This is a genomic window from Micromonospora sp. ZG13 (genome assembly GCF_059359355.1).
This window is the reverse complement of the sequence record NZ_JCADBQ010000013.1, coordinates 113,613-170,429: the sequence shown is the minus strand read 5'-3', so window position 1 is coordinate 170,429 and position 56,817 is coordinate 113,613. Positions and strand designations below refer to the sequence as shown.

Annotated in this window: 53 protein-coding genes, 2 pseudogenes and 1 riboswitch (2 of these 56 running past the window's edge); of the genes and pseudogenes, 11 read left to right on the top strand and 44 right to left on the bottom strand. The window is 74.6% G+C overall.

What is annotated here, in order from left to right; genetic code table 11:
- The 4 genes from AC5L34_RS23590 to pflA all read left to right on the top strand — a co-directional run.
- Positions 1-420, top strand: the 3' portion of a protein-coding gene (locus AC5L34_RS23590; RefSeq protein ID WP_494827015.1) for a hypothetical protein. The gene continues 90 nt to the left of window position 1, outside the view; only the last 420 of its 510 coding nucleotides appear in the window; its start codon lies off the left edge, out of view; it ends in the stop codon at positions 418-420.
- Between the two features lie 127 nt (positions 421-547).
- Positions 548-1,558 carry an alcohol dehydrogenase catalytic domain-containing protein gene (locus AC5L34_RS23585; RefSeq protein WP_089000918.1) on the top strand — a complete coding sequence of 337 codons (1,011 nt, stop codon included), beginning with the start codon at positions 548-550 and terminating at the stop codon, positions 1,556-1,558.
- Between the two features lie 68 nt (positions 1,559-1,626).
- On the top strand, positions 1,627-3,870 hold the full coding sequence (pflB, locus tag AC5L34_RS23580; RefSeq protein WP_494826997.1) for a formate C-acetyltransferase: 2,244 nt from the start codon (positions 1,627-1,629) through the stop codon (positions 3,868-3,870).
- Positions 3,867-4,616, top strand: a complete 750-nt coding sequence (gene pflA, locus AC5L34_RS23575; RefSeq protein ID WP_250101252.1) for a pyruvate formate-lyase-activating protein — start codon at positions 3,867-3,869, stop codon at positions 4,614-4,616. Before pflB ends, pflA begins: the two co-directional genes overlap by 4 nt.
- Positions 4,617-4,696: 80 nt before the next feature.
- Here pflA and AC5L34_RS23570 read toward each other — a convergent pair whose 3' ends face one another.
- Positions 4,697-5,173: a cyclic nucleotide-binding domain-containing protein gene (locus tag AC5L34_RS23570; RefSeq protein ID WP_441177314.1), complete on the bottom strand. Its 477-nt coding sequence runs from the start codon at positions 5,171-5,173 to the stop codon at positions 4,697-4,699.
- Between the two features lie 209 nt (positions 5,174-5,382).
- Here AC5L34_RS23570 and AC5L34_RS23565 point away from each other — a divergent pair, with 209 nt between their 5' ends.
- The 3 genes from AC5L34_RS23565 (at position 5,383) to AC5L34_RS23555 (ending at position 10,083) form a co-directional block, all read left to right on the top strand.
- Positions 5,383-8,139 (top strand): cation-translocating P-type ATPase, encoded by a 2,757-nt coding sequence (locus tag AC5L34_RS23565; RefSeq protein WP_494826994.1) that lies wholly within the window; start codon positions 5,383-5,385, stop codon positions 8,137-8,139.
- Between the two features lie 50 nt (positions 8,140-8,189).
- Entirely contained in the window at positions 8,190-9,086 is an 897-nt protein-coding gene (locus AC5L34_RS23560) for a universal stress protein (RefSeq protein WP_441177312.1), read from the top strand.
- Between the two features lie 127 nt (positions 9,087-9,213).
- The gene (locus AC5L34_RS23555) at positions 9,214-10,083 is read left to right on the top strand and encodes a universal stress protein (RefSeq protein WP_441177311.1); all 870 of its coding nucleotides are present in this window, start codon (positions 9,214-9,216) and stop codon (positions 10,081-10,083) included.
- A gap of 48 nt (positions 10,084-10,131) precedes the next feature.
- On the opposite strand, the gene AC5L34_RS23550 is transcribed toward AC5L34_RS23555, so the two are convergent.
- The 3 genes from AC5L34_RS23550 to AC5L34_RS23540 all read right to left on the bottom strand — a co-directional run bounded on the left by AC5L34_RS23550 (position 10,132) and on the right by AC5L34_RS23540 (position 12,633).
- Complete coding sequence (locus AC5L34_RS23550) at positions 10,132-10,755, bottom strand: FMN reductase (protein WP_494826991.1); 624 nt, start codon at positions 10,753-10,755, stop codon at positions 10,132-10,134.
- The gene (locus tag AC5L34_RS23545; RefSeq protein WP_441177309.1) at positions 10,752-11,849 is read right to left on the bottom strand and encodes an LLM class flavin-dependent oxidoreductase; all 1,098 of its coding nucleotides are present in this window, start codon (positions 11,847-11,849) and stop codon (positions 10,752-10,754) included. The genes AC5L34_RS23550 and AC5L34_RS23545 overlap by 4 nt, the downstream gene beginning before the upstream one ends.
- Before the next feature lie 154 nt (positions 11,850-12,003).
- A complete protein-coding gene (locus AC5L34_RS23540) occupies positions 12,004-12,633 on the bottom strand; it encodes a DNA-3-methyladenine glycosylase (protein ID WP_494827011.1) in 630 nt (209 codons plus the stop codon).
- A gap of 93 nt (positions 12,634-12,726) precedes the next feature.
- Here AC5L34_RS23540 and AC5L34_RS23535 point away from each other — a divergent pair, with 93 nt between their 5' ends.
- Positions 12,727-13,143 carry a DNA-binding protein gene (locus tag AC5L34_RS23535; RefSeq protein ID WP_441177308.1) on the top strand — a complete coding sequence of 139 codons (417 nt, stop codon included), beginning with the start codon at positions 12,727-12,729 and terminating at the stop codon, positions 13,141-13,143.
- A gap of 50 nt (positions 13,144-13,193) precedes the next feature.
- Complete coding sequence (locus AC5L34_RS23530) at positions 13,194-13,550, top strand: MmcQ/YjbR family DNA-binding protein (protein WP_494826989.1); 357 nt, start codon at positions 13,194-13,196, stop codon at positions 13,548-13,550.
- A gap of 41 nt (positions 13,551-13,591) precedes the next feature.
- On the opposite strand, the gene argH is transcribed toward AC5L34_RS23530, so the two are convergent.
- The 28 genes and pseudogenes from argH to rpe form a co-directional block, all read right to left on the bottom strand.
- On the bottom strand, positions 13,592-15,055 hold the full coding sequence (gene argH / locus AC5L34_RS23525; protein WP_441177324.1) for an argininosuccinate lyase: 1,464 nt from the start codon (positions 15,053-15,055) through the stop codon (positions 13,592-13,594).
- Between the two features lie 14 nt (positions 15,056-15,069).
- Positions 15,070-16,275, bottom strand: a complete 1,206-nt coding sequence (locus AC5L34_RS23520; RefSeq protein ID WP_441177307.1) for an argininosuccinate synthase — start codon at positions 16,273-16,275, stop codon at positions 15,070-15,072.
- Complete coding sequence (locus AC5L34_RS23515; protein WP_089000931.1) at positions 16,272-16,787, bottom strand: arginine repressor; 516 nt, start codon at positions 16,785-16,787, stop codon at positions 16,272-16,274. The genes AC5L34_RS23520 and AC5L34_RS23515 overlap by 4 nt, the downstream gene beginning before the upstream one ends.
- Positions 16,784-17,761, bottom strand: a complete 978-nt coding sequence (argF, locus tag AC5L34_RS23510; protein ID WP_494826986.1) for an ornithine carbamoyltransferase — start codon at positions 17,759-17,761, stop codon at positions 16,784-16,786. Before argF ends, AC5L34_RS23515 begins: the two co-directional genes overlap by 4 nt.
- A 65-nt stretch (positions 17,762-17,826) precedes the next feature.
- A pseudogene (locus AC5L34_RS23505) lies at positions 17,827-19,185 on the bottom strand (acetylornithine transaminase); the annotation flags it as partial.
- Between the two features lie 269 nt (positions 19,186-19,454).
- A pseudogene (gene argB / locus AC5L34_RS23500) lies at positions 19,455-20,339 on the bottom strand (acetylglutamate kinase); the annotation flags it as partial.
- Positions 20,336-21,508 (bottom strand): bifunctional glutamate N-acetyltransferase/amino-acid acetyltransferase ArgJ, encoded by a 1,173-nt coding sequence (gene argJ / locus AC5L34_RS23495; protein ID WP_494826984.1) that lies wholly within the window; start codon positions 21,506-21,508, stop codon positions 20,336-20,338. The pseudogene argB and the gene argJ, both read right to left, overlap by 4 nt.
- A gap of 166 nt (positions 21,509-21,674) precedes the next feature.
- Complete coding sequence (argC, locus tag AC5L34_RS23490; protein WP_441177303.1) at positions 21,675-22,676, bottom strand: N-acetyl-gamma-glutamyl-phosphate reductase; 1,002 nt, start codon at positions 22,674-22,676, stop codon at positions 21,675-21,677.
- Between the two features lie 156 nt (positions 22,677-22,832).
- Positions 22,833-23,858 carry an NAD-dependent epimerase/dehydratase family protein gene (locus AC5L34_RS23485; RefSeq protein WP_441177302.1) on the bottom strand — a complete coding sequence of 342 codons (1,026 nt, stop codon included), beginning with the start codon at positions 23,856-23,858 and terminating at the stop codon, positions 22,833-22,835.
- An 8-nt stretch (positions 23,859-23,866) separates the two neighbouring features.
- Positions 23,867-24,661 carry a glycosyltransferase family 2 protein gene (locus AC5L34_RS23480; protein ID WP_441177301.1) on the bottom strand — a complete coding sequence of 265 codons (795 nt, stop codon included), beginning with the start codon at positions 24,659-24,661 and terminating at the stop codon, positions 23,867-23,869.
- A complete protein-coding gene (locus AC5L34_RS23475) occupies positions 24,658-25,863 on the bottom strand; it encodes a nucleotide sugar dehydrogenase (protein ID WP_441177300.1) in 1,206 nt (401 codons plus the stop codon). The genes AC5L34_RS23480 and AC5L34_RS23475 overlap by 4 nt, the downstream gene beginning before the upstream one ends.
- A 233-nt stretch (positions 25,864-26,096) precedes the next feature.
- Positions 26,097-28,643: a phenylalanine--tRNA ligase subunit beta gene (pheT, locus tag AC5L34_RS23470; RefSeq protein ID WP_494826981.1), complete on the bottom strand. Its 2,547-nt coding sequence runs from the start codon at positions 28,641-28,643 to the stop codon at positions 26,097-26,099.
- A 39-nt stretch (positions 28,644-28,682) separates the two neighbouring features.
- Positions 28,683-29,762 (bottom strand): phenylalanine--tRNA ligase subunit alpha, encoded by a 1,080-nt coding sequence (gene pheS / locus AC5L34_RS23465; protein WP_494826979.1) that lies wholly within the window; start codon positions 29,760-29,762, stop codon positions 28,683-28,685.
- Between the two features lie 219 nt (positions 29,763-29,981).
- On the bottom strand, positions 29,982-30,821 hold the full coding sequence (locus AC5L34_RS23460) for a TrmH family RNA methyltransferase (protein ID WP_441177297.1): 840 nt from the start codon (positions 30,819-30,821) through the stop codon (positions 29,982-29,984).
- Positions 30,822-30,853: 32 nt separating this feature from the next.
- Positions 30,854-31,246: a 50S ribosomal protein L20 gene (gene rplT, locus AC5L34_RS23455; RefSeq protein WP_030335718.1), complete on the bottom strand. Its 393-nt coding sequence runs from the start codon at positions 31,244-31,246 to the stop codon at positions 30,854-30,856.
- A gap of 32 nt (positions 31,247-31,278) precedes the next feature.
- Positions 31,279-31,473: a 50S ribosomal protein L35 gene (gene rpmI, locus AC5L34_RS23450; RefSeq protein WP_007458415.1), complete on the bottom strand. Its 195-nt coding sequence runs from the start codon at positions 31,471-31,473 to the stop codon at positions 31,279-31,281.
- Positions 31,474-31,492: 19 nt separating this feature from the next.
- Positions 31,493-32,116, bottom strand: a complete 624-nt coding sequence (gene infC, locus AC5L34_RS23445) for a translation initiation factor IF-3 (RefSeq protein WP_089000940.1) — start codon at positions 32,114-32,116, stop codon at positions 31,493-31,495.
- 334 nt (positions 32,117-32,450) lie between these two features.
- A complete protein-coding gene (locus AC5L34_RS23440) occupies positions 32,451-32,924 on the bottom strand; it encodes a PH domain-containing protein (RefSeq protein WP_363902440.1) in 474 nt (157 codons plus the stop codon).
- Entirely contained in the window at positions 32,921-33,961 is a 1,041-nt protein-coding gene (locus AC5L34_RS23435) for a DMT family transporter (RefSeq protein ID WP_441177296.1), read from the bottom strand. The genes AC5L34_RS23440 and AC5L34_RS23435 overlap by 4 nt, the downstream gene beginning before the upstream one ends.
- A complete protein-coding gene (hisG, locus tag AC5L34_RS23430) occupies positions 33,958-34,803 on the bottom strand; it encodes an ATP phosphoribosyltransferase (RefSeq protein ID WP_101409253.1) in 846 nt (281 codons plus the stop codon). The genes AC5L34_RS23435 and hisG overlap by 4 nt, the downstream gene beginning before the upstream one ends.
- A gap of 45 nt (positions 34,804-34,848) precedes the next feature.
- Positions 34,849-35,112, bottom strand: coding sequence for a phosphoribosyl-ATP diphosphatase (locus AC5L34_RS23425; RefSeq protein ID WP_088947482.1), 264 nt, complete (start codon positions 35,110-35,112; stop codon positions 34,849-34,851).
- Between the two features lie 105 nt (positions 35,113-35,217).
- A complete protein-coding gene (ribH, locus tag AC5L34_RS23420; RefSeq protein ID WP_101409252.1) occupies positions 35,218-35,715 on the bottom strand; it encodes a 6,7-dimethyl-8-ribityllumazine synthase in 498 nt (165 codons plus the stop codon).
- A 2-nt stretch (positions 35,716-35,717) separates the two neighbouring features.
- Entirely contained in the window at positions 35,718-36,983 is a 1,266-nt protein-coding gene (locus AC5L34_RS23415) for a bifunctional 3,4-dihydroxy-2-butanone-4-phosphate synthase/GTP cyclohydrolase II (protein ID WP_441177295.1), read from the bottom strand.
- The gene (pnuC, locus tag AC5L34_RS23410; protein WP_494826975.1) at positions 36,980-37,678 is read right to left on the bottom strand and encodes a nicotinamide riboside transporter PnuC; all 699 of its coding nucleotides are present in this window, start codon (positions 37,676-37,678) and stop codon (positions 36,980-36,982) included. The genes AC5L34_RS23415 and pnuC overlap by 4 nt, the downstream gene beginning before the upstream one ends.
- Positions 37,678-38,346, bottom strand: coding sequence for a riboflavin synthase (locus tag AC5L34_RS23405; protein WP_441177293.1), 669 nt, complete (start codon positions 38,344-38,346; stop codon positions 37,678-37,680). The genes pnuC and AC5L34_RS23405 overlap by 1 nt, the downstream gene beginning before the upstream one ends.
- Position 38,347: 1 nt before the next feature.
- Positions 38,348-39,409 carry a bifunctional diaminohydroxyphosphoribosylaminopyrimidine deaminase/5-amino-6-(5-phosphoribosylamino)uracil reductase RibD gene (gene ribD, locus AC5L34_RS23400; RefSeq protein ID WP_494826974.1) on the bottom strand — a complete coding sequence of 354 codons (1,062 nt, stop codon included), beginning with the start codon at positions 39,407-39,409 and terminating at the stop codon, positions 38,348-38,350.
- 159 nt (positions 39,410-39,568) lie between these two features.
- Positions 39,569-39,743, bottom strand: a riboswitch (FMN riboswitch).
- Positions 39,744-39,824: 81 nt separating this feature from the next.
- Entirely contained in the window at positions 39,825-40,781 is a 957-nt protein-coding gene (locus AC5L34_RS23395; protein ID WP_101409248.1) for a GGDEF domain-containing response regulator, read from the bottom strand.
- Between the two features lies 1 nt (position 40,782).
- The gene (gene rpe, locus AC5L34_RS23390; RefSeq protein WP_089000949.1) at positions 40,783-41,463 is read right to left on the bottom strand and encodes a ribulose-phosphate 3-epimerase; all 681 of its coding nucleotides are present in this window, start codon (positions 41,461-41,463) and stop codon (positions 40,783-40,785) included.
- Between the two features lie 248 nt (positions 41,464-41,711).
- Between rpe and AC5L34_RS23385 the strand changes: the two genes are divergently transcribed.
- Together AC5L34_RS23385 and AC5L34_RS23380 are read left to right on the top strand one after the other, a co-directional pair.
- Positions 41,712-42,599 (top strand): septum formation family protein, encoded by an 888-nt coding sequence (locus AC5L34_RS23385; RefSeq protein ID WP_441177292.1) that lies wholly within the window; start codon positions 41,712-41,714, stop codon positions 42,597-42,599.
- Between the two features lie 110 nt (positions 42,600-42,709).
- The gene (locus tag AC5L34_RS23380; RefSeq protein ID WP_494826971.1) at positions 42,710-43,600 is read left to right on the top strand and encodes a septum formation family protein; all 891 of its coding nucleotides are present in this window, start codon (positions 42,710-42,712) and stop codon (positions 43,598-43,600) included.
- 42 nt (positions 43,601-43,642) lie between these two features.
- Here AC5L34_RS23380 and AC5L34_RS23375 read toward each other — a convergent pair whose 3' ends face one another.
- From AC5L34_RS23375 to mihF, 12 genes are all read right to left on the bottom strand, one after another.
- The gene (locus AC5L34_RS23375; protein WP_494826969.1) at positions 43,643-45,382 is read right to left on the bottom strand and encodes a M28 family peptidase; all 1,740 of its coding nucleotides are present in this window, start codon (positions 45,380-45,382) and stop codon (positions 43,643-43,645) included.
- Positions 45,383-45,516: 134 nt separating this feature from the next.
- Positions 45,517-47,088, bottom strand: a complete 1,572-nt coding sequence (locus AC5L34_RS23370) for an RsmB/NOP family class I SAM-dependent RNA methyltransferase (protein ID WP_441177290.1) — start codon at positions 47,086-47,088, stop codon at positions 45,517-45,519.
- On the bottom strand, positions 47,085-48,011 hold the full coding sequence (fmt, locus tag AC5L34_RS23365) for a methionyl-tRNA formyltransferase (RefSeq protein ID WP_494826966.1): 927 nt from the start codon (positions 48,009-48,011) through the stop codon (positions 47,085-47,087). The genes AC5L34_RS23370 and fmt overlap by 4 nt, the downstream gene beginning before the upstream one ends.
- 4 nt (positions 48,012-48,015) lie before the next feature.
- Complete coding sequence (def, locus tag AC5L34_RS23360; RefSeq protein WP_101409243.1) at positions 48,016-48,576, bottom strand: peptide deformylase; 561 nt, start codon at positions 48,574-48,576, stop codon at positions 48,016-48,018.
- A gap of 42 nt (positions 48,577-48,618) precedes the next feature.
- Entirely contained in the window at positions 48,619-49,890 is a 1,272-nt protein-coding gene (locus tag AC5L34_RS23355) for a cytochrome P450 (RefSeq protein ID WP_494826964.1), read from the bottom strand.
- A 137-nt stretch (positions 49,891-50,027) separates the two neighbouring features.
- The gene (locus tag AC5L34_RS23350) at positions 50,028-51,011 is read right to left on the bottom strand and encodes an AAA family ATPase (protein ID WP_101409241.1); all 984 of its coding nucleotides are present in this window, start codon (positions 51,009-51,011) and stop codon (positions 50,028-50,030) included.
- A gap of 244 nt (positions 51,012-51,255) precedes the next feature.
- The gene (locus tag AC5L34_RS23345; RefSeq protein WP_494827009.1) at positions 51,256-53,289 is read right to left on the bottom strand and encodes a primosomal protein N'; all 2,034 of its coding nucleotides are present in this window, start codon (positions 53,287-53,289) and stop codon (positions 51,256-51,258) included.
- Positions 53,286-54,479, bottom strand: coding sequence for a methionine adenosyltransferase (gene metK, locus AC5L34_RS23340; RefSeq protein ID WP_089000957.1), 1,194 nt, complete (start codon positions 54,477-54,479; stop codon positions 53,286-53,288). The genes AC5L34_RS23345 and metK overlap by 4 nt, the downstream gene beginning before the upstream one ends.
- An 88-nt stretch (positions 54,480-54,567) precedes the next feature.
- Positions 54,568-55,776, bottom strand: coding sequence for a bifunctional phosphopantothenoylcysteine decarboxylase/phosphopantothenate--cysteine ligase CoaBC (coaBC, locus tag AC5L34_RS23335; protein ID WP_101409240.1), 1,209 nt, complete (start codon positions 55,774-55,776; stop codon positions 54,568-54,570).
- Between the two features lie 14 nt (positions 55,777-55,790).
- On the bottom strand, positions 55,791-56,054 hold the full coding sequence (gene rpoZ / locus AC5L34_RS23330; RefSeq protein ID WP_007075826.1) for a DNA-directed RNA polymerase subunit omega: 264 nt from the start codon (positions 56,052-56,054) through the stop codon (positions 55,791-55,793).
- Positions 56,055-56,070: 16 nt separating this feature from the next.
- A complete protein-coding gene (locus tag AC5L34_RS23325; RefSeq protein ID WP_441177286.1) occupies positions 56,071-56,634 on the bottom strand; it encodes a nucleoside/nucleotide kinase family protein in 564 nt (187 codons plus the stop codon).
- Positions 56,635-56,659: 25 nt separating this feature from the next.
- Positions 56,660-56,817 carry the 3' end of an integration host factor, actinobacterial type gene (gene mihF / locus AC5L34_RS23320; protein ID WP_007458370.1) on the bottom strand. 160 nt of this gene lie beyond the right edge of the window, so the window shows 158 of its 318 coding nt (coding positions 161-318); its start codon lies beyond the right edge, outside the window; the stop codon is at positions 56,660-56,662.

The window sequence follows — 56,817 nt, the reverse complement described above, 5'->3', positions numbered from 1 at the left end:
CGGGGCTGCCGGTGCCGCCCGGCCCGCGGCGCCACGCCCGCGCCCGGGCGGCCACCGGCGCCCCCCGTGCCGGTGGGACCGGTGTTGGAGCTGCCGGGCACGCCCACGGCCGCGCTGGTGCCGGTGACTCACCGGGGCCGTCCGGTCGGCGCGTTCGTCCTGCACGACGGTCGGGTCCGCTACCGTCCCGTGTTCGACCCGGACCGCCTGCTCGGCGCGACCGTCGGTGTGCTCGCCGTCGGTCTGGTCGCCGCCGCGGTGGCGGCGCGGGGCCGGCGCCGGCCGCCGGCGATCGGCGCGCTCACCATGGGACCGGGCGGATGGGTCAGCCTCAGGGGCCTGCCCGCCCCGACGCCACGCGCCCCCCGTCCGTGGTGGGCCCGCGTCCTGCGCGCCCGCCGGCTGGTGATCGAACGCTGAGCCCGGCGGAGGACCTGCCGACAGGGGTCGGAGGTCCCGGGCCGGGACGGTCCTGAGCCTCTGCCTGGCCCCGGCCCCGGCCCGCACGATGGTTGGTGGAAGCGAGACAAGAGCTGGGAGGCCCCCGATGCGAGCCACGGTCGTCACCGCGTTCGATCGTCCGCTGGAGATCTTCGACGTGCCGGTGCCGGAGCCCGGCCCCGGCCAGGTGCTGGTCCGGATCGAGGCCAGCGGGCTGTGCCACACCGACATCCACGCCGCCCGCGGGGACTGGCCGGTCAAGCCGAACCCGCCCTTCGTCCCCGGCCACGAGGGGGTCGGCATCGTCGAGCGGGTCGGCCCCGACGTCACCGAGCACGCCGTCGGCGACCGGGTCGCGCTGCCCTGGCTCGGCTGGGCCTGCGGCACCTGCGAGTACTGCGTCAGCGGTTGGGAGACGTTGTGCGAGTCGCAGCGCAACACCGGCTACGCGATCGACGGCGCGCACGCCGAGTACGCCCTCGCGTCGGCCCGCTACGCCGTCCGGGTGCCGGCCGGCGTCGACCCGGTGGAGGCGGCCCCGCTGACCTGCGCGGGCGTGACCACGTACAAGGCCGTCCGGGTGGCCGGGGTGCGGCCCGGCGAGCGGGTGGCGATCTTCGGCATCGGCGGGCTCGGGCACCTCGCGCAGCAGTACGCCCAGCTGCACGGCGCCGAGACCGTGGCCGTGGACGTCACCGGGGAGAAGCTGGACCTGGCCACCTCCCTCGGCGCGACGCACACGGTCGACGCGTCCCGGGTCGACCCGGTCGAGGCGATCACCGCCCTCGGCGGCGTCGACGTGGCGGTCGTGCTGGCCGCCAGCCCGACCGTGATCGCGCAGGCGCACGCCTGCCTGCGTCGCGGCGGCCGGCTGGTGCTGGTCTCGCTGCCGAAGGACAACACGATGAGCCTGCCGGTCTTCGAGACCGTCCTCAAGGGGATCACCGTGATCGGCTCGATCGTCGGCACCCGCGCCGACCTGGCGGAGGTGTTCCGCCTGCACTCGGCCGGCCGCACCCGGGTCGTGCACGAGGTGCGCAAGCTCGACGAGATCAACGAGGCGATGGAGGACGTGCTCGCCGGGCGGGTCGCCGCCCGGCTGGTGCTCCAGCCCTGACCCGCCCGCCCGGCCGCCGCGACCACGGCGGCCGGGCCTCACCCACCGGCGCTCGGAAGGGACCGATCATGGCCGCGAAACAGCACCTGGACCCGTGGCGGGGCTTCGCCGCCGGCACCTGGCGGGAGTCCGTCGACGTGGCGGACTTCATCCGGCGCCACCACGAGCCGTACACCGGGGACGGGTCGTTCCTCACCGGGCCGACCGACCGGACCCTGGCGGTCTGGGGGGCGTTGCAGGAGCTCTTCGTCGCCGAGCGCCGCCGGGGCGTGCTCGACGTGGACGCCGCCACCCCGTCGACGATCACGTCGCACGGTCCCGGGTACATCGACCGGGAGAGGGAACTGATCGTCGGCCTCCAGACCGACGCGCCGCTGCGGCGGGCGATCATGCCCGCCGGCGGGCTCCGGATGGTCGAGGCCGCCCTCGAGGCGTACGGCTTCACGCCGGACCCCGTCGTGCACCGGATCTTCACCACGTACCGCAAGACCCACAACGACGCGGTCTTCGACGCGTACCCGGCCGACGTGCTGGCGGCCCGCCGCTCGCACGTCATCACCGGGCTGCCGGACGCGTACGGTCGCGGGCGGATCATCGGCGACTACCGGCGGGTGGCCCTGTACGGGGTGGACCGGCTCGTCGCCGAGCGCCGGGCGCTGAAGGCGGCGCTGGACGCGCGGCCGTCGGCCGACGACGTGATCCGGGAGCGGGAGGAACTGGCCGAGCAGGCCCGGGCCTTCGGCGAACTGAAGGAGATGGCCGCCGGCTACGGCTTCGACGTCTCCGTGCCCGCCGCCACCGCCCGACAGGCCGTGCAGTGGTTGTACTTCGCGTACCTGGCGGCCACGAAGGAGCAGAACGGGGCCGCGATGTCGCTGGGGCGCACCGCGACCTTCCTCGACGTCTACCTGCGGCGGGACCTGGCCGAGGGCCGGCTGACGGAGACGACCGCCCAGGAACTGGTCGACGACTTCGTGATCAAGCTGCGGATCATCCGGTTCCTGCGCACCCCCGAGTACGACCAGCTCTTCTCCGGCGACCCGACGTGGGTGACCGAGTCGCTGGGCGGGATGGGCGCCGACGGCCGGCCGCTGGTGACCCGGACCAGCTTCCGCTACCTGCAGACCCTGTACAACCTGGGCCCGGCGCCGGAGCCGAACCTGACCGTGCTCTGGTCGCCGCGACTGCCGGAGGGGTTCAAGCGGTTCTGCGCGCAGGTGTCGCTGGACACCAGCGCCATCCAGTACGAGAACGACGACCTGATCCGCCCGGCGTACGACGACGACACCGCGATCGCCTGCTGCGTGTCGGCGATGCGGGTGGGCCGCGACATGCAGTTCTTCGGTGCCCGGGCCAACCTCGCCAAGGCGCTGCTCTACGCGATCAACGGCGGCCGCGACGAGCTGACCGGCGAGCAGGTGGCGCCGGCCGCGCCGCCGGTCGGCGGGGAGGTCCTCGACCACGCCGAGGTGCTGGCCGCGTACGACCGGACGCTGGACTGGCTGGCCGAGACGTACGTGGACGCGCTGAACGTCATCCACCACATGCACGACCGGTACGCGTACGAGCGGCTGGAGATGGCGCTGCACGACCACCCGGTGCGCCGGTTCATGGCCACCGGCATCGCCGGCCTGTCGGTCGCGGTGGACAGCCTCGCGGCGATCCGGTACGGCCGGGTGAAGGTGCTGCGCGACGCCACCGGCCTGGCCGTCGACTACGTCGTCGAGGGCGATCCCCCGACCTTCGGCAACAACGACGACCGGGCCGACGAGATCGCCGTGTGGCTCGTGGAGACGTTCGCGGAGAAGCTGCGCCGGCAGCGCACCTACCGCGACGCCGAGCTGACGCTGTCGGTGCTGACCATCACCTCCAACGTGGTGTACGGCCGGCACACCGGCGGCACCCCCGACGGGCGGCGAGCCGGCGAGCCGTTCGCCCCCGGCGCGAACCCGATGAACGGGCGGGACACGCACGGCCTCGTCGCGGCGGCGCTGTCGGTGGCGAAGCTGCCGTACGACGCCGCCCGCGACGGCATCTCACTGACCGGCACGGTCACCCCGGACGGGCTGGGCCACACCCGCGAGGAGCGGATCACCAACCTGGCCGGGGTGCTCGACGGGTACGCCGACGCGGGCGGGTTCCACCTCAACGTCAACGTGCTCGACCGGGCGACGCTGCTCGACGCGATGGCCCACCCCGAGCGGTACCCGCAGCTGACCGTGCGGGTGTCCGGGTACGCGGTCAACTTCGTCCGGCTCACCCCCGAGCAGCAGCGCGACGTGGTGTCCCGCACGTTCCACGGCGCGCTGTGAGCACCGCCGAGCGGGAGCTGACCGGGGCCGTGCACTCCTTCGACCTGTCGATCGGGGTGGACGGCCCCGGCACCCGGTTCGTGGCCTTTCTCGCCGGGTGCCCGCTGCGCTGCCGCTACTGCCACAGCCCGGACACCTGGTACCGGCGCAGCGGCCAGCGCCGGAGCGTCGACGAGCTGGTCGCCGAGATCGAGCGGTACCGGCGGTTCATCACGGTCGCCGGCGGCGGGGTGACGCTCAGCGGCGGGGAGCCGTTGCAGCAGCCCCGGTTCACCGGGGAGGTGCTGCGCCGCTGCCACGAGCTGGGCCTGCACACCGCCCTGGACACGTCCGGCTTCCTGGGCGAGCGCGCCGACGACGCCCTGCTCGACGCCACCGACCTGGTGCTGCTGGACGTCAAGTCGTGGGATCCGGCGACGTACCGGGCCGTGACCGGCACGGGCGAGGTCGCGCCGACGCTGCGGTTCGGCCGCCGGCTGGCGGACCGGGGCACCCCGGTCTGGATCCGCTTCGTGCTGGTGCCGGGGCTCACCGACGCCGTGCCCAACGTCGCCGGGGTGGCGGACTTCGCGGCCTCGCTCGCCACGGTCGAGCGGGTGGAGGTGCTGCCGTTCCACCGCCTCGGGGCGCACAAGTACGCGGAGCTGGGGCTGCGGTTCCCCCTCGCCGACACCGAGCCGCCCACGCCGGAGCTGCTGGAGCGGGTCCGTGGGCAGTTCGCGGCGCGCGGCCTGACGGTCTGCTGAGCGGGGCACGACCCGACGGTGCGCAGCGGCGGGGCGACGGGAGCGCGGGCGGCGGGCGGTGACGGCGCGGGCCCGGCGGATCAGCCGGCGGGCGAGGCATCCACCGGGTAGCCGTACAGGTCGAGCAGCCGGCCCCGGGCCGCGTGCAGCCGGTCGACCACCACGCTCATGAAGCGGGTGGTGAGCTGTCGGCCGAACGCGTCGTCGGACTCCATCAGGCGGCGCACCCCCTCGGCGGTGAACTCCACCGCCGTACTGCGTTGGGCGGCCACCGCCCCGAACTGCCAGCGGTACGGCGGGAACAGCCACGACCAGCCCAGCACCCCGCCCGGGCCGATGGTCTCGATCTCCACGTCGCCCCGGCCGGGCACCGCGAAGTCGAGCGCCACCCGACCGCCGCGCACCAGCCAGAAACGTTCGGCGGGCTGGTCGGCCCGGAACAGCCGGTATCCGGGGTGCCAGACCACCGGCCGGGCGTGGCCGGCGAGCCGGGGCAGCCACGGCTCGGGCAGCCCGGCGAGGAACGGGTGCGCGCGCAGCACGTCCAGGGTGGTCATGCGGTGCCCCTTTCGTGGGGCGGGCCGGCGGTCGCCGGTGCCCGCGACGGGTCGTTCCGGCTCCCCATTGGACCGCGCGGCGGGTGCGGGCGGCAGGGCCGTTGGTCCCGGGTCGCGCGGGCGCAACTCCCCTGGCGGGTGTCGCGCGAGGGGGCGAGGGTGGAATCGGCAGGGTGCGCCGCGACGGCGCCACGGCAGAGCGGAGGACGATGTGGGACAGTCCGGACGGCGGCGGATCGGGGGGCGTACCGGTGCCCGCTGACACCTCGACCAGGCCGGCGGCCGGGCTCAGCACGGCGGAGGCCGCCGCGCGGCTGCGCGCGGACGGGCCGAACGCGGCGGTCGCCCCGCCCCGCCGGCACCTGGGCGGCCGGGTCCTGCACCAGCTCACCGATCCCCTGGTGGCGTTGCTGCTGGCCGCCGCCGTGGTCACCGCCGTGCTGCGCGACTACCCGGACACGGCGGTGATCGTGCTGGTGGTGCTGGTGAACACCGCCATCGGGGTGGTGCAGGAGGTCCGCGCGGACCGGGCGATCGCCGCGTTGGACCAGCTCGCCGCGCCCACGGCCAGGGTCGTACGGGACGGCCGCGACGTCGTCCTGCCCGCCGCCGACCTCGTCCGTGGTGACCTGGTGCGCATCGAGGCTGGCGACGTGGTCCCCGCCGACCTGCTGCTCGACGAGGCGGCGCGGCTGAGCGTCGACGAGGCGGCGCTGACCGGCGAGTCGGTGCCGGTGGCGCGCAGCGCGGGCGAGGAGGCCAGCGCGGGGACGGTGGTCACCACCGGGCGGGCCACCGGCACGGTGGTACGCACGGGCGCCGCCAGCGCGCTCGGCCGGATCACCGCCCTGGTGGCGTCCACCCGGCCCGCCGCCACCCCGTTGCAGCGCCGCCTCGCGGGGCTCGGCCGGATGCTCGGCTTCGCCGCGGTGGTGCTCTCGGGACTGGTCTTCGTCATCGGCGTCGTCGGCGGGCGGCCGGTGGTCGACATGGCGGTCACCGCGGTGAGCCTGGTGGTGGCGGCCGTGCCGGAGTCGCTGCCGGCGGTCGTCACCCTCGCCCTGGCCCTCGGCGCCCGCCGGATGGCCGGGGCGCGGGCGATCCCCCGCCGGCTGCACGCGGTCGAGACGCTCGGTTCCGTCACCGTCATCGCCTCGGACAAGACCGGCACGCTGACCGAGGGCCGGATGGCGGTGCAGCACGCCGTCACCGGCGACGGTTCCCGCTACGGCGTCACCGGCAGCGGCTACGCGCCGCACGGCGCGGTGCACCAGCGGGGCGCGCCGGTGGCCGTACCGGACGACCTGCGCCGACTGGCACGGGCCGGGCTGCTCTGCAACGACGCGACCCTGGCGCCACCCACCGACGAGCGGGCGGAGTGGACGGCCGTCGGGGACCCGCTGGAGGCGGCGTTGGTCGCCTTCGCCGCCCGGTGCGGGCTCGACCCGGAGCGCACCCGGTCGGCGTGGCCGCGCGTCGCGGAGCACCCCTTCGACCAGGAGCTGCGCCGGATGACCACCGTGCACCGCTCCTGCGACCAGCGGTACCTGGTGGTGTGCAAGGGCGCCCCGGAGAACGTGCTGGCCGCGCCGCTGGTCGACGCCTCCGCCGAGGAGATCGCCGAACTGACCGCCGCCGCGCACCGGCTGGCCGCCGAGGGGCTGCGGGTGCTGGCGGTCGCGTCCGCCATGGTGGACGCGCCGCCGGCCGACCCCGCCCGGCCGGTCGGGCTGCGGCCCGTGGGGCTGGTCGCCGTCGGCGACCCGCTGCGCACGGGCGCGGCCGAGATCGCGGGCAGCTTCGACGACGCCGGGGTCCGGCTGGTGCTGATCACCGGCGACCACCCCGCCACCGCCGCGGCGATCGGCGGCCAGCTCGGGCTCTGGCGCGAGGGCGACCCGGTCGTACGCGGGGACGACGGCGACCCGGCGCGGGCGCACCCGCAGGCACGGGTGTTCGCGCGGACCCAGCCGGAACAGAAGCTCGACATCATCGCCGGCCTCCAGTCGCGGGGGCACGTGGTGGCGATGACCGGCGACGGGGTGAACGACGCTCCGGCGCTGCGCCGGGCCGACATCGGGGTGGCGATGGGCGGCGGCACGGAGGTCGCCCGGCAGGCCGCCGACCTGGTGCTCGTCGACGACGACCTGTCCACCGTCGCCGCCGCGATCGGCGAGGGCCGCCGCATCTACGACAACATCCGCCGGTTCCTGCGCTACGCGCTCTCCGGCGGGGTCGCCGAGATCGCGGTGATGCTGCTCGGTCCGCTGTTCGGGCTGGCCGTACCGCTGCTGCCGGCGCAGATCCTGTGGGTGAACCTGCTCACCCACGGCGTGCCGGGGGTGGCGCTGGGCGCGGAGCCGGCGGAGCCGGGCACGCTGCGTCGGGCGCCGCGCTCCCCGTCCGAGTCGGTGCTCGGTGCCGGCCTGGGCCGTGACGTGCTGGTCACCGGCGCGCTGATCGCCGCCGTGGTGCTCGGCGCCGGGGTGCTCGCCGCGCACTGGGACCGGCCCTGGCAGTCGGTGGTCTTCGTGGTGCTCGGCCTGGCCCAGCTCGGGGTGGCGCTCGCGGTACGCGCGCCGCGACCGCGCGGCGCCCGGCACGGCAACTGGGCGCTGCCGGTCGCGGTGGCGGTCTCCGCGCTGCTCCAGGTCGCCGGGGTGCTGCTGCCTCCGCTGCGGGAGCTGCTCGGCACCGAGCCGCTCGGCGCGGCGGAGCTGCTGGCCTGCGCCGCCGTCAGCGTGCTGCCCGGGCTGGTGCTGCGGCTGGCCCGCCGGCCGGCCGGCGGCACCCCGACGGGCGCCGTCGGGACGGATCCGGCCGGGACGGACGTCGCCGCGACGGGCACGGGGACGGACCCCGCCGGGACGGACGTTGCCGCGACGGGCGCGGGGACGGACGCCGTCGACGCCCGTTGGCCTGCGATTCGGGACCAAGGTCCCACCGGTCGGGACGCCCGCCCCTGACCGGTAGCGTTCGGATGGAGCAGGCTGGAGCTGGACAGAAGGAGGAGTCGATGACCATCAAGACCGGTGCCCCCGTCGTGGTGGGTGTGGACGGTTCGGCCGCCGCACTGGACGCGGTCCGGGTGGCGGCGCGGGAGGCTGCCGACCGGCAGCGTCCGCTGCGGGTCGTACACGCCTTCATCTGGCCTCTGACGCGCGCCCCGCTCGGCGCCGCGGAGGGCGCGCCGGCCGGCGCCGGCCTGCGCAACCAGGCCGAACGGTTCGTCGCCGAGGCCATCGCCGAGGCCAACAAGATCGCCCCGGACGTGCCGGTGACCGGCGTGGTGGTCGAGGGCGCGGCGACTCCCGTCCTGCTCGGCGAGTCCCGGGACGCCGCCCTGCTGGTGCTGGGCCACCGGGGCCTGGGCGGTTTCGCCGGGCTGCTGCTCGGCTCCGTCACCGTGCAGGTCGCCGCCCACGCGAAGGTCCCCGTCCTGGTGGTACGCGGCGAGCAGCGCGCCGACGGCCCGGTCGTGGTGGGCGTCGACGGCTCCGAGTGCTCCCTGGAGGCCGTCGCGTTCGCGTTCGAGGAGGCGAGCCGCCGGGGCGCCCCGCTGGTCGCGGTGCAGGCCTGGCTCTACCCGACGCCGGTCGGCCCGGGCGACATCCTGCCCCTGGTCTACGACCTGGACGCCCTCGCCGCGGACGAGGAGCGCGCCCTCGCGGAGTCCCTCGCCGGCTTCGCCGAGCGCTACCCCGACGTGCCGGCGCAGCACCGGCTGGTCCGCGGCTCCCCCGGCGGCGTACTGGTCGAGGAGTCGAAGAAGGCCCAGCTGGTGGTCGTGGGCGCGCGCGGGCGGGGCGCGCTGGGCGGGCTGCTGCTCGGCTCGGTCAGCCACGCGGTCCTGCACCACGCGCACTGCCCGCTGGTGATCGTGCGGCACCCCAAGCAGGCCGACGCGTCCTGACCCGGTCACCGCACCACGACGCCGTCGCGTCGGCCGCTCCCCCGGCCGGCGCGACGGCGTCGGCGCAAATGCCGGCGACCCGGCGGTGCCGCGTCGACAATGACCTGATCGACCTCTGGGAGGGCTGATGAACCGACCCGTGGTGGCGGGTGTGGACGGATCCCCGGCGAGCCTGCTGGCGGCGGAGCACGCCGCGCGGGCCGCCGTGCTGCGGTCGCGCCCCCTGCACCTGGTGCACGGCTACCTGCACCCGCTCGGCTACGGCGTGCCGCTCAACCCGTACGACGTGGGGTTGCCGGCGCCGACCGAGGAGGCGCAGAAGATGTTGGAACGCACGGCCGTCGACCTCGAGGGGCGTTGTCCGGGGCTGACCGTCGAGGTACGCCAGGTGGCGGGCGGGCCGGGGGCGACGCTGGTCGAGGAGTCCCGACGGGCCGAGCTGGTGGTGGTGGGCAGCCGGGGGCTGGGCGGCTTCGCCGGGCTGCTGCTCGGCTCGGTCGGCACGCAGGTGGCCGCCCACGCGCACTGCCCGGTGCTGGTGGTGCGCCCCGCCGAGGAGCCGATCCCCGTCGCCGGGCCGGTGCTGGTCGGGGTGGACGGGTCGGAGTCCGCCGAGCTGGCGGTGGGGTACGCGGCCGACGAGGCGACCCGCCGTGGTGACGGGCTGGTGCTGGTGCACGTCCAGCCGCCCGACGGGGACGGCCCGGCGGACGGGGCGACCCGGACGCCGGACGCGGAGTCCGCCGAGCTGCTGGCCACCGCCGAGGCGGCCGTGCGGGGCAGCCACCCGGGGCTGGCCGTCGAGGCACGGGTGCTCCGGGCGCCGAAGGCCGAGCAGGCACTCGTCGAGGCCAGCGCGGACGCGGCGCTGGTGGTGGTCGGCTCACGGGGCCGGGGCGGCTTCGCCGGTCTGCTGCTCGGGTCGGTCAGCCAGGCCCTCGTGCAGCACGCGCGCTGCCCGGTGCTGGTGGCCCGCCCGTACGCTCACGCCCGCTGACGTGCCCCGGCCCGCCGGCCCCGGGCGGGGTCGGCGGGCCGGCGGCCCTCAGCGGTCCCGGCCGCCGAGCAGCTCGTCGAAGCTGGTGGTGAGCGCGAACGGGTCGGCGGGGCCGGTGGAGGCCGGTCGCCGGTGGATCTCATCGGCCAGCTCGTTGCCGGCGCGGACGATCCGCGCCCGCAGCGCGCCGTCGGCGACCCCGGCGGACCAGTCCTCCGGGGCGGCGAAGACGGCGGTGGGCACCACCACCGAGCGCAGGTGGGCGAACATCGGCCGGACGGCGTGCTCCAGCGCCAGCGAGTGCCGGGCCGTTCCGCCGGTCGCCCCGGCCAGCACCGGCCGGTCCGCCAGCGCGCCGGGCCCGACCAGGTCGAAGAACGACTTGAACAGCCCGTTGTACGAGGCGTGGAAGATCGGCGTGACGGCGATCAGCCCGTCCGCGCCGGTGACCGTGTCGAGCACCTGGCGCAGTGCGGGCGACGGGAAGCCGGTCAGCAGGTGGTTGACGACGTCGTGGGCGTGCTCGCGCAGCTCGACGGGGCGTACGTCGACGTCGTCGCCGCGCCGGGCCAGCTCGTCGCGGGTGGCCGCGGCGAGCTGGTCGGCGAGCAGCCGGGTCGACGAGGGCCGCCCCAGCCCGGCCGACACCACGGCGAGGGTACGGCGGCTCATCGGCCGGCCTCCGCCCCGGCCCGCTCGGCGGCGTCCCGCAGCGACGCGTGGGTGGGCGCGGCGGGCACGTGCGCCGGGCGCAACGACTCGAACTCCTTGCGCAGCACGGGCACGACCTCCTCGCCGAGCAGGTCGAGCTGCTCCAACACGGTCTTCAGCGGCAGGCCGGCGTGGTCCATGAGGAACAGCTGGCGCTGGTAGTCGCCGACGTAGTCGCGGAAGCCCAGCGTGCGGTCGATGACCTGCTGCGGGCTGCCCACGGTCAGCGGCGTCTGGGCGGTGAACTCCTCCAGCGACGGGCCGTGGCCGTAGACGGGCGCGTTGTCGAAGTACGGGCGGAACTCCCGCACCGCGTCCTGCGAGTTGCGCCGCATGAACACCTGCCCGCCGAGGCCCACGATGGCCTGGTCGGCGGAGCCGTGGCCGTAGTGGGCGTAGCGCTGCCGGTAGAGCCCGACCATCCGCTGGGTGTGCTCCGGGGGCCAGAAGATGTGGTTGGCGAAGAAGCCGTCGCCGTAGTAGGCGGCCTGCTCGGCGATCTCCGGGCTGCGGATCGAGCCGTGCCAGACGAACGGCGGCACGCCGTCGAGCGGACGCGGCGTCGACGTGAACGACTGCAACGGGGTGCGGAAGCGGCCCTTCCAGTCGACGACGTCCTCGCGCCAGAGCCGGTGCAGCAGGTCGTAGTTCTCGATGGCGAGGGGGATGCCGTTGCGGATGTCCTGGCCGAACCACGGGTAGACGGGCCCGGTGTTGCCGCGCCCCATCATCAGATCCACCCGGCCGTCCGCGAGGTGCTGGAGCATCGCGTAGTCCTCGGCGATCTTCACCGGGTCGTTGGTGGTGATCAGCGTGGTGGAGGTGGAGAGCAGCAGGCGCTCGGTGCGGGCGGCGATGAAGCCCAGCATGGTGGTGGGCGACGACGGCACGAACGGCGGGTTGTGGTGCTCGCCGGTGGCGAAGACGTCGAGGCCGACCTCCTCGGCCTTGAGCGCGATGGCGACCATCGCCTTGATCCGCTCATGCTCGGTCGGCTCGCGACCGGTGGTCGGGTCGACCGTGACGTCGCCGACGGTGAAGACTCCGAACTGCATGACCAGCTCCTCGTGTCGTCCCTGGCCGGGGCCCGTACGGCTCCCGGACGCACGGCACAACATATTTGACGAGTCAACTATTCCGCCGCGGAGGCGCCGCCGGTGGCCGCCGTCACACCGTCCGCGTCGATCGCGCGGCAGGCGCCCGGGCAGGTCAGCGACTGCGCGGCACGTGCCGGCGGTAGGCGCTCACGGTGGGATCGCCGGCGATCCAGAACCGCCACGGCACGTCGTGCGCGCCGGTCACGCCCACCCGGGGCCCGGTCGCGATCGCCTCCGCGGGCACCGGGGCGTCGGCCGGGCGCAGGCGGACGGGGCCGTCGCCGAGCAGCCAGCGGCCGTAGGCGCCCTTGTCGACACCCAGGGCCGCGCAGAGCCGGGCGGGCCCGCGCGCCAGGTCGACGTCCCGGCGTACGGCGGGGCGCCGGGCGCGGGCCGCCTCGACGCCGTCGACCACCTCGCCGGCGCGCAGCAGCACCGCCGAGGCCTCCCCGTCGGGCCCGGTGACGACGTTCATGCACCAGTGCATGCCGTAGGTGAAGTAGACGTAGGCGTGCCCCGCCGGCCCGAACATGACGGCGTTGCGCGGGGTGCGGCCCCGGTGCGCGTGCGAGGCCGGGTCGCCGGCCGTCCCGGCGTACGCCTCGACCTCGGTGATGCGGACGGTGACGCCGCCGGCGGTGAGTCGGCAGCCCAGCAGGCCGCGCGCCGCCGGCACCACGGGCCCGGCGAGCAGGTCGGCCAGCCCCGCGAGGTCGGCGGGGCGACGGTCGGAGTACGCCACCACGGCAACGACCCTATCCGCTGCCGCCGGCCGGCGCCGACCGCTTGTCAACGTCTCGTTGACAACGGATCGTTGCCATGCTGGAGTGTGGCAATGACCGACTCCTTCACCCCGCCCGACGCCGGCGCGTCCCGGGCGCACCGCACGTACGCCGCGCTGCACCGCATCAGCGAGCGGCACGCCGGCACCGAGGCGCGCCGCCGCCGGCACACCAACCCCTACCTGCCGGACACCTACGAGGCGGTCGCGCTGGTCACCGCCCTGGCCGCCGGCGGGGCCGAGGCCGAGGCCGGCGAGGAGCCGGTCGACGACGCGGACCTCGTCGCGGCGCTCACCCTCGTGCCGCACCTGCGTGCCGAGGTCGACACGATGGAGGCGGGGCTGCTGACGCTGGCCCGCAGCCGCGGGCTGACCTGGCAGCAGATCGCGTACGGGCTCGGGCTGGGCAGCGCGCAGGCGGCCAAACAGCGCTACGAACGACTCTCCGCCCGCACCGCCACCACCGACTGACCCCGCCGATGGGCGAGACTGGGCCCGACAGCGGTGTCGAGGAGGACGCGATGACGCGCGAGGAGATGCTGGCGTACTGCCTGGGCAAGCCGGGCGCCCGGCTGGACCAGCCGTGGGAGGGCGACGAGGTGGTGAAGGTCGGCAGCCGGATCTTCGCCTTCCTGGGCTCCTCCGGGGCCGACGACCCGACGGTCGGGGTGAAGTGCGGGCCGAGCCGCGAGGTGGCCGACGAGTGGCTGCACCGGCACCCGGGCGACGCGCGGCCGTCGCCGTACATCGGGCGCTCCGGCTGGAACACGCTGCGCCTGGCCAGCGGGATCGACGACGAGGAGCTGATCGAGGCGGTCGACGCCTCGTACGACGCGGTGGTGGCGAAGCTGCCGAAGCGCGAACGCCCGGCGGGCTGAACCCCGCGCGGCGCCGGGTGGCGCCGCGCGGGGTCGGCGACTCAGCGGGGCACGACCCGCTCGGCGGCCCACTCCCGCCAGCCGACGAGCTGGTCGGCGGCGATGGCGAGCTGGTCGGCGACCGGCCCGGGGCCGGTCGAGCCGGGCGTGATCCGGGCGGCGAGCGCCGAGCGGACCGAGAGCACGTCGCGCACCGACGGGTCGAGGTGCTCGCTGACCGCCGCGAGGTCGTCGTCGCTGACCTCGTCGAGGGCGCAGTCACGGGCCACGCAGAGCGCCACCAGCTTGCCGGTGATCTCGTGCGCGTCGCGGAACGGCACGTTGCGGCGGACCAGCCAGTCGGCGACCTCGGTGGCGAGGGAGAAGCCCACCGGCGCGGCCGCGACGAGCCGGTCGGCGCGTACGGTCATCGTGGAGATCATCCCGGCGAGCGCGGGCAGCAGCAGCTCCAGGGTGTCGACCGCGTCGAAGGCCGGCTCCTTGTCCTCCTGCATGTCCCGGTCGTAGGTCATCGGCAGGCCCTTGAGCATGGTCAGCACGCTCATCAGCCCGCCGACGAGCCGACCGGACTTGCCCCGGGCCAGCTCGGCGATGTCCGCGTTCTTCTTCTGCGGCATGATCGACGAGCCGGTGGCGAACGCGTCGTCCAGCTCCACCCAGCCGAACTCCTGCGACGTCCAGAGCACCACCTCCTCGCCGAGGCGGGACAGGTGCACCCCGATCATCGCGGTGACGAAGAGGAACTCGGCGACGAAGTCCCGGTCGGCCACGGCGTCCATCGAGTTGGCGAAGGACGTGCGGAAGCCCAGCTCCTTGGAGACGGCCACCGGGTCCAGCGGCAGGCCGGAGCCGGCGAGCGCGCCCGCGCCGAGCGGGCTGACCGCCGTGCGGTGGTCCCAGTCACGCAGCCGCTCCAGGTCACGCAGCAGCGGCTGCACGTGCGCCAGCAGCCAGTGCCCGAAGGTGACCGGCTGGGCGTGCTGGAGGTGCGTCATGCCGGGCGCGGCCGTCTCCACGTGCCGCTCGGCCTGCTCCACCAGGGCCTCGGCCAGCTCGACCAGCCGGCCGGCCACGCCCCGGGCATGGTCGCGCAGGTAGAGCCGCAGGTCGGTGGCGACCTGGTCGTTGCGGGAGCGGCCGGCACGCAGCTTGCCGCCCAGGCTGCCGAGCCGCTCCAGCAGCCCGCGCTCCAGGGCGGTGTGCACGTCCTCGTCGTCGACCGTGGGGCGGAACTGCCCGGAGGCGCAGGCCGCCTCCAGGTCGTCCAGGGCGGCGAGGATGCGGCCCAGCTCCTCCGGGTCGAGCAGGCCGGCCCCCGCGAGCACGCGGGCGTGCGCGCGGGACGCCGCGATGTCGTACGGGGCCAGCCGCCAGTCGAACTGCACGCTCACCGACAGGCGGGCCAGGGCCTCGGCGGGGCCGCCGGCGAACCGGCCACCCCACAGGCTCGTGCGGTTGGTCGCGGCGCTGTTCTCGGTCAGGCTCTTGTCGTCCACGCCGCCCATTGTGGTGCCCATGCTCAGCAGCCCCCCAGCCGGGCGTCCCGCGCGGCGGCCAACCTGCTCGGCAGGCCCCAGAGCTGCACGAAGCCCTTGGCCAGGGACTGGTCGAAGGTGTCGCCGGTGTCGTAGGTGGCCATGCCGAAGTCGTACAGGCTGGCCTCCGAGCGGCGCCCGGAGACGGTGGCCCGGCCGCCGTGCAGGACCAGCCGTACCTCGCCGGTGACGTGGCGCTGCGCGTCGTCGATGAACGCGTCCAGGGAGCGCTTCAGCGGGGAGAACCACAGGCCGTCGTAGACCAGCTCGCCCCAGCGCTGGTCGACGCCGCGCTTGAACCGGGCCAGGTCCCGCTCCACGGTCACCGCCTCCAGCTCCTGGTGGGCGGTGATCAGCGCGATCGCGCCGGGCGCCTCGTACACCTCGCGGCTCTTGATGCCCACGAGGCGGTCCTCGACCATGTCGAGCCGGCCGACGCCCTGGGCGCCCGCGCGCCGGTTGAGCTCCAGGATCGCCTGGTACGGGGTTACGGTCTCGCCGTCGATCGCCACCGGGACGCCGGCGTCGAAGGTGATCACGACCTCGTCGGGGTCGCGCTCCTGCGCCGGGTCGCAGGTGTACGCGTACAGCTCCTCGACGGGTGCGTTCCAGATGTCCTCCAGGAAGCCCGTCTCGACGGCGCGCCCGAACAGGTTCTGGTCGACGGAGTACGGCGACTTCGCCGACACGTCGATCGGCAGCCCCTTCTCCTCGGCGAAGGCGATCGCCTTGTCCCGGGTCCACGCGAAGTCCCGGGCCGGCGCGACGATCCTCAGGTCGGGCGCGAGCGCGCCGAGGCCGGCCTCGAAGCGGACCTGGTCGTTGCCCTTGCCGGTGCAGCCGTGCGACACGATGGTGCCGCCGTGCCTGCGGGCCGCGGCCACCAGGTGCTTGACGATCAGCGGCCGGGACAGCGCGGAGACCAGCGGGTAGCGGTCCATGTAGAGCGCGTTCGCGCGGATGGCCGGTAGGCAGTACCCGGCGGCGAACTCGTCGCGCGCGTCGATGACCTCGGACTCCACGGCGCCGCAGTCCAGCGCGCGCCGCCGGACGGCGTCGAGGTCCTCGCCGCCCTGCCCGACGTCGACCGCCACCGCGATCACCTCGGCGCCGGTCCGGTCGGCCAGGTACGGGATGGCGACGGAGGTGTCCAGCCCTCCGGAATAGGCGAGTACGACCCGCTCGGTCATGGTGTGGCGTTCCCTTCCACGTTCTCCTCCCGGCGGGCCCACCCGGTGAGCTTGTCGCCGAGCGCGGCGCCGCCGACGGCCTCGCGGGCCACGACGAGGATGGTGTCGTCGCCGGCGATGGTGCCGACGATCTCGGGCAGGCCCGCCCGGTCCAACGCGCTGGCCAGGTAGTGGGCTGCGCCCGGTGGGGTGCGCAGTACGGCGATGTTGCCGCTGGCGTCGACCCCGTTGAGCAGTTCCCGAAGCAGCCGGACCAGCCGGGCCGGCGCCGCCTCGGCGTCGCGCAGCGGCCGGTGGCCGTCCTCGGGGATCAGGTAGACGGCCCGCCCGTCGCCGCCGCGCGCGGTGACCGCGCCCAACTCCTTGAGGTCGCGGGAGAGCGTGGCCTGGGTGACCTGGATGCCGTCGCCGGAGAGCAGGTCGGCCAGCTCGGTCTGCGAGTGGATCGCCTTGTCGCGGATCAGCTCGACGATGCGGGCGTGCCGGGCGGCGCGGGTCAGCGGGGCGGTCATGGTGTCTCCCTGGTGGCGGCGACGCCCGGCCCCGCTGCGTCCGGGGCGGCGGGCGCGGCCCCGAGGAGGAACGTCAGCAGCGCCTTCTGGGCGTGCAGTCGATTCTCCGCCTGGTCGAACACGACGCTCTGCGGGCCGTCGAGCACCTCGTCGGTGATCTCCTCCCCCCGGTGCGCGGGCAGGCAGTGCAGCACGACGGCGCCGGGCGCGGCGTGCCCGAGCAGCGCGGCGTTGACCTGGTACGGCAGGAACGGGGTGATCCGGTCCAGCCCGTCGTCCTCCTGGCCCATCGAGGTCCAGGTGTCCGTGGCGACCACGTCGGCGCCGGCCACGGCCGCCACCGGATCGGTCAGCGCCCGCACCGAGCCCCCCGTGCCGTCGGCGATCTTGGCGGCCCGGTCGACCACCTCCGGGTCGGGGCCGAAGCCGACCGGCCCGGCGACCCGGACGTGCATGCCGGCCATCGCCCCGGCCAGCAGGTACGAGTGGGCCAGGTTGTTCGCGGCGTCGCCCACGTACGCCAGCGTCCGCCCGACGGTGCCGCCGCAGTGCTCGCGGATGGTGAGCAGATCGGCCAGGATCTGACAGGGGTGGAAGCCGTCGGTCAGCGCGTTGACCACCGGCACGGACGCGCCGTCGGCGACCTCGGCGATCCGGTCGTCGCCGTGGGTACGCAGCACGATCGCCGCCACGTAGCGGGACAGCACGCGGCCGGCGTCGGCGAGGGTCTCGCCCCGCCCGAAGTGGGTGACCTGGGTGTCCACCACGAGCGGATGCCCGCCCAACTCGGCGATGCCGACGTCGAACGAGAACCGGGTACGCAGGCTCTGCTTGTCGAAGAGCACCGCCACCGACCGGGGCCCGGCCAGCGGCCGGTGGCCGAACCGGTCGGCCTTCATCCGCGCCGCGAGGTCGAGCACGGCCGACTGCTCGGCGGGGGTCAGGTCGTCGTCGCGCAGGAAGTGCCGGATCACGCGCTCGCCTCCGTAGCGTTCGGCATCGCCGCCACGCCGGCGGTGGGCGTGCTCGGCGTGGTCGCCGCGCCGGCGGCCGGGGTGGTCGGGGTGGTCGGCGTGGTCGGGGGCATGGTCGGCGTGGTCGGGGGCATGGTCGGCGTCGAGATCTTGGTGAGTTCGTGCCCCTCCAGGGGCCGATTCGTACCAAGATCTGAAACGGGATCGGGGGCGGCAGTCGGGACGGAGCCGGCAGTCGGGACGGAGCCGGCGGCGGCGGGGGTCGCGGCGTCGAGTGCGGCGGGGAGGGCGGCCAGGAGGGCGTCGGCCTGGGCGACGGTGAGGATCAGCGGCGGGGCGAGCCGTACCACGCCGGGCTGCACGGGGTTGACCAGGAAGCCGGCCTCGCGCAGCGCCTCGGCGAGCACCTTCGCGACGGGCGCGGTCAGCACCACGCCGAGCAGCAGGCCGGCGCCGCGTACGCCGTCGACCAGCGGGTGGCCCAGCGCCTCGATCCCCCGGCGCAGCCGCTCGCCGACCCGCTTGACGTGGTCGAGCAGCCCCTCGCTGGCGATGGTCGACACCACGGCGAGCGCGGCGGCGCAGCTCACCGGGTTGCCGCCGAAGGTGGTGCCGTGCGAACCGGGGGCCAGCAGCTCGGCGGCCCGGCCGAAGGCCAGGCAGGCGCCGATGGGCAGCCCGCCGCCGAGCCCCTTGGCCAGGGTCACCACGTCGGGCTCGACACCATCGGCCTGGTGCGCGAACCAGTGCCCCGTACGCCCGACGCCGGTCTGCACCTCGTCGAGCACCAGCAGCGCGCCGTGCCGGGCGGTGATCCGCCGCGCGGCGGCCAGGTAGCCGGCCGGCGGGACCACCACGCCGTTCTCCCCCTGCACCGGTTCCAGGATCACCATGGCGGTGGCGTCGCTGACCGCCGCCTCCAGGGCCGCCACGTCGCCGTAGTCGACGTGCGTCACCTCACCGGGCAGCGGGCGGAACGGGTCGGCCTTGGCCGGCTGGCCGGTGAGGGCGAGCGCGCCCATGGTGCGCCCGTGGAAGCCGCCCCGGGTGGCGACCACGTGCGAGCGGCCGGTGAGCCGCGACAGCTTGAACGCCGCCTCGTTGGCCTCCGCGCCCGAGTTGGCGAAGAAGACCCGCCCGGGCCGCCCGGCCAGGGCCAGCAGCAGCTCGGCGAGGGCCACCGGCGGCTCGGCGACATAGAGGTTGGAGACGTGCCCGAGGGTGGCGACCTGCTTCGACACGGCCGCCACCACCGCCGGATGGGCGTGCCCGAGGGCGTTGACCGCGATGCCGCCGACGAAGTCGACGTACTCCCGGCCGGCGTCGTCGACCACGACGGCGCCGGAGCCGGAGACGAGAGCGAGCGGCGGCGTACCGTAGTTGTCCATCATGGACTGCGTCCAGCGCTCGACGAGCGTGCTCATCCGGTGGCCCTGCCTTCCTCGTTGACGACCGCGGGGCCCGCGGATCCACTGCTCGCGCTCACGGCGCCCGCCTCGTTCCCGACTGCGGGGCTCGCAAGCTCACTCCTCGCGCTCACCACACCCGCCTCGTTCCCGACTGCGGGGCTCGCAAGCTCACTCCTCGCGCTCACCACACCCGCCTCGTTCCCGACTGCGGGGCTCGCAAGCTCACTCCTCGCGCTCACCACACCCGCCTCGTTCCCGACTGCGGGGCTCGCAAGCTCACTCCTCGCGCTCACCACCATGGTGCCGAATCCTTCGGAGGTGAAGACCTCCAGCAGCGTGGAGTGGGCGACCCGGCCATCGACGACGTGCGCGGCCGGCACCCCCTGTTGCACCGCCCGCAGGCACGCCTCCATCTTGGGCACCATGCCGCTGGACAGGGACGGCAGCAGCGCCGCCAGCTCGTCCACGGTGATCTCGCTGACCAGGCTGTCGGTGTCGGGCCAGTCGGCGTAGAGGCCGGGCACGTCGGTGAGGACGACCAGCTTGCGGGCGTCGAGGGCGACGGCGAGGGCGGCGGCGGCCGTGTCGGCGTTCAGGTTGTGCAGCACCCCGTCGGCGTCGGGCGCCACCGTGGAGATCACCGGGATGCGACCGGCCGCGATCAGGTCGGTGACCGCCGAGGCGTCGACCGACTCCACGTCGCCGACCTGCCCCACGTCGACCGCCTCCCCGTCGACGTACGCGGGCCGCCGCACGGCGGTGAACAGCCCGGCGTCCTCGCCGGAGAGGCCCACCGCGAACGGCCCGTGGGCGTTGATCAGGCCAACGAGCTCCCGGCCGACCTGGCCGACGAGGACCATCCGGACCACGTCCATCGCCTCCGGGGTGGTGACCCGCAGGCCGCCCCGGAACTCGCTGGCGATGCCCAGCCGGCCGAGCATGGCGGAGATCTGCGGGCCGCCGCCGTGCACCACGACCGGCCGGAGGCCGGCGTAGCGCAGGAAGACCATGTCGGCGGCGAAGGCCCGCTGGAGCTCCGGGTCGATCATGGCGTTGCCGCCGTACTTGACCACGACGGTCGAGCCGGAGAAGCGGGCCAGCCAGGGCAGCGCCTCGATCAGCGTGGCCGCCTTGACCTGGGCGCGGGCGAGATCGGTGGAGAGGCTCATGTCGAGTAGGCCGAGTTCTCGTGTACGTACGCGTGGGACAGGTCGTTGGTCCAGATCGTCGCCGCGGCGGCGCCGGCGTGCAGGTCGATGCGGATGGTGACGTCCCGTCCGCTCAGGTCGACCTTGGACCGGTCCTCGGCGGCGGCGCCGGAGCGGCACACCCACACGCCGTTGACCGCGACGTCGACCCCGTCGGGCTCGAAGGCGGCGGCGGTGGTGCCGACGGCGGCGAGGATCCGACCCCAGTTCGGGTCGTTGCCGAACAGCGCCGTCTTGACCAGGTTGTTGCGCGCCACCGACCGCCCCACCTCGACGGCGTCGTCCTCGCTGGCCGCCCCGACCACGTCGATGGCGATCTGCTTGGTGGCGCCCTCGGCGTCGGCGATGAGCTGCTGGGCCAGGTCGTGGGCAGTGGCGGTGACGGCGGCCGCCAGCTCGGCCGGGGTCGGCGCGATGCCGCTCGCGCCGCTGGCCAGCAGCAGCACCGTGTCGTTGGTCGACATGCAGCCGTCGGAGTCGATCCGGTCGAAGGTGACCCGGCACGCCTCGCGCAGGGCGGCGTCGAGGGCCTCCGGCCCGGCCACCGCGTCGGTGGTCAGCACGCAGAGCATGGTGGCCATCGCCGGCGCGAGCATGCCGGCCCCCTTGGCCATGCCGCCGACGGTCCAGCCGCTGCCCCGCGCCACCGCGGTCTTGGGCCGGGTGTCCGTGGTCATAATGGCCTCGGCGGCCGCCGCGCCGCCGTCGCGCGACAGCCGGCGGATCGCCGAGCGTACGCCGGGGAGCAGCTTCTGCATGGGCAGCCGCTCGCCGATCAGGCCGGTCGAGCAGACCGCCACGTCGGCGGCGCCGAGCATCATCCGCGCGCTGGCCGAGGTGAGCGCGGCGGCGGTGTGCTCGGCGGTGGCGTGGGTGTCCTGGAAGCCGGCCGGACCCGTGCACGCGTTGGCGCCGCCGGAGTTGAGCACCACGGCCCGGGCGACCCCGCCGCGCACCACCTGCTGCGTCCAGAGCACCGGCGCGGCCTTGACCCGGTTGGCGGTGAACACGCCGGCGACGCCGGCGTCCGGGCCGTCGTTGACAACCAGCGCGACGTCGCTCGCGCCGCTGGTCTTGAGCCCGGCGGCCACCCCGGCCGCGCGGAACCCCCGCGGAGTCGTGACGCTCACCGCGCTCCCCCTTCGTCCGCGACCGCCCGGCCGCGCCGCGCCGCACTCACCGCTACTGCTCCCTCGTTCACGACCGCCCAGATCCGCCGCGTCGCGTTCCTCGCGCCCACAGGTACCGCTCCCTCGTTCGCATACGCCGGGCTGCGCCGCGTCGTGATCCACGCGCTCACGGTGCGACGCCCCAGACGGACAGGCCTGTGGTCTCCGGCAGGCCGCACATGAGGTTGGCGTTCTGCACCGCCTGGCCGGCGGCGCCCTTGCCGAGGTTGTCCAGCGCGCTCAGCACGATCATCCGCCGGGAGTCGACGTCGACGGTGGCCTGGAGGTGGCAGGAGTTGGAGCCGAGGGTGGCGGCGGTGTGCGGCCAGGCCCCCTCCGGCAGGACGTGCACGAAGGGCGCGTCCGCGTACGCCTCGGCGAGCACCGCCCGCGGGTCGACCCCCCGGGCCGGCACGGCCGTCACCGTGGCGAGGATGCCCCGGGGCATCGGCGCGAGCACCGGCGTCAGCGACAGGCCGGTCGCGCCGGTGGCCTGCTTGATCTCCGGTACGTGCTGGTGGGTGCCCACGCGGTAGGGCGACAGGTCGCCCATCACCTCGCTGCCGAGCAGGTGCGGCTTGGCCGCCTTGCCCGCACCCGAGGTGCCCGAGGCGGCGACGACCACCACGTCGGCCGGGGCGGCGGCACCGGCGGCCACCAGCGGGGCGAGGGCCAGGATGATCGCGGCGGCGTAGCAGCCCGTGTTGGCGACCCGGGTGGAACCGGCGATCAGCTCCCGCTGGCCGGGCAGCTCGGGCAGGCCGTAGGTCCACGGGCCGGCGTGGGTGCCGCCGTAGTAGTTGGCCCAGGCGTAGGGGTCGGCGAGCCGGTGGTCGGCGCCCAGGTCGACGACGCGCACCTCGGGCGGGAGCTGGGCCGCCAGGGCCGCCGACTGCCCGTGCGGCAGGGCCAGGAAGACCAGGTCCGCGTCGGCCAGCGTCGCCGCGTCCGTCTCGCCGAGGATCATGTCCAGGCCGGCGAGCTGCGGATGTACGACGTCGAGCCGGTGCCCGGCCTGGCTGTGCGCGGTGGCGGCGACCAGCTCGAACTCCGGGTGCCCGGCGACCAGGCGGATCAGCTCGCCCCCGGCGTAGCCGCTCGCCCCGGCAATCGCAACCCGGATACTCATTCCCACCTCCGCATGACTATGCAGGAAGCCTAGCAATGACGGACCGCCCTCTGCAAGTTCATGCAGTTGACCGTATGGCGATGAGAGACGTGACCCCCGTCATGGCGGAGGCCCGCGCCGCAGTGCGCCACGGGCCTCGAACCGGCGGGGGACCACTCAGAGGCGGCCCTCCTCGACCGCACGGGTCACCCACGGGATGACCTCGTCGAGCATCTCGTCCAACGAGGTGCTCGCCGTGAAGCCCAGCACCTCACGGGACTTGGTCACGTCCGGCACCCGCTTCTGCACGTCGTACTGGTAGGGCTCGTCGGAGACGTACCGGAACGGCACGTGCTCGCCCTTGATCTTGCGCCAGATCAGCTCGGCCAGCTCCAGGACCGTGGTCGACTCGGCCGTGGAGAGGTTGAAGTCCTCGTTGCGCGCCGCCGGGTGCTCGATCGCCGTGGCGATGCCCCGGGCCAGGTCGCCGCCGTAGGTGTAGTGCCGGACCTGGTTGCCCTCGCCGAGAACGTGCAGCGGGTCCTGCCCCTTCACGATCTTCTGCACCAGATCGGGCACGACATGCGACATGGCCAGCTTGACGTTGCCGGAGAGCACCTCGGCCTGCCCCAGCGCCCGCCCCTCCCCCACGCCGACACAGTTGAACGGCCGCACGATCGTGTACGGCAACTGATACTGCTCCCAGGCCGCCCGGGCGTAGTACTCCACGGCCAGCTTCTGGAAGCCGTACGACGACAGCGGCGGCGGGATGCGGCGCTCGTCGCCCTCCCGGCTGGGCCAGTGCTCGGTGGACTCAAAGACCATCGACGAGGAGAGGTAGGTGACCTTCGCCAGGCGGCCGTCGCGGTGGGCGCGGATCGCCGCGTCGCAGGTGGAGGCCATGATCCGCTCGTTCGTGGCGAGCAGGTCGTAGGCGTACGCGTGGAAGTAGGAGATGCCGCCGATCATCGCCGCCCCGGCGACCAGGTGGTCGCAGCCGTCCAGCAGCTCGGTGAGCAGGTCCGCGTCCCGGGCGTCACCCTCGACGAACCGAAACCGGGGGTGCTGGTCGTAGCTGTGGGTGACCGGGCCGTACTTGGAGAAGTCGTCCACCCCGACGACCTCGTGGCCCCGGTCCAACAACTCGGAGACGAGGTAGCCGCCGATGAAGCCGGCCGAACCAGTTACCAGGACCTTCGCCACGTGCGCTCCTATGCGGTCTGTTCGAACTCGGTGCTGTCCTGCGGGTCGCGCTGGGCCGGCACGACCCCGGTCGGGGTGGTGCGCCCGGACAGTTTCTCCCGTGCCAGCCGTCGACCGTATGCGAAGAAATACCAGCGCAGGTAGCCGAGAAGGAAGCGACCCAGGTCGAAGTGGGACTCCCCCAGCGGCCGGTCCAGCCAGATGGTCGGGATCTCGGCCACGGGCAGCCGCAGCCGGGTCGCCTTCGCGGTCAGCTCCAGCCCGATCTCGAAGCCGGTACGCGACTCGATCCCCACCTCCCGCACGAACGCGGTGTCGTACGCCTTGAAGCTGTTCGTGGCGTCGCGGGTGCCGACGCGGGCGAGGGTGTAGAGGCTGCGCCCCGCCCAGCGCGACATCATCCGCTTCAGCCGGGGCCCGCCGACCTGCTGGCCCCCGGGCATGTAGCGGGACGCGGCGGCGACCACCACCCCCCGGTCGACCAGCCGGGCCAGCTCGTCGATCTGGCGGGGATCGTCACAGCCGTCGGCCATGGTCACGACCACGACCGGGGCGAGCGCCGTGTCGATGCCGAACCGGATCGCGTTGGCCGGACCACGGCCGTAGGTGTTGAGCACCGCCCGCACCCGCGGGTCCGTGCGCGCGACCTGCTCGACGTACGGCACGGTGGTGTCCTCGGGCATGTCGTGCACGACCAGCACCTCGGCGGGCAGCAGCATCTCGCGCAGCATCCGCTCCAGGCAGCGCAGGATCGCCTCGCCCTCGTTGTAGACCGGCACGATCACCGACACCCGGGGCTTCACACCCGCACCCCCTGCCCGGTCAGGCCCCACATGTCGATGACCGGCTTGTCGGTCTCCAGGCGTGCGTACTGCTCGTGCGGGGCGGCGATCACCAGCACGTCGGCCCGGCGCAGCACCTCGTCCAGGTCGACGAACCGCTCGTCGGCCACGTGGGGGTCCGTGCAGAGCGTCTCGCGGGTCTTCAGCGCCAGGATCTTGCGCAGCTTGTACGCCAGGCTCTCCCGGGGATCGTCGCTTCCGCCCTTGAAGGCCATCCCGAGGATGCCCACGGTCAGCTCGGACAGGTCGAAGCGGTCCTCCAGGCGGGACACCAGGTAGAGCGGCAGCCCCTCGTTGATCAACATGGCGGAGTGGCCGAGCACGAAGTTGTTCCGGTTGAACGCGGCCAGCTGCATGGTGTCCTTGAACAGGCACGGCCCGGCCGCGAACCCGGGCATCGGCAGGTCCGCCGCGCGCGGGTAGTCGTGCGCCACGGCGTGCCGGATCCGGGCGAAGTCCAGACCGAAGTCGTTGGCCATCATCCAGAACTGGTTGGCGGTGGCGAACTTGATGTAGCGCCACGTGTTGGTGAACAGCTTCGCCAGCTCGGCCTCCTCCGGCTCGAGCGGCACGATCTGGGTGGTGAGGTGCCGGAACAACTTCTCGGCGCGGGCGAGCGCCCCCGGCGTACGGGCGGCGACGATCTGCGGCAGCGTGAACAGCTCCGTCATCGCCCGCCCCTCGGCGATGCGCTCCGGACAGAACGCCACGTCGGCGCGGATGCCCTTGCCGGCGAGCAGCTTCTCGGTCAGCGCGGTGACCCCGGGGTAGACGGTGCTGCGCAGCACGACGAGCTGCCCGTCGCGCAGGTGCTCGGCGCAGCGCTCCAGGGCCCGGGGCACGGCGCCCAGGTCCGGGTTGAGGTGCTCGTCGACCGGGGTGCCGACCACCACGACGAGGTGCTCGGAGGCGCCGACGCTGGCCGGGTCGGTGCTGGCGCGCAGCCGGCCGGTGGCCACCGCCTCCGCGAGCGCCTCGGCCGCGCCGGGCTCAGCGAAGGGCAGCCTGGCCGCGTTGACGGTGTCGACCGCGTCGGCGTTGATGTCGTACAGCACGACGGAGAGGCCGCGCGAGGCGAAGGCGATGCCCAGCGGCAGCCCCACCCGCCCGCAGCCGCCCACGACGCAGACATCGATGGTGGTGATCGGCGGATCCTCGGACATGACTCGACTCCCGTGGGGGCGGCGGGGGGTGTGACTCCGGCTACACCTGGAATCAAAGCAGGTTAACCGCTCGGATGTGACTGGCGGGTAGCCAAAAATTCCGAGGCCCCTGACCTTTCAGCCGATACGTCGGAGGTGATCTTGTGTCGAGTCGCTCGCTCCTCGAGGAGCAGGATCTCCGGGTGCGTGACGAATGCCCCTCCCGCGCCGGCGGAAGGGGCATTCGTCGTCACTCAGGCGCCGCGCAGGGTGGCGCCGAAGCGCTCCGCGGCGCGGGCGACCGCCGCGTCCCGTGCGGCCACCGCCTCCTCCACGGTCAACGTCCGGTCCGGCGCCCGGAAGGTGAGCTTGTACGCCAGCGACCTGCGGTCCGCCCCGAGCTGCTCCGAGGCGTACACGTCGAACAGGCGCACGCCCTCCAGCAGGCCGCCGGCGCCCTCGACGAGGGCCTGCTGCACCTGCGCCGCCGGCACCGAGGAGTCGACGACCAGCGCCACGTCGATCAGCGCCGGGGGGAAGCCCGACACGACCGGCGCGGACGCCACCGGGGCGGCCGGCAGCGCGTCCAGGTCGAGCTCCATGGCGCTGGTGCGCCGGGGCAGCTCCAGCGCCGCCAGGACCGCCGGATGCAGCTCGCCGGCGTGCCCGACCACGGTGCCGTCGACCAGCAGCTCGGCGCACCGGCCGGGGTGCCAGGGGGCGTGCTCGGCGGCCCGGACCTCGATCCGCTCGGCGGGGACCTCGGCGGCGGCCAGCACGTCCCGGCCGGCCTGTACGGCGTCCGCCCAGCCGGCCGGGCGGCCCGCGCCCCACCAGCCCGCCGGCTCCACGTCGCCGGTCAGGACGACGGCGACGTGCCGGGGCTGCTCGGGCACCACCGCGTCGGCGGCGGCGAACTCCTCGTCGGTGGGGCGCCGGTCCACGCCCATCGCCGGCGGGCTGCCGGCGCCGGTACGCGGGTGGAACACCGCGCCGATCTCGTAGAGCGCGAGGTCGCGCTGGCCCCGGCCGAGGTTGCGCTTGACGATGCCGAGCAGCGGGCCCAGCAGCGTGGTGCGCAGCAGCGGCTCCTCCTCCGACAGCGGGTTGGCCAGCCGCACCGCGCGCCGACGCGGGTCGTCGGCCGGCAGGCCGAGCTGGTCGGCCAGCCCGGGGGCGACGAACGGGTGCGCGAGCACCTCGACGTACCCCCGCTCGGCCAGCGACCGGGCCACGGCCCGGCGGCGCCGCTGCTGCCAGGTCAGGCCGCGACCGGGCGGCGCGGTCGGCAGCACCGACGGCACCCGGTCGTACCCGTCGAGGCGGACCACCTCCTCGACCAGGTCGGCCGGGTCGGTCAGGTCGGGCCGCCAGGTCGGCGGGGTGACGCTGAGCGCGTCGTCGGCACCGGCGGTCACGCCGACCTCGCCCGGGTCCTCGGCCAGCCGGTCGGCGCCCCGCGCGACGGTGCAGCCGACCTGCTCCAGCAGGGCGACCACCCGCGCCGGCGGGTAGTTCACGCCGATCCGCCGGCTCGGCAGGTCGACCGGCAGCACGACGGGGGTACGCGGCCGGACGTGGTCGACGTCGAGGATCTCGTCCCCGGCCGCGCCACCGGCGTGCTCGGTGAGCAGCCCGACCGCCCGCGCGATGGCGACCAGCGGCAGGGCCGGGTCGACGCCCCGCTCCCAGCGCTTCGCCGCCTCGCTGAACAGCTTGTGCCGGCGGGCGGTGCGCCCGACCATCACCGGGTCCCAGTGGGCGGCCTCGAAGAGCACGTTCGTCGTCCCGGCAACGACCTCGCTCGTCTCGCCACCCATCACGGCGGCCAGCGAGATCGGGCCGGTGTCGTCGCAGATCACCATGTCCTCGGGCGCGAGGGCGCGGGTGACCCCGTCCAGGGTCGTCAGCTTCTCCCCCGCCCCGGCGCGCCGGACCACCAGCGGCCCGGCGATCCGGTCGGCGTCGAAGGCGTGCATCGGCTGGCCCAGCTCGAGCATCACGTAGTTGGTGATGTCGACCGGCAGCGAGATGCAGCGGATGCCGGCGGCGGTGAGCCGCCGCTGCATCCAGCCGGGGGTGGGCGCCGCCGGGTCGACGCCGCGCACGAGGCGGGCGGCGAACCGGTCGCAGCCGACGGTGTCGCGCACCTCGACCGGGTACGCCGGCGTGTCGGTGCCGCCGGGCGCGGGCGCCAGGCCCGGGTCGCGGAACGGCACGCCGAGGGCGTGCGACAGCTCCCGGGCCAGGCCGCGCACGCTCATCGCGTACCCCCGGTCGGGGGTGATCTCCACCTCGACCACGACGTCGTCGAGCCCGACGACGGGCCGCGCGTCGTCGCCCGGCTTGGCCGGTACGTCCCCGGGCAGCACGATGATGCCGTCGTGGTCGTCGCCCAGGCCCAGCTCCCGCGCGGAGCAGATCATGCCGTTGGAGTTGCGCCCGTACGTCTTGCGCGCGCCGATGGCGAAGCCGCCGGGCAGCACGCCACCGGGCAGGATCACCACGACCCGGTCGCCCGGGGCGAAGTTACGCGCCCCGCAGACGATTTCCTGCGGCTCGCCGGTGCCGTTGGCGTCGCCGACGTCGACCCGGCAGAACCGGATCGGCTTCTTGAAGCCGGTCAGCTCCTCGATCTCGCGGACCTCACCGACGACCAGCGCACCGGTGACGGTCTCCCGCAGGTCCACCACGGACTCGACCTCGACGCCGAGGTCGACCAGGGCCTGCTCCAGGTCGGCCGTGGGCAGGTCGGCGGGGAGGTCGACGTACTCCCGCAGCCAACTGACAGAAACTCGCATGACTCAGACCACCGTCTCCGTGACTCGTACCCGCATCGCCTACGCCCCGACCCCGAACGCGCGGGTGAACCGCACGTCGCCCTCGGCCATGTCCCGCATGTCGCTGACCCCGTGCCGGAACATCACCGTCCGGTCGATGCCCATGCCGAACGCGAATCCGGAGTAGACCTCGGGGTCGATGCCGCAGGCGCGCAGCACCCGCGGGTTGACCATGCCGCAGCCGCCCCACTCGACCCAGCGCGGGCCGTCGCGGTGCTCGGGGAACCAGACGTCGAACTCGGCGGACGGCTCGGTGAACGGGAAGTAGTGCGGCCGGAAGCGGGTCCTCGCGCCCGCGCCGAACATCGCCCGGGCGAAGTGGTCCAGGGTGCCGCGCAGGTGCGCCATGGTGATGCCCCGGTCGACCACGAGGCCCTCCACCTGGTGGAAGACCGGCGCGTGGGTGGCGTCCAGCTCGTCGGTGCGGTAGACCCGGCCCGGCACGATCACGTAGATCGGCGGCTTGCGGGTCAGCATGGTGCGCGCCTGCACCGGCGAGGTGTGCGTACGCAGCACCAGGCCGGAGCCCTCCGTGCCCTCCGGCGGCGCGACGTGGAAGGTGTCCATCAGGCCGCGCGCCGGGTGGTCGGCGGGGATGTTAAGGGCGTCGAAGTTCGTCCACTCCAACTCGACCTCGGGCCCCTCGGCCACCTCGTAGCCCATGCCGACGAACAGGTCGCTGACCTGCTCCATCAGCGTGCTGATCGGGTGCCGGGCGCCGCGGGGCCGCCGGTCGTTCGGCAGCGTCACGTCGACGCGCTCCTCCACCAGCACCCGCTGCGCCTGCTCCCGGTCCAGCACCTCCTGGCGGGCGGCGTACGCGGCCTCGACGGCGCGGCGGGCCTCGTTGACCCGCTTGCCGGCGTCGGACTTCGCGGCCGGCGGCAGCGCGCCGATCTCGCGGCGGGCCAGCGAGATCGGCGACCGGTCGCCGAGGTGCGCCGGGCGCAGCGCGGTCAGCGCGTCGGGGTCGGCGGCCTCGACGAACGCCTTCTCGGCGGCGGCGACGGCCTCGGCCAGGGCGGCCGGGTCGAGCAGGGCGACCTGCTTCGGATCGTACGGATCGTTGCGGTAGCTCATGACGTACGGGCACTCCCTCACGGCGGCGCCAGCCCTCACTCAGGCGGCGAAGCGAGTCTACGGACGCGCGGCTGTGCCGCAGCCCGCCGGTGGGAGTTGTGCGGGGAGCAGGTCAGGCCCGCCGCCCGCCGACACCGGCGGGCTGGCTAAACGAACGCCGTGGCGCGTTCATGGGCGGACGCTCTCCTCTGCTGGACGGCTCGCGGGACCTGCGACCGGTCACCGCTGCGCTCTCGCTGAAGCGTACAGGCAGACCGCGGCGGCCGCAGCCAGGTTCAGGCTCTCGGCGCGCCCGTGCAGGGGCACCCGGACCCGGGCGTCGGCGGCGGCGGTGAGCGCCTCGGGCAGCCCGTGCGCCTCGGAGCCGAAGAGCCACGCGGTGGGGGCGGCCAGCCGCCCGTCGTCGGCCAGGTCGTCGAGGTCGTCCTCGCCGTAGCCGGTGGTGGCGAGGACGGTGAGCCCGGCGGCGCGCAACGCCGCGACGACCTCCACCGGGTCGGGGGCGCGGACCACGTCGACGTGGAAGAGGCTGCCGGCCGAGGCCCGCACGCACTTGCCGTTGTACGGGTCGACGGCCTCGCCGGCGAAGACGACCGCGCCGGCACCCGCGGCGTCGGCGGTGCGCAGCACCGTGCCCGCGTTGCCCGGGTCGCGGATCCCGGCGAGCACCGCCACCAGGCGGGGCCCGTCGGCCAGGGCCCGCTCCAGGGGCACGTCGAGGTGGCGGCAGACGGCGACGAGGCCCTGCGGGGCCACGGTCTCGGCCAGCGCGGCGAGCGCCTCGTCGGTCGCCTCGGACACGGGCACGTCGGCGCGGGCCGCGACGGCGGCCAGGTCGGCGTGGCGGTCCAGGGCGGCGGGCGTACCGAAGAGTTCGGTGACCACCCCCGGGCGGGCCAGGGCCTCTCGGACCGCCTGCGGCCCCTCGGCCAGGAAGCGGCCGGCGGCCTCGCGGTCCCGGCGGCGCTGCAACCGCCGGGCGGCGACCACCCGGGGCGTACGCGGGGTGAAGGGGCCGGAGACAGCGTCGAGGCGTCTCCCGCGCGATGGTGACTGCATGGGAGACGCCTCGATCTGCTGGTGCGCGGGGATCAGGCGGCCTGGGCCGCCGCGCCGCCGGTGCCCTCGGCCGCGACCGCGGCCCGGGCCAGCTCGACGATCGCCGCGAAGGCGGCGGCGTCGTTGACGGCCAGGTCGGCCAGGATCTTGCGGTCGACCTCGATGCCGGCCAGGCGCAGGCCCTGGATCAGGCGGTTGTAGGTCATCCCGTTGGCGCGGGCGCCCGCGTTGATCCGCTGGATCCACAGCTGCCGGAAGTCGCCCTTGCGGTCGCGACGGTCCCGGTAGGCGTACTGCATCGAGTGCAGCACCTGCTCCTTGGCCTTGCGGTAGAGGCGGGAGCGCTGACCGCGGTAGCCGCTCGCGGTCTCCAGCAGGGTACGGCGCTTCTTCTGGGCGTTCACAGCCCGCTTGACGCGTGCCATCTCAACTCCTAGTTACGTAAAGGTGGCGCGCGTCAGCGGCCGAGCAGCTTCTTGATGCGCTTGACGTCGGCCTTGGCCAGCACCACGGTGCCGGTCAGCCGACGGGTCTGGGTGGAGGGCTTCTTCTCCAGGTTGTGCCGGAGGCCGGCCTGCTGGGCAACGATCTTGCCCTTGCCGGTCACCTTGACCCGCTTGCCCATCCCCGTGTGGCTCTTCATCTTCGGCATGTGGAACGTCTCTCCCCTGTTACTCGCCGCTGTTGTCGGCGACTGTGCCGGTGTCACCGGCCGCTGCGGGCTCGCCGGCCGGGGCGCCCTCGGCGTCCCGCTCCCTCGGCCCGCCTCGGGTGGCCGTGGCGGCGACCGCTGCGGCCTTGGTGGCGCGGTGCGGCGCGAGCACCATGATCATGTTTCGACCGTCCTGCTTGGGAGCGGCCTCGACGTACCCCAGCTCCGAGATCTCCGACTCGAGCCGGCGCAGGAGCCGGTAACCCAGCTCCGGGCGGCTCTGCTCGCGACCGCGGAACATGATCGTCACCTTGACCTTGTCGCCGGCCTTCAGGAACCGCACCACGTGACCCTTCTTGGTCTCGTAGTCGTGCGGGTCGATTTTCGGCCGGAGCTTCATCTCCTTGATGACGGTCTGCTGCTGGTTACGCCGCGCTTCGCGCGCCTTGAGTGCGCTCTCGTACTTGAACTTGCCGAAGTCCATGAGCTTGCACACCGGCGGGCGCGCCATCGGCGCAACCTCGACCAGGTCCAGGTCTACGTCCGCGGCCAGCTGAAGGGCGCGCTCCAGCGGGACGATGCCCACCTGCTCACCCTCGGGGCCGACCAGTCGGACCTCACGTGCCCGGATCTGCTCGTTCACGCGTGGTTCGACGCTGATGGGGCCTCCTCGAGTCAAGATCTCTGCGTGGCCGACCCCGCGGCTCCCGGGTGGGAGCCGACCTGGAAAGCAGAAGGCCCCGGCGCATGCCAGGGCCCGCTCGACCGGTCGGCACGATCACATGATCGCGCATCCGGTGCCGGGACGTGCCCGGAACCGGTGACCGGACCCGGCCACCGTGGTGGCGACTCGGGTGGGAGCAGGCGCTCCTCTTTCAAGGCTGTGTGCGTGGCGCGACTGCGCGCACGCGGGGACAGCCTGGTCGACTCACCCACACTACACCCTCGCCCGGACGAGCACCCACCCGGGCACCCGGTCAGCGGCCGGTGGCGCCCTCCGCGAGCCGGGCCTGGTGCGCCTGGTGCAGCCGGCGCAGGGCGCGGACCCCTTCCACGGCCCGCTCCTTGTCGGCGGCCTGGAGGGCGACCATCGGCAGCAGGTCGTCGTCGTGCAGCTCCAGGCTGGCCCAGGGCGCGCCCCGGTCGAAGCGGACGCCCCGGACGACCTCCCACGGCAGCTCGTACGAGCCGACGAGATTGCGCACGCGCACGCCCCGCGCGGTCGCGTCGACCCGGGGGCGGGTGAAGATCAGGAGGGCGAGCGCGCCCAGGATGCCGAGCCCGACCATCGCGATCTGGTCGCCGCGCTGGAAGCTGCCGTAGCCGTTGCCGGTCGCGCCGCTCAGCGTGGTCGCCAACAGGCTGAACACCACGAACAGCACGGCTGCGGAGATCCAGCAGACCAGCCGGACGCGGTGCGGGCGGAGGTGGACGGACTCGGTTTCGCTCACCCCACCAGTCTGCCACCCGAACCGGGCCGCTCCCGCGCCGCCACACGTTCCACAGGCGGGACGGCCTTCCCGGGACCCCGCCGACCGCGCCCCCGGCCGGCGACCAGGGCCGCCGTGAGGGTGAGCAGCGCCCCGGCGAGCACCGGCAGCCGCAGGCCGGGACCGCCCGGCAGCAGCGCGTCCAGCAGCAGGGCGCCGCCCAGCTGGCCGGCGACCAGGGCGAGCCCGGTCCGCAGCACGCCGACCGCCGGGACCCCGACCAGCAGGGCCGCCACGATGACGACGCCGAGCAGGCCGCCGGTGTAGAGGTACCAGTCGCCCGGCCAGGTCGGGCGCGGCCCGGTGAGGGCCCCGGCAAGCGCCGCGACCAGCAGCACGACGGGCGTGGCCGTGGCGAAGTTGACCACCATCCCGGCGGCGGCCGAGCTGGCGGCGGAGACGCGCGCGTTCAGCGCGGACTGGAGCGCGACGCCCAGCCCGCCGGCCACGGCGAGCAGGACCAGGCCGAGGGCGAGGTCGCCGACGGGCTGGCCGAGCTGGGCCAGCGTCACGGCCGCCACGCCGAGCAGCGCCCCGGCCACCCGTGGCCGGGTGAGCGCCAGCCGTCCCACGGGCGCCAGCCCGGCCCGGTCGACGGCCAGCCCGCCGAGGCTGCCGCCGGCGACCTGGGCGATGGTGAAGACCGCCACCCCGAGCACCGGCACGATGTACGCCCCGGCCAGCACGATCGCCGCCCCGCCGAGCCCGCCCAGGTACGTCCACCAGGGCAGCCGGGCCCGGCGCAACGCGGCGAGGCCGGTGCGGGCCGACGGCAGCGCCAGCACCCCGAGGCCCACCAGCAGGGCCCCGCCGAGGTTGTTGACCACCGCGCCGAGGGTCGCGTTGCCGGCCCGCTCGCCCAGCTCGGCGTTGGCCGCGCCCTGGGCCGCCGAGGCGACGCCGGCGAGGGTGACCAGGGTCAGCGCCGCCCACGGCGGCAGGGCGCGCGACACCGCCGACGGCGCCGCGGCGCCCGCCGCCGTGGGCGGGCGGCTCACAGCCGGCAGGCGTGGATGTTGGTGACCAGGATCGCGCGGGCGCCGAGCTCGTACAGCTCGTCCATGATCCGGTGCACGTCGTCGCGGAGCACCATCGCCTGCACCGCCACCCAGCCCTCGCGGTGCAGCGGCGAGACGGTCGGCGACTCGATGCCCGGGGTCAGCGAGCTGGCCCGGTCGAGCAGGCCCGCGGGCACGTCGTAGGCGAGCATCACGTAGCGGCGGGCGACCAGCACCCCGTGCAGCCGGCGCAGCAGCTGCGCGGACTGCGGGTGGGTCTCGGCGGCGGCGCGGCGCACCAGCACCGCCGACGAGCGCAGCAGCGGCTCGCCGAAGACCACCAGGCCGGCCTGGCGCAGCGTGGCGCCCGTCTCCACCACGTCGGCGACCACGTCGGCGACGCCGAGGCGTACGGCGTTCTCCACCGCGCCGTCGAGGCGGATCACCTCGGCCTCGAGCCCCAGCTCCGCGAGGTGCCGCTCGACCAGCCCCGGGTACGCGGTGGCGATGCGGTGCCCGCCCAGCTCCCGCACCGAGGCGATGTCGTCGGGGCGGGCGGCGAAGCGGAAGGTGGCCCGGCCGAAGGCGAGGTCGACGACCTCCTCGGCGGGGGCGCCGGAGTCGATCAGCAGGTCCCGGCCGGTGATGCCCAGGTCCAGGTCGCCGGAGCCGACGTAGGTGGCGATGTCCTTCGGGCGCAGGTAGAAGAACTCGACGTCGTTGGCCTCGTCGCGGCAGACGAGGTCCTTCGGGTCGGTGCGCTGGCGGTAGCCCGCCTCGCGCAGCATCTGGGCGGCTGGCTCGGCCAGGGTGCCCTTGTTGGGGATGGCGACACGCAGCATGACGGAGTGCTCCTTCGATCGAAACTGATCAACGATGGGGCGCACTCACAGATGTCGGTAGACGTCCTTCAGGTCGAGACCGCTGGCCAGCATCAGCACCTGGACCTGGTAGAGCAGCTGGGAGATCTCCTCCGCCGTACGCTCCGGTCCCTCGTGCTCGGCGGCCATCCACGACTCGGCCGCCTCCTCGACGACCTTCTTGCCGATGAAGTGCACGCCCTTCTCGAGCGCGGCGACCGTGCCCGAGCCGGGGGTGCCCGCAGCGGCCTTGGCCTGCAGCTCGGCGAACAACTCCTCGAACGTCTTCACGCCGCGATTCTTCCAGCCGCCCCGACGACCCCGGTGCGCCGGGTAGGCGCCCCGTTCACCGACCGGGAACGCCGCACGGTGGTGCGTCCCCGGTCGGGCGCGGGATCAGCCGCCGAAGCCGACCCGGTGGCCGTTGCCGGCGAGGTCGCGGATCGTCAGCGCGGCGTCCAGGGCGGCGACGGTGGCCGCCCAGCCCTTGTCCTCCGCCGAGCCGGGCAGCCCGGCGCGGTCCCGGGCCTGCGCGAGGGTGTCGACGGTCAGCACGCCGTGCGCGACCGGCTTGCCCTCGTCCAGCGCCACCCGGGTCAGCCCGTCCGTCACGGACCGGCAGACGTAGTCGAAGTGGGCCGTGGCGCCCCGGACCACCACGCCGAGGGCGACCACCACGTCGCAGCGCCGCGCGAGGGCCTGGGCCACCACCGGCAGCTCGACCGAGCCGGCCACCCGCGCCGTGACCGCCCGGGCCCCGCACGCCTCGGCGGCGGCGACCGCCCGGTCGAGCATGTGGTCGGTCAGCTCGCCGTGCCAGCGGGCCGCGACCACGCCGACGGTCATCCCGGCGGCGTCGACCGCCGTCACTCCCGGTTCACCGAAACCCGCCACGCCTACGCTCCGATCTCGTCGCCGAGGACGGGGCGGCCCATGGGGGCCTCGGTCACCTCGTCCAACTCGTCCAGCAGGTGCCCCATCCGGTCCCGCTTGGTGCGCAGGTAGCGCACGTTCTCCGGGTGCGGGCGCACCGGCAGCCCCTCGCGGCCGGTGACGGTCAGCCCGTAGCCCTCCAGCCCGGCGCGCTTGGCCGGGTTGTTGGTGAGCAGCCGCATCGAGCGCACCCCGATGTCGTAGAGGATCTGCGCGCCGGTGCCGTAGTCGCGGGCGTCGGCCGGCAGGCCCAGGTCGAGGTTGGCGTCGACCGTGTCGCGGCCCTGGTCCTGGAGCTGGTACGCCTGGAGCTTGTGCAGCAGGCCGATGCCGCGCCCCTCGTGGCCGCGTACGTAGAGCACCACGCCCCGCCCCTCCCGGGCGACCCGGTCCAGGGCGGCGTCGAGCTGCGGGCCGCAGTCGCAGCGCACCGAGCCGAACACGTCGCCGGTGAGGCACTCGGAGTGCACCCGCACCAGCACGTCGCGCCCGTCGCCGATCTCGCCCGCGACCAGGGCGACGTGCTCGGCCGAGTCGTGCTCGCTGCGGTAGCCCAGGGCCCGGAACACGCCGTGGCGGGTGGGCATCCGGGCGTCGGCGACCAGCTCGACCTGCTTCTCGGTGCGCCGCCGGTACGCGACGAGGTCGGCGATCGTGATCAGGGTCAGCGAGTGCTCGGCGCAGAACTTCTCCAGGTCCGGCACCCGCATCATGGTGCCGTCGTCGTTGACCAGCTCGCAGAGCACGCCGGCGGGGCGCAGCCCGGCCAGCCGGGTCAGGTCGACGGCGGCCTCGGTGTGCCCGGGCCGGCGCAGCACGCCGCCCTCGCGGGCCCGCAGCGGCACCACGTGCCCGGGGCGGGCCAGGTCGGCCGGGCCGGTGCCGGGGTCGGCGAGCAGCCGGATGGTGTGCGCCCGGTCGGCGGCGGAGATGCCGGTGCTGACGCCCTCGCGGGCGTCGACGGTCACCGTGTAGGCGGTGCCGCGCCGGTCCTGGTTGGTGTGGTGCTGCGGCGGCAGGTCCAGCCGGTCGCACTCGCTCTCGGTCAGCGGCGCGCAGATGTAGCCCGACGTGTGGCGCACCATGAACGCGAGCAGCTCCGTCGTCGCCAGCTCGGCGGCGAAGATCAGGTCGCCCTCGTTCTCCCGGTCGGCGTCGTCGACCACGACGACGGGCCGGCCGGCGGCGACGTCCGCCACCGCCTGCTCGATACTGCCAAAGGTGGTCATGCCACGGCCTCCGAGTAGGTCGACGGGATCGGGGCGGGCACCGGGCGGGCGACCCGCGAGGTGCGCCACCAGGCCACCAGGCCCCAGGCGCAGAAGGCGCCGTAGACGAGGTACATGGCGGCCGAGGGGTAGAAGCCGCCGCGCAGCAGCAGCGGCACGCCGACCGCGTCGACGGCGATCCAGATGAGCCAGAAGTCCACCCAGCCGCGCGCCATGCCGTACGTGGCGAGCAGGCTGCCGGTGAGGATCCAGGCGTCCGGCAGCGGCCCCCAGGAGCCGAGGGCGGCGAGCACCGGGTACGCCGCGGCGGTGCCGATCACGGCCGCGAGCAGCAGGCCCAGCCGTTCCCGGCGGGTGGCCCAGCGGGGCGCCACCGCGGTCCGGTCGCCGTCACCGCCCCGGCGGCGGTGGCGCGACCAGCGCCACCAGCCGTAGACGCTGACCGAGAAGAAGAAGACCTGCCGGCCGGCCTGCCCGTAGAGGTCGTGCGCCTGCGGGGTGGCGAAGACGCCGCCCAGGAAGACGGTGAACAGCAGCGCGTTGCCGATCATGCCGACGGGCCAGGCCCAGACCAGCCGGCGCAGGCCGAACACCGCTGACGCCAGCCCGAAGCCGTTGCCGACGATCTCGCGCACCAGCACCGGCGAGCCGGCGATGTCGACCTGCGCGTCGAGCAGCCAGCCGAGCGGGCCCATCAGGCCGCTCCGCCCGGCAGCCCGGCGACCGGCAGCCCGCCGGGCGGGTCGGCGTCGGGGACGGCGGGCCCGGCCAGCCGGGCGCCCAGTAGCCGCTCGACGTACTTGGCGAGCACGTCCACCTCGAGGTTGACCGGGTCGCCGACGCGGCGGGCGCCGAGGGTGGTCAGCTTCAGCGTGGTGGGGATCAGCCCGACCGCGAACCAGTCCTCCCCGACCCCGGCGACGGTCAGCGAGACGCCGTCGACCGTGATCGAGCCCTTCTCCACCACGTACCGGGACAGGGCGGCGGGCAGCCGGAACCGGACGGTCTCCCACTGCGCGGCCGGCTCGCGGGCGACGACCTCGCCGACGCCGTCGACGTGCCCCTGCACGAGGTGCCCGCCGAGGCGGCTGCCCAGCGCGGCGGCCCGCTCCAGGTTGACCGGGTCGCCGGCGCGCAGCGCGCCCAGCGAGCTGCGGCGCAGGGTCTCCCCCATCACGTCCGCGGTGAAGGTCCCGTTCTCGACGTCGACCACGGTCAGGCAGACGCCGTTGACCGCGATCGAGTCGCCGTGCCGGGCGTCCGAGGTGACCAGCGGGCCGCGGACGGCGACCAGCGCCGAGTCCCCCGCCGTCTCGGTGACGCGGACGACCTCACCCAACTCCTCGACGATGCCGGTGAACATGTCAGCCCTCCCTCTTCCGGGGCAGCGCGGTGATCCGCAGGTCGGGTCCGACCTGCGTGAAGTCGACGTACTCCAGGTCGATGGCCTCGGCGATGGTGGTCACGCCGGCGTCGACGAGGGCGGTCGGGCCGGCGCCGAGCAGCCGGGGCGCCACGTAGCCGACGATCTTGTCGACGAGGCCGGCGGCCAGGAAGGCGCCGGCCAGCTTCGGGCCGCCCTCCAGCAGCGCGGCGCGCACCCCGCGCCCGTGCAGCGCGGCGAGCAGCGCCGGCAGGTCGACGCGGCCGTCGGGCCCGGCGCCGACCTCCGCGGCGGTGGCGATCCAGGTGCGGGCCGCGCCGTCGCGGACCCGGGCGTCGGCCGGCGTACGCCCGTCGGTGTCCACCACGACCCGCAGCGGCTGCCGGATGGCGAGCGTGCCGTCGCGCAGGTTGCGGGCGGTGAGCCGGGGGTCGTCGGCGAGGACCGTGCCCACCCCGGCGAGGACCGCGTCGACGGTGCCGCGCAGCGCGTGCACGTCCATCCGGGCGGCCTCGGAGGTGATCCACATGCTGGTGCCGTCGGCCGCCGCCGACCGGCCGTCCAGCGTCGCGGCGAACTTCCAGATGACGTACGGCCAGCCGCGGCGCATCGAGGTGAGCCAGGCGATGTTGCCGGCCTCCGCCTCGCAGGCGCGTACCCCCGTGTCGACCTGGACCCCGGCGGCGCGCAGCGTGGCGGCGCCCCCGGTGGCCAGCGGGTTGGGGTCGGGCACGGCGATGACGACGCGGGCCACGCCGGCCCGCACGAGCGCGGTGCTGCAGGGGCCGGTGCGGCCGGTGTGGTCGCAGGGTTCCAGGGTGACCACGGCGGTGCCGCCGCGGGCCCGCTCCCCGGCCTGGGCTAGCGCGACGATCTCGGCGTGCGGCCCGCCGGCGTAGGCGTGGAACCCCTCGCCGACCACCTGCCCGTCGGCGTCGAGCAGCACGCAGCCGACCACCGGGTTGGGGCTGGTCGTGCCGAGACCGCGCGCGGCGAGTTCCACCGCGCGACGCATCGCCTCGTCGACGGAGACGCCGGCCATGCCCTGCCCTCTCACTCGCCGGTCGACGCGCGGGCGGTGACGGGAGGCAACGGCATGGGGCCGCGAGCGTGCGGCGGCGGAGATCCGGGTACGGCGGAGCCGCCCCGGGGGGCGCGCACGGCACGCTGAAATCAGCGGCCGGGCAGGCCCGTCCGTCCCGCGCGCTGTCTCCCATCCGGACTGTCTGGGGGCGGGGGTTGCCCGCTCCCAACCGTCGGCCCCGGATTCTCACCAGGTCCACCGGGCGGCACGAGGCCGACCGGGTCGCGGGCTTACCACGGTCACGCCGTGGATCACCGCCGGTTCGGAATTACACCGAGTCCCGCCAGCGCGTGGTGGGTACACGGGAAGTGTTACACGCCGCACGGGGGGTCGCGCCACCCGGGCGGTGCACTTCACAGCAACAGCGCACGAATCAGGTAACGCCGCGCCGCCGGTCCACCGCCACGTACGAGCCGGGCTGGCTCTTGGCCACGGTCTTCATCTCGGAGGCGACGGCGATCGCCTCCAGCGGGTTGGTGAAGCGCTTGCCGGAGTCGGAGAGGCACACGCCGATCGAGAGGGTGACCAGGGCGGCCCGCCGGATGTTGCCCCGGCGGTCCTTCAGCTCCACGTAGCCGCGCGCGGCGTCCACGGGGTCGTAGAGCGAGTCGGCGGCCTTCTCGAAGTCGGCGGAGACCCGGGAGGTGAGCGGCCGGACCTGCTCCGGCGCGCAGACGATGACGAAGTCGTCCCCGCCGACGTGCCCGAGGAAGGCCGGTGGCAGCCCCACCGAGACCACCGCCCGGTGCAGGCTGCGGGCCAGGGCGGAGATGAAGTCGTCGCCCCGGACGAAGCCGTAGCGGTCGTTCACGCTCTTGAACCGGTCGATGTCGATGTAGCCGACGGCGTAGTCGACCCCGCTGCGGACCCGGTCGGAGATCTCCCGGCGGATCCGGCTGTTTCCGGGCAGCCCGGTCAGCGGCGAGACCTCGCGGAACTCCTTGTTGCGGCGCAGCGTGGAGCTGACCCGGGCGACCAGCTCGGCGGTGTCGAAGGGCTTGACCAGGTAGTCGTCGGCGCCGGCGCTGAGCCCGTGCACCTTGTCCACCGTCATGCCCTTGGCGGTCAGCATGATCACCGGCAGGGCCGAGGTCATCGGGTCGGCCCGCAGTCGCCGGGTCAGCTCCAACCCGTCGATGCGCGGCATCATCAGGTCGACCACCGCCAGGTCGGGGCGCTGGCGCTCGATGACCTCGAGCGCCTCCTGCCCGTCGCTTGCGTGGATCACCTCGAAGCCGTGCAGGCGGAGGTTGAACTCGACGAAGCGCGCGATGTCCTCGTCGTCGTCGACGACGAGGATCACGTCCTGGCGGTCGTCGGCGGGTTCCACGTCAGGCCCCGGAGGCGGCGCGTTCCGCGAGTGCCCGCAGCTTCCGCACGGCCTCTGCGGGGTCGTCGGCGCCGTAGACAGCGGTGCCGGCGACGAAGGCGTCGGCCCCCGCCTCGGACGCCTGGGCGATGGTGTCGGCGGCGATGCCGCCGTCGACCTCGATGCGCAGTTCGAGGTGGCCGGCGTCGACGTGCCTGCGGGCCGTACGCACCTTGTCGAGCAGTTGCGGGATGAACCGCTGCCCGCCGAAGCCGGCCTTGATCGTCATGATCAGCAGCGTGTCGAAGCTCGGCAGCAGCTCCAGGTAGGGCTCGATCGGGGTGTCCCGGTCGATCGCCAGCCCGGCCTTGGCGCCGGCCGAGCGCAGGTCCTTGGCCAGGGCCACCGGGTCGTCGCACGCCTCGGCGTGGAACGTCACGTTGTACGCCCCGGCGTCGGCGTACCCGGGTGCCCACCGGCGCGGATCCTCGATCATCAGGTGCACGTCGAAGGGCAGCTCGGTGGCGGCCCGCAGGCTCTGCACCACGGGCAGCCCGATGGTCAGGTTGGGCACGAAGTGGTTGTCCATGACATCCACGTGCAGCCAGTCCGCGGCGTTCTCGACGGCGCGGACCTCCTCGGCGAGGCGGGCGAAATCGGCGGCGAGGATGCTGGGCGCGACGATCGGCGGCGGTACGGTCACCGGGCCAGTGTACGAACGCGGCCGACGGCCGCCCGCAGCGCGCCACCACCCGGGACACCCGGTGACCCGGCGGTGACCAGTGGTGCAGAATTGGCCCTCCCGGCGCGGCGAAACCGGACGAAGGGCCATCCGTGACTGGCCGAACGACGGAAACGCGGCAAGACTCCATCAGGGACGGTGACGTGAGCCGCACGCCCGCGCGGTGCCCCGGCGGCGGTCGACGCGTCAGCTCCCGGAAAGGGCGGACGATGCGACGGTGGCTCGCGACGCTGGCGCTGGCCGGCACCCTGACGGTCCTGCTGTCCGGGTGCGTACGACCGGGCGGCTCCGACGGCGACCTCACCGACGACTGGCCGGCGCTGCGGGCGCCGCAGCTGTTCGTGCCGGCCACGGACGCCTGCCTGCCCCGGATCACCGCCGTCGTGCAGGCGCGCACCTACGAGGCGGTGGACTGCTCCCGCAGCCACCTGGCCGAGACCGTGCACGTCGGCAGGTTCACCGGTCCGGCCGCCGACGGCGACCGGCCCGCGCCGGGATCCGCCGCCCTGCGTCCCGCCCGCGCCGAGTGCGACCAACGCGCCCGCGAGGTGCTCGGCGGCGACTGGCACGCCGCCCGCATCACCCTGACCGTCGCGCTGCCCGCCACCTCGGCCTGGCGCGGGGGCGCCCGCTGGTTCCGGTGCGACCTGAGCGAGACCGGCAGCATCGACAACACCCGGCCGGTGAACCGTACGGGCAGCCTGCGGGGCGCGATGATCGGCGACTCCCCGCTGCTGCACCGCTGCTTCGACCCCAAGCTGATCGGCGACAACCTGAACTACATGGCTCCGGTGCTGTGCACCGAGCCGCACCGCGCCGAGTTCGTCGGCGTCTACGTGGAGCGGGACATGAGCTGGGCCGAGTTCGGCCGGTCCCACCAGCGGACGCACACCCGCTGCATGGCGCTCATCGCCGCCTTCGCCGAGGTGCCCAACAACAGCGACCTGCCGTACCGGGCCGGTTCGATCTTCTATCCGCCCTCGCAGCGGGAGTGGCAGGAGGGCGACCGCGGGGTGCGGTGCTTCCTGTGGAGCGACGACCGGAAGCTGACCCGCTCCATGCGCGGCGCGGGCCCGCAAGGGTTGCCCGCGAGCTGAGCGAGGGTGCCGTATGCTGCCGCACCGTGGCGTGTCCGGCCGCCCGTGCGCCGGCGGAACCGCCGCGACGGCCGCCGCCGGGTGCGGCCCACGGACGGTGGGAGGTCGGGATGCGACGGTGGTGGACGGCGGCCACGGTCGGCGCGGTGGCGGCGCTGGCGTTCACGGGTTGTGCCACCCCGGCCGGCACCGACCGTGACCTGACCGACGACTGGCCGGCGCCGGCCGCGCCGCAGGCGTTCGTCCCCGCCGCCGGGGTCTGCCACTCCGGCGTGCAGGACGTCGGCTACCTCTCCGCCTACCACCCCGTCGACTGCGCGCTGTCGCACCGCACGGAGACCGTGCACGTCGGCACGCTGACCGGCGCGGGAGCCGAGCGCGACACGCCCCCGCCGGCCGGCTCGGCCGGCATGCGGGCCGCCCGCGCCGAGTGCGACACGAAGGTCAGGGCGGTGCTCGGCGGCGACTGGCGCTCCGGGCGGCTCGGGCTCAACGTGGTGCTGCCGTCGCCGCAGGCGTGGGGTGGCGGCGCCCGCTGGTTCCGCTGCGACCTGAGCGAACAGACCAGCCTCGACGAGGCCGGCGCGAAGGACCGGACGGGCAGCCTGAAGGGCGCGCTGACCGGCGCCGCCCCCCTCGCCCACCGCTGCTTCAACCCGAAGACGCGCGGCGACGAGGTGCGCGAGATGGTGCCGGTGGCCTGCACCAGCAGGCACCGCGCCGAGTTCGTCGGCGTCTGGCAGGCCCCCGACACCAGCTACGACGCCTTCAACCGCGACACCCGCAAGGTGCACCGGGCGTGCCGGACGCTGATCGCGAAGTACGCCAGGGTGCCGGACAACGGCGACCTCCAGTACCGGGCCGGCTCGATCTACTACCACCCCTTCGAGCGGGAGTGGCGCAACGGCAACCGGGGCGTGCAGTGCTTCCTGTGGGTCAGCGACCGCAGCCTCACCAGGTCGGTCAAGGGCGCCGGTACGAAGGGCCTGCCGGTCACCTGAGCGGGGCGGTCAGCGTCGCCGACCGCCCCGACCCTGTGGTGTTCAGCTCGCCTGGAGCGTCACGTCGTCGATGACGAAGCTGGTCTGCAACGAGGCGTCCTCGGTGCCGGTGAACTTCAGCGTCACCGTCTGCCCCGCGTACCCCGCCACGTTGAACGACCGCTGCGTGTAACCCGCCGCCGCGTTCAGGTTCGAGTACGTCGCCAGGGTGGCCGTGCCCACCTGCACCACCAACCGGTCGTACGCGGTGCTCGTCGTCGTCTCCGCCGTGTCGACGTGCAGCCAGAACGACAGCGTGTAGCTCGCACAGCCCGCCGGGATCGTCACCGACTGCGACAACGTGTCGGTGCGCGTCGAGCCGTAGCCCACCAGCCACGCCTTGTACGAGCCGGTCCGCGCCGGCTGGTCGGCGTCGTTGGTGATGACGCCCGACGACGCCGTCCACGGCGACGACCCGCTCTCGAACCCGCCGTTGCCGATGAGCTGCCCACCGGCGCACCCGCCGCCGCCACCGACGGTCAGGGTGTAGCTGGCCGAACGCGAGACGCCGCCGGAGCCCGCGCCGGTGACCGTGACGGTGTAGGTGCCCACCGCGGCCGAGGCCGACGCGCTGAGCGTCATGGTGGCGGAGCCGCCGGAGGCGACCGAGGACGGGCTGAACGACGCGGTGACGCCCGCCGGAAGGCCGGTCGCCGACAGGCCGACCGTCTGGGCCGTGCCGGCGGTGGTGGCCGTGGAGACAGTCGCCGTGGTCGACGCGCCGCGCTGCACCGAGCCCGACGTCGGGCTCACCGCGACGGAGAAGTCGTTGGTCGCCGAGCCCACGGCGGTCTGCCAGATGGCGTACGCGATCCCGTCGGCGCTGCGGTTGAGCACCGTGGCGCTGACGTTCGAGGTGGTGTCGCAGGAGCGGTGGTAGCACGGGTCGTACGCCGAGCCGGAGGTGCCGCCCCACTTGGCGGCCTGCGCGGAGGTCTTGCGGGCGCTGGCGCCCGCGGCGTACCCGGAGGTCTGGATGCCGGCCTGCGCGAACGGGTAGTCGTCGGAACGGCCCTGGCCCTCGACGTTCTCCTCCGGCTGGATGTTCAGCGAGTCCCAGTACGCCTTCAGCGGGGCGGCCGTGGCGGAGGTGATCCGGTTGATAAAGTAGCCGCCGTTGATGGAGCCGATCATGTCGAAGTTGTAGTAGCCCTTGATGTAGCCCCGCTGGGTAGCGCTCAGTGAGCGGACGTAGAAGTCCGAACCGTTGAGGCCCTGCTCCTCGTCGGTCCACCAGGCGAACCGGACCCGCTTGGTCATCGTCGGGTTCTGCCGGGCCAGCACCAGCGCGTTCTCCAGCAGCGCCGACGAGCCGGTGGCGTTGTCGTTGATGCCCGGGCCGGCGGAGACGCCGTCGAGGTGCGATCCGAACATGACGACCTGGTCGGCGGGCCCGCCCGGCCACTCGGCGATCAGGTTGTTCGACCGGTAGGTGCAGTCGGTGCAGACCTGCTCCGTCACCGTGTAGCCGGCGGCCTGGAGCTTCGTCTTGACGTACGCCACGGAGGCCGTGTAGCCGGCGCTGCCGGCGCGCCGGTTGCCGCCGTTCTGGGTGGCGATGGTCTGGAACTGCGTGAGGTGGGCCTGAACGTTGGCCACCGCGATGTCCGGCGCGGCCAGGGCCTGCGCGGCGGGCGCGAGCACGCCGGCGGCCGGTGCCGCCGACGCCGGCGCGACGGCCGACGCCACGCCGCCGGTGAGGACGGCGAGCGCGAGCCCAGCGGTCAGGATTCTTCGCTTCATGGACACTCCTCGATAAGTGGTGGCCTGATCATGCCATCGAGGAGTGCGAATGGGCGATAGGCCCGGGCGGGCGGATCCGAGTCCACCCGCCCGCCCGGGCGTCACCTACGAAGGGCCGGCCCCGCGCCGCCCGCTCAGGTGCGGCGCAGCATCGCCAGGAACATCGCGTCGGTGCCGTGCCGGTGCGGCCACAGCTGCACCGTCGGCCCGTCGCCGAGACCGGGCATCCCCGCCGGCAGCAGCGGCCGGGCGTCGACGAAGTCGACCGGCACCCCGGAGCGGCGGGCCGCCTCGGTCACCGTCACGTGCGTCTCCACGGTGTGCGGGGAGCACGTCACGTAGGCGACCAGCCCGCCCGGGCGGGCCGCGCGCAGCGCCGCGGCCAGCAGCTCGCGCTGCAACCGGGTCAGCGGCGGCAGGTCCGAGGGCTGGCGCCGCCACCGGGACTCCGGCCGGCGGCGCAGCGACCCCAGCCCCGTGCAGGGCGCGTCGACGAGCACCCGGTCGAAGTGCCCCTCCGGCAGCTTCGGGTCCGCGCCGACGGTGCGGCCGTCGGTGTGCAGCACGGTCACCGGCAGACCCCGGGTGGCCTGCTCAACCAGCCGGGCCCGGTGCTCGGAGACCTCGACCGCGGTCAGCCGCGCGTCGCGCTGGGCGGCGAGGGCGCCGAGCAGGCCGGACTTGCCGCCCGGGCCGGCGCACAGGTCCAGCCAGCGCCCGTCCGGGCCGTCGAGCGGAGCCACCGCGAGGGCGTCGGCCACCAGTTGGGAGCCCTCGTCCTGCACGTGGGCGCGGCCCTGCGCGAGCGCCGGCACGTCTCCGGGCGCCCCGCCGGAGAGATAGACGGCGTAGGGCGAGAAGGCCCCCGGTGCGCCGCCGACCTCGTCGGCCAACTCCGCCGGGTCGGCCAGCCCGGGCCGCGCGCACAGGTGCACGGGCGGACGCTCGTTGTTCTCGATCAGCAGCCGGGTCGTCTCGCCGAGGTCGCCGCCGAGCGCCTCGGCGAAGGCCCGCACGATCCACTGCGGATGGCTGTACGTCAGGGCGAGGTGCCCGATCGGGTCGCTCTCGGCCGACGGGGCCAGCTTGGCCACCCAGGCGTCGGCGTCCCGGCCGGCGACCTCGCGCAGCACCGCGTTGGCGAAGCCCGTCGCGCCGGCACCCACCGACTTGACCAGGTCGACGGTCGAGGAGACCGCGGCGTGCGCCGGCACCCGCGTGTGCAGGAGCTGGTAGGCACCCAGCCGCAGCGCGTCGCGTACCGGCGGGTCGATGCGCTGCACGTCGCGGCCGGCGGCGTCGCCGAGGATCGCGTCGAGGGTGCCGAGGTGGCGCAGCGTGCCGTAGGTCAGCTCGGTGGCGAAGGCGGCGTCGCGACCGACCAGTCCCGCGTCGCGCAGCAGTGACGGGAGCACCAGGTTGGCGTACGCGTCGTCGCGGTGCACCGCCGCGACCGCCTCGTACGCCACCTGGCGTGGCAGGTCCACCGTCGGCCGGGCCATGGGGCGCCGGCCGCCGTCGCGGCGGTCACCGCCGGACCGGGCGCCCCACTGGCCGCCCCGCGCCGGCCGCTCGCCACGCTGGCCGCCCGAGGGACGCTGGTCGCGCCCGCCGGACCGCTCGTCGCGTCGTCCACCGTCGAAGCGCTCGTCGCGTCGCTCGGCGGCGAAGCGGTCACCCGAGGGCCGTTCCGATGGGCCGGTCACGCGAGCTCCTCCCCCGCGGCGACCCGGACGCCCCGCGCCCAGTCGGTCGCCGGCATCGCCCGCTTACCCGCCGCCCGGACCTCGCCGAGCCGCACCGGGGTCGTGGCCGTACCGGCCAGCACCCGCGACTTCTCCACCAGCAGCTCGCCCGGCTTCAGCTCCGGGCCGTCGGGCACCGGGGTGACCGGGCCGAGCTTCACGCGCTCGCCCCGGAACGTCGTCCACGGGCCGGGCGCCGGGGTGCAGGCCCGCACCCGCCGGTCGACCGCGAAGGCGGGGTCGGACCAGCGCACCCGGGCGTCCTCCACGGTCAGCTTCGGCGCCAGCGACACCCCGTCGGCGGGTTGCGGCTCGGCCCGGGCGGTGCCGTCGTCGATCGCGTCGAGGACGGCCACCAGCAGGCCGGCGCCGGAGTGCGCCAGCCGCTCCAGCAGGTCGCCGGAGGTGTCGGTGGGACGGATCTCGTCGGTCAGCGTGCCGTAGACCGGGCCGGTGTCCAGCCCCTCCTCCAGTTGGAACACGCTCGCCCCGGTCAGCTCGTCGCCGTGCAGCACGGCGTGCTGCACGGGCGCGGCACCGCGCCAGGCGGGCAGCAGCGAGAAGTGCAGGTTGATCCACCCGTGGCGGGGGATCTCCAGGGCCGCCGGCGGCACCAGCGCGCCGTAGGCGACCACGGGGACGCAGTCGGGAGTCAGCTCGCGCAGCCGGTCCTGGAACTCCGGCTCACGCGGCCGGGCGGGGGTCAGCACCTCGATCCCGTGCTCGTCGGCCCACGCCCCCACCGGGGAGCGGGCCAGCCCGCGACCGCGCCCCGCGGGGGCGTCCGGCCGGGTGACCACGGCGACGAGTTCGTGCCGGGAGGCCGCCACGGCGGCCAGGGCGGGGACGGCGACGGCCGGCGTGCCGGCGAAGATCACGCGCACGGGCTCACCGACCCAGGCCGAAGGGGCTGCCGGAGGCGTGCGGGTTGAGCTTGACCGTCGGCGGGGCGCCCGGGTCGTACCACTCCGCCTGGCGGATCGCCTTCATCGCCTCCTTGCGCCCGGCCGGGTCCAGCCGGTCCACGAAGAGCACCCCGTCGAGGTGGTCGGTCTCGTGCTGCACGCAGCGCGCCATCAGGCCGGTGCCGACGATCTGCATCGGGTCGCCGTAGCCGTTGAAGCCCTTGGCGATGACGTTCTGCCGGCGCTTGGTGTCGAAGTAGAGCCCGGGGATGGACAGGCAGCCCTCGGGGCCGTCCTGCTCCTCGGCGTCGGGAAACTCCAGCACCGGGTTGACCAGGTGGCCGACCACGTCGTCGACGTCGAAGGTGAACACCCGCAGGCCCACACCGAGCTGCGGCGCGGCGAGGCCGGCACCGTTCTGCTCACGCATCGTGTCGGTCAGGTCGGCGATGAGCTTGCGCAGCTCGACGTCGAAGTCGACCACCGGGTCGGCCGGCGTGCGCAGCACCGGATCTCCGAACAGACGGATGGGCTGGACGGTCACTCGGCATTGCTCCTTCGGCGGGCGGACTGCTGCCGTACCAGTCTACGGAGTGCCGCCGGCCGCCCCGGCCGGCGTACCGCGACGCGGCGCGGTCGGTGGGGTGTCGATGGTCACCGGCAGGCTCTCGTAGCCGCGCAGGACCAGCCTGGACCGGTGCCGCGGCGGGGCGGCGAGGGCCAGCCCGGGCAGCCGGCGCAGCAGCTGCGGGAAGGCGACCTGCGCCTCCAGCCGAGCGAGGCCGGCGCCGAGGCAGTAGTGCGGGCCGGCGCCGAAGGACAGCGGGTGGCTCTGGGCCCGCCACGGGTCGAAGCGCTCCGGCTCGGGGTAGCGCCGGGGGTCCCGGTTGGCGGCGGCGAGCAGCAGCAGCACCCAGCCGTCGGTGGGCACCTCGACGCCGCCAACGGTGACCGGCGCGCCGGCCAGCCGGGTGGTGAGCTGCACCGGCGGGTCGTAGCGGAGCAGCTCCTCGACGTACGCCGGGGCGAGCTGCGGATGCCCGCGCAACGCGTCGGCCGCGCGCGGGTGCGCCAGCAGCACCGCCAGGCCGTTGCCGAGCAGGTTGGTGGTCGTCTCGAAGCCGGCGACCAGCAGCACCACCAGGTTGGCCAGCAGCTCGTCGCCGGAGAGCCGCTCGCCGTCGGTGTCGTGCACCCGCACCAGCGCGGTGGTCAGGTCGTCGGCAGGGGCGCGCCGACGGGCCGCGACCAGCTCGGCGAAGTAGTCGCGCAGCTCGACCGCACCCCGGTCGGCCACGGCCAGCTCCTCCGGCGTGATCACCGGCTCCAGCACCCCGGTCAGGTCGGCCGCCCAGCGCCGGAACAGCGGCCGGTCCGCCGCCGGTACGCCGAGCAGCGCGCAGATCACCCCGACCGGCAGCGGGTAGGCGAACTCGGCCAGGAAGTCGACGGGCTGGCCGCCGGCGCCCCGCCGCAGCATTGCGTCGATCAGCTCGTCGGCCTGGGCCGCCACGACGTCGCGCATCGCGGCGATCCGGCGCGGGGTGAAGGCGCCCGCCGCGAGCCGGCGCATCCGGCTGTGGTCGGGCGGGTTGGTGCGCAGCATCGACCGGGAGATCGACGCGATGGCGGGGCTGTCCCGCCAGCCCGGCAGGAACCGGTCGCGCAGCGCGTCGTCGAGCACCCCGAGCCGGGGATCGCGGAGCAACTCGTCGGCCTCGGCGTAACCGGTCACCGCGTACATCGCCGGGCCGGCCTGGACCACCGGCCCGAAGGCGCGCAGCCGCTCGTACGCCGGGTAGGGGTCGATCCGGCCCTGTGGCGACATGAGCAGCGCGACGGTGTCGGCGGCGTCCATGGTCGGCCTCCCGTCCGTAGCCGAGAGACCCATCATGCCCCCGACGGCGGCATCCGGCCGCCCCACGCGGCGCGTACGGGGCACGGACGCCGGCACCCACTTCCCCACCCCGGGGCGGCGCGAGGCGGCGCGGGGGCTCAGACGCCGGTGCCCGGCTCCCCGGCCAGGACCGCGTCGCCGCCGAGCAGGGCGTGCTCGGGCAGCGGCAGCTCGATGGAGTGGGCGGCCTCCCAGTCGTGGATCAGGCCGGGGCGCGCCTGGGCGGCGAAGTAGTCCACCGCGCTCATCCCGCCGACCACCGGCTCGTCCACCTCGGCGACGAGCAGTGCCGGCACCAGGTGGAAGCCGCTCTGCAGGGCGGCGCTGAGGCGGCGGTGCCCGTCGACGACGAAGAAGTACTCGCCGGTGTAGCCGATCCGCAGCGGCTCCAGCGCCTCGTCGCCGGCGGCGGCCACCTCGCCGACGAACTCCGAGTCCCACAGGTCGCGCAGGTGGGCGACGTCCTCGGTCGGGTAGACGCGGGCCGGGTCGAGCAGCAGCAGCGGCGGCGCGTCGCGCAGCACGTGCGCGCCCAGCCGGCCCTCGTACGCGTCGATGATGTGCTCGATGACCTCGGCGGCCGAGGCGCGGGTGGTGTCGCAGACCAGGTCGTAGTTGCGCAGCCGGGCCTTGTCCACGCCGTAACGGACGATGAACCGGCCCCGCTCGCTCTCGCTGCGCTCGCGCAGCTTGGCCTTGGCCTCCTCCATCGAGGCGTAGCTCTCGGCCGGGCCGGAGGGCCGGGCGAGCACCCGGCGGGCCGCCTCGCCCGGCTCGGTGATCATGTGCACCTTGAGCGCGTCCGTGAAGAAGTGCCAGGCCAGCCGGGAGTCCATGACCAGCCGCTCGCCCGAGGCCGCGATGTCGCGCTGGAGCTGGTCGACGTAGCCGTCGACGGCCTGGTCCAGCTCCGCGTGCAGGTTGAGCTGGAGGGCGGTCATCTGCCGCTCCTGCGCCATCTGCCGGTAGAGGTCGCCGACGCTGACCCGGCGCAGGCCGAGCCGCTCGGCGATCTCCACGGAGACGGTGCTCTTGCCGCTGCCGAGGTCACCATTGAAGACGATCGACTGACGAACGGTCACGACTGGTCCACCCCTGATCACCGGCTGTTTGGCATCATCGACATCGCGCCGGACCGACGCGCTCCCGCCTTCGTCGCGCGGGCCCGCGACGGCCCCGGCTCGGCACCTGCGGCGCCGCGCCGCGACCTGGAGCCGTCGTACGCCCGGGCATGACGGGCGATGCTATCACCCGCGCCGCGACGCCCCGCCGGACACGGCGTGCGACGACGGGCCAGGTCGGGCGGTCGGGCACCGCGTCCACCGGTCAGAAGAGGGCCAGCGGATCGACCTGGAGACGGACCGGGTCGACGGCCTTGCGGGCGGCCCGCACCCCGGCCGCCGAGTGCAGCGCGTCGGCCAGCGCGGCGGCCCGGGCCCGGGGCACCCGCACCAGCATCCGTTCCCGTTCCCCGTCGGCCGGCACCGGCCCGAGCAGCTCCGCCTCCGCCGGCAGCCGGGCCTCGGCCAGCAGGTCGGCCACCGCAGCCGGCGCGCCGGTCACGCTCGCCATCCGCACCGCCGGCGGGAAACCCAGCTCCCGCCGCTCGGCCAGCTCCCGGGCGGCGAACCAGCCGGCGTCCCAGCGCAGCAGCGCCTGCACGGGGGCCAGCGCCCCGTCGGCGACCACCACGACCCGGCCGTTGCCGGCGGCGGGGCGGGCCAGCGCGGCGGCCGCCAGCCAGCGGCGCAGCGCCTCCTCCCCCGCCCGCAGGTCGGCCCTGGTGAGCAGGGCCCACGAGTCGAGCAGCAGCACCGCCCCGAAGCCGCCCTCCACGACCGGTTCGGCGCCGGGGGTGGCGATGACCAGGCCGGCGCCGCCCGGGACCGTGGCCAGCACCTCCTCCCGCCCGGAGGTGCGCACCGGCACGCCGGGGAAGGCCCGGCCCAGTTCCTCGGCCGTGCGCCGGGCGCCGGTGACGGAGGCGCGCAGCCGCCGCCCGCCGCACTCCGGGCAGGCGTACGCGGCGGCGACCCGCCCGCACCAGCGGCAGGCGGGGGTGCCCTCGGCCGACGGCAGCGCGAGCGGCCCGGCGCAGTGCGGGCACCGCGCCGGGGTGCGGCAGTCGGCGCAGGCCACCGAGGGCAGGTAGCCGCGGCGGGGCACCTGGACCAGCACCGGCAGGTCGGCCCGCAGCGCCTCCCGGGCGGTGGTCCAGGCCAGGCTGGGCAGCCGGGCGGTGGCCGCCCCTGGGTCCCGGGCCAGTTGCGGGTCGTCGCCGGTGGGTGCGATCGCCGGCATCCGGGCCCGTACGGTCGCCCGGTCGGCCACCACCTCGCGGGCCCAGCCGGTCTCCACCAGCAGCTGCGCCTCGGCGGTTCGGGTGTACCCGCCCACGATGGCGGCGGCGTCGGCGAGCTGGGCGCGGGTGAGCAGCACCTCCCGGGCGTGCGGGTACGGGGCCCGGGGCTCGGCGTGCAGGTCGTCGCCGTCGTCCCAGATCGCCACCAGCCCGAGGCGGGCGACCGGGGCGAACATCGCGGCCCTGGTGCCGACGACCACCGCCACGTCACCGCGCCGCGCGGCCAGGAAGGCCCGGTAGCGCCGGGCGGGACCGAGCGCGGCGGAGAGGCTGACGTGCCGCCCGGGGCCCAGGGCGTCGTGCAGGGCGGCGTCGAGGCGGTCCAGGTCGCGGTTGTCGGCGACGACCAGCACCGCGCCCCGGCCGCCGGCTACGGTGGCGGCGACGGCCTCGGCGTACCGGGCGGGCCAGTCCTCCCCGGGCAGCGCCGACCAGACCGCCCGGGGGGCCCGCCCGTCGGCGAGCGCCCGGAGCAGGGCCGGCCCGGCGGGATAGTCCCGCCAGCCGTCGGCACCGGACCCGTCCGGCGCGTCGGGCACGGGCCCGTCCGGCCCGGCGGAGCCTTCGCCCGCTCCGTCCTTCGCGGCGGGGCCGTCGGCGGCGGCGCGGGCGCGCACGTCCTTCTCCACCCGGGCGTGCCGGGGCGGGACGGCGAGGCGGAGCACGTCGGCGAGGCTGCCGGCGTAGCGGTCCGCGACCGTCCGGGCCAGCCGGGCGACCTCCGGCGCGAGGACCGGCTCGGGCGAGACGACCTTCTCCAGGTACGCCAGCCGGCCGGTGTGCCCCGAGTCGTCGGCCCGCTCCAGCAGCCAGCCGTCGACGAGCTGACCGGCGAAGCGGACCTTCACGCGCACGCCGGGGACGGCGTCGGCGTCCAGCTCGGCCGGCACGAGGTAGTCGAAGGGGCGGTCCAGGTGGGCCAGGGGGACGTCGACGCAGACACGAGCGACCGGCGACCCGTCCGCGGGTCGCCGGTCGCTGCGCCTGGTGCCGGTCAGGCTCCCGCGGCCGACTTGAGGTCGGCGGCCCGGTCGGTGCTCTCCCAGGTCAGTTCCGGCAGCTCACGGCCGAAGTGGCCGTAGGCGGCGGTCTGCTGGTAGATCGGGCGGAGCAGGTTGAGGTCCCGGATGATGGCGGCCGGGCGCAGGTCGAAGACCTCGGAGACGGCCTTCTCGATCGAGGCGACCGGCACGGTCTCGGTGCCGAACGTCTCGACGAAGAGGCTGACCGGGTGGGCCTTGCCGATCGCGTACGCGACCTGCACCTCGCACCGCTCGGCCAGACCGGCGGCGACCACGTTCTTGGCGACCCAGCGCGTCGCGTACGCCGCCGAGCGGTCCACCTTCGACGGGTCCTTGCCGGAGAACGCGCCGCCGCCGTGCCGGGCGTAGCCGCCGTAGGTGTCAACGATGATCTTGCGACCGGTCAGGCCGGCGTCGCCCATCGGCCCGCCGATCTCGAACCGGCCGGTCGGGTTGACCAGCAGCCGGTAGCCCTCGGTGTCGAGCCCGAGGCCCTCCAGCTCGGGGCCGATGACGTGCTCGCGCACGTCGGGGGTGAGCAGCGAGTCCAGCGAGATGTCGGCGGCGTGCTGGCTGGAGACGACCACCGTGTTGAGCCGGACGGGGCGCAGGCCCTCGTACTCGATCGTGACCTGGGTCTTGCCGTCGGGGCGCAGGTACGGGATCGTGCCGTCCTTGCGGACCTGGGACAGCCGCCGGGCCAGCCGGTGCGCGAGGGCGATCGGCAGCGGCATCAGCTCCGGCGTCTCGGAGCAGGCGAAGCCGAACATCATGCCCTGGTCGCCGGCGCCCTGCGCGTCCAGCGCGCTCTCGGACGCACCGGTACGCAGCTCGAAGGCGTTGTCGACGCCCTGCGCGATGTCCTCCGACTGGGCGCCGATGGAGACGCTGACGCCGCACGAGGCGCCGTCGAAGCCCTTCTTCGACGAGTCGTAGCCGATGTCGAGGATGGTCCGCCGGACGATGGTCGGGATGTCGGCGTACGCCTTGGTGGTCACCTCGCCCGCGATGTGCACCTGGCCGGTGGTGATCAGGGTCTCCACGGCGACGCGGCTACGCGGATCCTCGGCGAGCAGGGCATCGAGGATGCCGTCGCTGATCTGGTCAGCGATCTTGTCCGGGTGGCCTTCCGTGACCGATTCGGAAGTGAAGAGGCGGCGTGTCACGGCACTCCTAAATTGTGGAAGTCGTTCCGCGGCAGTGTAGTCATCCGCGGCAGAGCCTGGCCCCTTCGGTCACGTCCGGTTCCAGCCGTCAGGAACGGCCGGGCAACCGGGCGACCACGAGGTCCCAGACACCGTCGGCGAGGTCCTCCTTGGACCGCTCGGGCATCCGGCTGACCGAACCGTCCGCGCCGATGACCGTCGCCGCGTTGGTCTCGGCGCCGAAGACCTTGTCGGACCCGACCTCGTTGATCACGACGAGGTCCGCCCGCTTGCGGGCGAGCTTGGCCCGGCCGTTGGCCTCGGCGTCGCCGGTCTCCGCGGCGAACACCACCAGCACCTGTTCCGGGCGCCGGCGTCGGCCCAGCTCGGCCGCGATGTCCGGGTTGGTGACGAGCTCGATGGTGGGTGCGCTGCCGTCGTCCGACTTCTTGATTTTGCCAGTCGCGTAGGTCGCGGGACGGAAATCGGCCGGAGCCGCCGCCATCACCACCGCGTCGGCCTCGGCCGCCGCCGCCAGCGTCGCGTCGCGCAGCTCGCCGGTGGTGCCGACCCGGACCAGGTCGACGCCGGCGGGATCGGGCAGCGAGACGTTGGCCGAGATGAGGGTGACCCGGGCGCCCCGGGCCACCGCGCAGCGGGCGAACGCGTAGCCCTGCTTGCCCGAGGAGCGGTTGCCCAGGAAGCGGACCGGGTCGAGGGGCTCGCGGGTGCCGCCGGCGGTCACCACCACGTGCCGTCCGGCCAGGTCGGCGGGGGCCCCGACGCCCCTGGCGAGGGCCCGGCGGGCGACCGCGAAGATCTCCGCCGGGTCGGGCAGCCGGCCCTTGCCGGTGTCGGCCCCGGTGAGCCGGCCGACGGCGGGCTCGACGACGCGTACGCCCCGGGCGCGCAGGGTCGCGACGTTGGCGACGGTGGCCGGGTGCTCCCACATCTCGGTGTGCATGGCCGGGGCCAGCACGACCGGGCAGCGGGCGGTCAGCAGCGTGTTGGTGAGCAGGTCGTCGGCGAGGCCGTGGGCGGCCTTGGCCAGCAGGTCGGCGGTGGCCGGCGCGACCACCACCAGGTCGGCCTGCTGACCGAGCCGGACGTGCGGCACCTCGTGCACGTCCGACCAGACGTCGTCGGCGACGGGCTGACCGGAGAGCGCCGCCCAGGTCGGGGCGCCGACGAAGCGCAACGCCGAAGCGGTCGGCACGACCCGGACCTGGTGGCCCGACTCGGTGAAGAGTCGCAGCAGCTCACATGCCTTGTAGGCCGCGATGCCACCGCCGACCCCGAGGACGATCCGGGGGGACATCGACGCGCGGCGGGTTACGGCTGGTCGGTCGGCTCGGCGGTGAGCAGGCCCGCGTTGATCTCACGCATGGCGATGGAGAGGGGCTTCTCCTGCGGCGTGGTCTCGACCAGGGGCCCGACGTATTCCAGCAGGCCCTCGCCGAGCTGGCTGTAGTAGGCGTTGACCTGGCGCGCACGCTTGGCGGCGAAGATCACCAGCGCGTACTTCGAGGTCGTCTTCTCGAGAAGCTCGTCGATCGGCGGGTTGGTGATGCCTTCGGGGTTTGCGATGGATCCCACGAATTAACCTCTGCGTCTATCGCACCGCGCGCGGCGGTGCTGGCGGTCCACCGCGTACGGGCGGTGGCGCCGGAGCCAGGAAAGAAGAACCGGACAAGCCTACCAGCTCGTCGACGACCCGCCCGGTGAGGTCGTGCGCGAGGGTGTGTTCGAAGGCGGCCGGCGCGGCCTGCGCGGGGATGTTCCCCGGCGGGTGCAGCAGCACCAGCCGGGCGTCGGGCAGTGTCGCCCGGACCAGCAGCGCGCCGGGGAGGTCGAGGCCGATCAGCACCGGTTGCCCGGCGGCGAGCCGCGACCGCAGCGGCGCGAGGGGGGTACCGCGCCGGTGGGGCCCGGCCCGGCTCCACTCCAGCAGCTCCCCGGCGGCGACCATCCGGTCGAACTCGGCGGGGGTCAGGAAGAGCCGGTCGACGCCGTCCAGCTCGCGCTCCCGGCGCGGGCGCGTGGTGGCCGGCACCGGGACCCAGACGGATGGAGAACGCGCCCGGACGCGCTCGACGACACTCTCCGTGCCGGAGCCCGAAGGCCCCGTCAGGACAGTGAGCCGAGCCGCCGGGCGCGCCTCGTCATCCGTGCTCACTGCTTGTTTCTACACGCAGCCAGCCTCAGTTGGCGGCGAACTCCCCAAGCAGTGCCTTGCGCTGCTGCTCGCCGAGGCCACGCAGGCGACGGCTGTCGGCGATCTTGAGCTTCTCCATGATCTGGGTGGCCCGGATCTTGCCGATACCCGGCATCGCCTGCAGCACGGCGGAGACCTTGAGCT

Coding starts and splice junctions, on each gene's coding strand:
- rpmI (WP_007458415.1), bottom strand. CDS start 31,473: ATGCCGAAGATGAAGAGCCACACGGGGATGGGCAAGCGGGTCAAGGTG.
- ribD (WP_494826974.1), bottom strand. CDS start 39,409: ATGGCCGGCGTCTCCGTCGACGAGGCGATGCGTCGCGCGGTGGAACTC.
- coaBC (WP_101409240.1), bottom strand. CDS start 55,776: ATGTCCCCCCGGATCGTCCTCGGGGTCGGCGGTGGCATCGCGGCCTAC.
- hisG (WP_101409253.1), bottom strand. CDS start 34,803: ATGCTGCGTGTCGCCATCCCCAACAAGGGCACCCTGGCCGAGCCAGCC.
- AC5L34_RS23355 (WP_494826964.1), bottom strand. CDS start 49,890: ATGGACGCCGCCGACACCGTCGCGCTGCTCATGTCGCCACAGGGCCGG.
- AC5L34_RS23585 (WP_089000918.1), top strand. CDS start 548: ATGCGAGCCACGGTCGTCACCGCGTTCGATCGTCCGCTGGAGATCTTC.
- AC5L34_RS23550 (WP_494826991.1), bottom strand. CDS start 10,755: ATGAGCCGCCGTACCCTCGCCGTGGTGTCGGCCGGGCTGGGGCGGCCC.
- AC5L34_RS23530 (WP_494826989.1), top strand. CDS start 13,194: ATGACGCGCGAGGAGATGCTGGCGTACTGCCTGGGCAAGCCGGGCGCC.
- pheS (WP_494826979.1), bottom strand. CDS start 29,762: ATGAGCTACCGCAACGATCCGTACGATCCGAAGCAGGTCGCCCTGCTC.
- pnuC (WP_494826975.1), bottom strand. CDS start 37,678: ATGGGCCCGCTCGGCTGGCTGCTCGACGCGCAGGTCGACATCGCCGGC.
- AC5L34_RS23520 (WP_441177307.1), bottom strand. CDS start 16,275: ATGACCGAGCGGGTCGTACTCGCCTATTCCGGAGGGCTGGACACCTCC.
- AC5L34_RS23405 (WP_441177293.1), bottom strand. CDS start 38,346: ATGTTCACCGGCATCGTCGAGGAGTTGGGTGAGGTCGTCCGCGTCACC.
- AC5L34_RS23535 (WP_441177308.1), top strand. CDS start 12,727: ATGACCGACTCCTTCACCCCGCCCGACGCCGGCGCGTCCCGGGCGCAC.
- rplT (WP_030335718.1), bottom strand. CDS start 31,246: ATGGCACGCGTCAAGCGGGCTGTGAACGCCCAGAAGAAGCGCCGTACC.
- argC (WP_441177303.1), bottom strand. CDS start 22,676: ATGAGTATCCGGGTTGCGATTGCCGGGGCGAGCGGCTACGCCGGGGGC.
- AC5L34_RS23515 (WP_089000931.1), bottom strand. CDS start 16,787: ATGACCGCCCCGCTGACCCGCGCCGCCCGGCACGCCCGCATCGTCGAG.
- AC5L34_RS23555 (WP_441177311.1), top strand. CDS start 9,214: ATGAACCGACCCGTGGTGGCGGGTGTGGACGGATCCCCGGCGAGCCTG.
- AC5L34_RS23375 (WP_494826969.1), bottom strand. CDS start 45,382: ATGAAGCGAAGAATCCTGACCGCTGGGCTCGCGCTCGCCGTCCTCACC.
- argH (WP_441177324.1), bottom strand. CDS start 15,055: ATGGGCGGCGTGGACGACAAGAGCCTGACCGAGAACAGCGCCGCGACC.
- AC5L34_RS23415 (WP_441177295.1), bottom strand. CDS start 36,983: ATGACCACCTTTGGCAGTATCGAGCAGGCGGTGGCGGACGTCGCCGCC.
- AC5L34_RS23545 (WP_441177309.1), bottom strand. CDS start 11,849: ATGCAGTTCGGAGTCTTCACCGTCGGCGACGTCACGGTCGACCCGACC.
- pflB (WP_494826997.1), top strand. CDS start 1,627: ATGGCCGCGAAACAGCACCTGGACCCGTGGCGGGGCTTCGCCGCCGGC.
- AC5L34_RS23565 (WP_494826994.1), top strand. CDS start 5,383: ATGTGGGACAGTCCGGACGGCGGCGGATCGGGGGGCGTACCGGTGCCC.
- pheT (WP_494826981.1), bottom strand. CDS start 28,643: ATGCGAGTTTCTGTCAGTTGGCTGCGGGAGTACGTCGACCTCCCCGCC.
- AC5L34_RS23380 (WP_494826971.1), top strand. CDS start 42,710: ATGCGACGGTGGTGGACGGCGGCCACGGTCGGCGCGGTGGCGGCGCTG.
- AC5L34_RS23560 (WP_441177312.1), top strand. CDS start 8,190: ATGACCATCAAGACCGGTGCCCCCGTCGTGGTGGGTGTGGACGGTTCG.
- AC5L34_RS23460 (WP_441177297.1), bottom strand. CDS start 30,821: ATGCAGTCACCATCGCGCGGGAGACGCCTCGACGCTGTCTCCGGCCCC.
- AC5L34_RS23570 (WP_441177314.1), bottom strand. CDS start 5,173: ATGACCACCCTGGACGTGCTGCGCGCGCACCCGTTCCTCGCCGGGCTG.
- AC5L34_RS23385 (WP_441177292.1), top strand. CDS start 41,712: ATGCGACGGTGGCTCGCGACGCTGGCGCTGGCCGGCACCCTGACGGTC.
- AC5L34_RS23475 (WP_441177300.1), bottom strand. CDS start 25,863: ATGTCCGAGGATCCGCCGATCACCACCATCGATGTCTGCGTCGTGGGC.